The sequence below is a fragment of the Sphingomonas azotifigens NBRC 15497 genome (assembly GCF_002091475.1).
Lineage (GTDB): Bacteria > Pseudomonadota > Alphaproteobacteria > Sphingomonadales > Sphingomonadaceae > Sphingomonas > Sphingomonas azotifigens.
Window position 1 is genome coordinate 1 of record NZ_BCTR01000058.1, and the last position, 48535, is coordinate 48535.

Below are 48535 nucleotides of genomic sequence, written 5' to 3' on the forward strand. Positions count from 1 at the left end.
CTGAGAGGCGAATGGATCCCGGCTTTCGCCGGGATGACGGGGAGAGGCTGGAGGAGTCGGTATCAACGCAGCCTAGTATTAGAGCGTCTTCGCCCAAGGCGAAAACGCTCTAGACCAACAGCGCCGTCTCGCGCACCATCCCGATATCCTCGGTACCTTCGCCGAGCAGCCGGTCGATGCTGTTCGCGACCAGTGTATCCGTCGCCGACTGGCTGGCGAGACCGCCGCGTACCAGGCAATGCGCATGCAGAACGCGGCGAAAGGCATCGTAGAGCGCCATGTCGGGCGCGCGGGGGGCTTCCCAGAACCGGTCGAGATGGCCCTGATGGGTCACGCCCGGAACATCGTAGATCGCGTCGCCCAGCACGATCACCGGCTTGCCGGCCGAGAGCGCGAGCGTGCCCGACGTGCTGTTGACGCACACCATGCCCCGCGATTCGCGTGCCAGCCGGGCGAGATCCCCGCCGTCGAGATGATGGACCCGGTCCTCGATGCCGAGCGCCTTGGCGCGCTTGCGCAGGAAGGTCCGCCAATTATGGAAGCCGCAGTCGAGCGGATGTTCCTTCACCAGCAGATGCGCGTCGGCGGGGGCGCAGTGCGCGAAGCTGTCGAGCACATAGTCCGCCGCCGTCATCATCGTGCCGAACGGCGAATGCTCGCGGATCTGGTAGTCGCCGGTCAGCTGCAGCGGGAAGAGGAAATAGGGCTTGTCGGCGACGGTGGCCAGCGTCGCCTGGGCCTGGCGGGCGCGGCGCCGGCTGAGCGCGAACTTGCGGATCCAGCCCAGCCCCTCGACGATGATGATGCCCTTGCGGTGCGACCGATAGAAGGGGAAGCGGAAGCGGCCGGTAACGACGCGGTGATAATACCAATAGGAGTCGCGCGCGCGGCGCCCGAAGCTGGCGGTGATCGTGGGCAGATCGGGAAGCGGCGGAAGGTCGCGCGCGCGGGCGCGCAGCACGGCCGGATCGCGATCGAGCGTCGAATGGCCGTTCACGCCGTCCGGCTCCAGTGTCATCCAATCGGGCCGGATATAGCCTTCTTCATATACATGGATCGCGATGCCGCGCAGCTTGGCCAAGCGATGCGCCGCCAAGTGCATGGGGCGACAATCGCCATAGAGAACCAGATCGGTGATATCGTGTTCGCGCACGAACCGATCGAAGAAGATCGGCCACGCTGCCATCCGCCCGCGATAATCGACCGCGCCCACCGGCCAGTCATACCGGTCCCCGCCGTTCAGGTTGATTCGATGAACCGCGCAGCCGCGCGATTCGAGTTCGCGGCTCAATTGCCAGAAGAACGGGCCCGGCGGTCCCTGCAGAAAAAGAAAGGATCGCCGTAACGGCCGCACATGCTTCATTGCCCGGTTCCCCTGCGCGTGACCGCGCGTCTAACCTTCCCTTGCAACGTACGCAATCGTTCCAGCATCGTCGGCGTCGCCGCAACGTCAGCGATCATGCGCTCGACCAATATTTCCACCGGGCAGGGGAGTCGGGTGACGGGATCGAGGTAGCGCGGGTACAAAATCAATACTGCCGCCACCAGTTCGGCGAGACTGCGGCGTGCGGTGCGCCGTGCGGGAACCGGGCCGAGATCTTGGGTCAGCCCCCAGCCGGCGTAGAACGGGACGCCATGGGTGACGACGTGCTTGCCGCGCAGCAGCGCCTCGAATCCCGCGAGCGAGGTGAGGACATGCAGCCCGTCGACCATGTCCAGCAGCGCGGAAATCGGCGCGTCGCGCTCGATCTGGTCGGCATGGAGGCGGGCGACCGCATCGTCGATCGCGCCCTTGCGATGGCCGGCCTCGACATCGGGGTGGGGCTTGTAGATCAGATAGGCATCGGGTTCGGCGGCACGTGCGGCGACGAGCAGGTCGAGATTGGTCTTGCCCGGGGCGCCGCACTGGACCGAGCGATCGTCCTCGACCTGGCCGGTGACCAGCACGTGGCGCCGGTTGCCCGCCGGACGGGGAAGGCGCGTGCCGCTCCGGCCATATTTGCTGAGCCCTGCGGTGACGATGCGATCGACCAGCGCCTCCGCGCGGGCGAGCAGGGCGGGCGCGAAGTCGCCGCGCTCGATCAGCGTCTCGAGGTCGCTCGGACGGGTCGGATCGAAATGCACGCCGCTTCGGTCCACCGCGATCGACAGGGGCGGCACGCAATTGGCGCCGAGCCCGACCGATCGGACGAATCCGTCCTCGATCTCGCCGACCGGCGCACCCTCGGCTTCGACCTGTCGAAGCATCGCGGGGGGCACCCGGGTGCGCCATAGCAGCGTGGTGCCGTGCCGTGCGCTGCCTGCCCGATAGCTGGGCCCGTTGCCGCCGCTCCAGAGCAGGGCCTCTACGGTTTCGCGTTTCCAGCCGGCGACGCCAAGCACGCGTGCAACGTCGCGGTTGCCGTCGATGAGGCTGCGCCATTCGCCGAGCAGGGTCAGGATCGACGCGATCGGTGCGGGTGCACCGGTAAATGGATCGCGGTAGTCCTGTCCGGCCAGCAACTCGGCCGCGACGACCTTCTCCAGCATCCCCGGATCGCTGCCATCGCCCAGCGCGGCGAAGCGGCCCGCTCCGAACACCTGCAGTGGCCGCCCGGCCAGCGCTGCCACCAGCGCGATTTCATCCTCGGCATCGGCGAACACCGTGTGCGCGCACTCCACAAGCCACCACGGATCGACGGCACCGATCGCATGTACGCCGGCCGCCGTCGGACCCATGGTCAGCCCGCGCGCTGCCGCACCGGCAGGCGCGGCAGCGAGCATCGACCGCAACTGGGCAGCCGAGCGTGGCGCGAAAAGCAGGTTTCGCGCGGGCGGCAGCTCGGGCTGGGCCTCCCAGAACGCGCCGCCGACCCGGAGCGTTCGCAGTCGTGCGATTACCACCGCCGGGTCTGCGCGCTTCCGGTCGGCAGCGGGCGTCGCGAGCGGCACAATTCGCGCCCGCGGAAAGGGAGGCACACGCAGAAACGCCGGCGCCGGCCGCGCCATCAAGCGATTCCGCGGGCGGCGAGCGTTGCTTCGATGGGCGCGAGGTCGGTCGGGTTGTTGAGCTCGATCGGGTCCCAGCCGGGGGCGGCCAGCGCGATCACGTCGATCGGGATGCCGTGGTGCAGGAAGCGAAGCTGCTCCAGCCCCTCGGCCTGTTCGGCGGGCGAGGGCGCCAATGCCGGATAACGGCGCAGCGCCTCCGGCCGATAGGCGTAGAGGCCGAGATGCAGCAGCACCGGGTTGGTGCCGTCCTGCGGCGGCTCGGGCAGGAACGGCAGCACGCGCTTGGAGAAATAGAGGGCCCGGCCGGCTGCGTCGGTGATCACCGTCGTGCCGCCGCTGCGTCCGGCCGCCTGATCTGCAAGCAGATGGGTGTAGACCGTCGCCGAACAGTGCATCGCCACCGTGGCGACGGCGCAGTCGGGATGGTCTTCCATCCACGCGGCCAGCGCCGTCACGAAGTCGGGCGGGGTCAGCAGCGCGTCGCCCTGGAAGTTGATCACATAATCGGGCGTGATCGCGAGCGCCTCGATCGCCGCGGCGACGCGCTCGGTACCGTTTGCGCAATGTTCGGGCGTCATTACCGGGGCTTCGCCCAGCGTCCGCACCGCCTCGGCGATCCGCGCGTCGTCGGTCGCGACGTGCAGCGGCAGGTCGCGCCGCGCGGCATGGGCGGCGGCGATCGTGCGGGCGATCAGCGGCTGCGCCGCACCGCTCGCGCCGCGAATCGGCGCCAGCGGTTTGCCGGGGTAGCGCGAGGAAGCATAGCGCGCCGGAATCACGATCACGCCGCCGGGCTTACGGTCCGTTTCCATGGCGGTTGCGCTCAGGCCCCGAGCCGGAGGTCGTGGATGTGCAGCAGCCCCCAGGGGCGGCGCGAGTCGGCCCTCTCCATCACGAACAGCACGGTGATCTTGTTATCCTGCATCCGCGCGATCGCTTCGTCGACGGTCGCGTCCTTGGTAATCGTCACCGGATCGCGCGTCATCAACTCGCCTGCCACGGCCAGCAGCATGCGATCGAAGGAGCGCCGGAGGTCGCCATCGGTGATCACGCCGATCAGATTGCCCGCCGCGTCCACAACCCCGGCGACGCCCTTGCCGCAGGAGGTCATCTCCAGCACCACGTCGCGCGCGCAGGTTTCCGTCCGCACCAGCGGCAGCGGTTCGATGCGGCGGACCAGTGCCTCCAGCGTCTGCAGGCCCCAGCCGATCCTGCCGCCGGGGTGCCAATGGGCAAGCTCGTTGCGCGAGGTGCCGTGCTTGCGCATCGCGGCGACCGCCAGCGCGTCGCCCAGCGCCAGCATCATCGTGGTCGAGGTGGTGGGGGCGACCCCTTCGGGGCAGGCCTCGCCGCAATCGGGGAGCACGAGCGTGATCGAGGCGTTGCGTGCCAGCATCGACTTGGGCCCCGCCGTCATCGCCACGACCGGGATGGCGAGGCGCTGGGCATGGGTCAGCACCGCCATGACCTCCGGCGTCTCGCCCGAGTTGGACAGGACCAGCAGCACGTCGCCGCTGCGCATCATGCCCAGGTCGCCGTGCGACGCCTCCCCCGGATGCAGAAAATAGGCGGCGCTGCCGGTGGCCGAGAGCGTTGCCGCGATCTTGCGCGCGATGTGGCCGGACTTGCCCATGCCCGCCAGGATGATCCGGCCCCGCGCGCCGACCAGTAGATCGACGGCAGCCGAAAAGTCGCTATCCAGTCGATTGGCAAGCATCGTCAATGCAGCCGCCTCGGCGCGGATGACCTCGGCGCCGTGATCGATGGTGGTCTGTACGCTACTTACTTCCATGCCCGTCCCCTGGTGATTTCCTCGCGCCCACTTCAGATACAGCAAGCATCCGACGCGGCGGTTTCAATCACGCGTTTGGCGCATTTCGCACTCGGCAAGCGTTGACGCAAGTCCAACCCGCCAACTCAATCATCTAGCGCCAACTTGTTGCCACTAGGTTGCCAAGGCTGCCCAGCCCAGTTCTGGAAGCGGTCGCGCAGGCGCCACATCATATCTATCCGCCGTTCCGCGATGCCGGGGATGCTGAGCAGGTCGGCGCCGGTCCAGGGAACGAACGGGTTGCGGCGGCTGAACGACCATAGCTCCAGTCGGCGGCTCGGGCGGGTGGCGGCGACGCGGGCGTGGAACCCGCAGGTATCGGCGACGACCAGCGTGTTGGCCGGCACCGGGAAGCGCTGCGCCGCGGGTAGGCCAAGGCCGGGCAGTTCGTCCGGCTCGACGCGGAGCGAGCCGCGCGCGGAGAGGAAGTCGCTGCTCGCGTGCGCGTCCAGGCTGCGGGCATGTTCCCACGCGAGCCGCGCGGGGGTGAGCCGGTGTGAGCCCGGGACGTACGAAAAGGGCCCGTCCGCATCCTCGACATCGTTGAGGAAGAACCAGGTCTTCAGCGTCGGGTGGAAGGTGTCGGCGTGCAGCCGCGTCTGCGGATCCGGATCGGGGACGTCGCTGTCGGTGAGGATCGTCTGGATATAGTGCAGCGGCTCGCTGCGGAAGCTGCCGACATAGCGGCACAGCGCGCGAAAGCGCGGGTCGCGCAGCAGAGACTGTGCTTCGGGTATCTTGCGCAGGAACGCGGGGCTGATCGCAATGCGTCGGGTGATGGTGTTGCCCTGGCGCATCTCGCGCGTGGCGAAGCGCTGCGCCAGCACCGCATCCCGCAGCCCGGCGAAGATCGCGGGTGGCAGGAAATCAGGCACGATGACGAAGCCGTCGCGATCAAACGCCGCGCGGTCCGCTGGCGACAGGCCGGCGGCAAGGCGCGCGCGCCGCAGCCAGGCGAGACGATGCGCAAGCTGAACCCGAGCACGGTGCAGGCCCAGTGCATTCAGACGTGGCGAGCCGATGAGGGGATTATCGCGAAACGACTTGGCACCGGTAGCAAGTTGGGCAACCCACCAGGGGGCGGCCAGCATCGAAGACATGCAGGGTCTCACTTGAACGCGATGGTAGGTGATCCATCCGGTTGCTGCGGCGCACTCTCAGTAGTTCCGATCCGCTAAAAAACCGATACGGTCAAGCTGCAGACCTTCGCTTCAGCGCAATTTGGCCGACGCCTGTCGCTTTGGTGCATCAGGCTGCAAGTGCTTGTGCGCGCTCCGTTTCTGCGATCCAGCCGCCGCCCAGCACCCGGTCCCCGGCATAGAGCACCGCCGCCTGGCCGGGTGCGACGCCATATTCGGGAGTCTCGAACACCACCCGGTCGCCCTCCATCCGCGCCGGCACCGGCTTGGCGAGGCTGCGCACTTTCGCGGTCATCGGACCGCGATAGTCGCCGGCGAGCCAGTTGATCCCCTCGATCCGCGCCGCGCCGACCGCGAGCGCGCGACGTGGGCCGACAACGACCCGCTTCGATTCGGGCTCAAGGCGAAGGACGTAATAGGGCTCCGCCGCGCCGCCAATTTCCAGCCCGCGGCGCTGGCCGACGGTGAAGTGAATCAGGCCGCGATGCTCGCCGAGCTTGGTCCCCGCCTCGTCGACGATGTCGCCACTGGTTTCGGCCTCGGGGCGCAGCTTCTTCACCAGCGTCGCATAATCGCCGTCGGGCACGAAGCAGATGTCCTGGCTGTCGGGCTTGCCGGCGACACCCAGGCCCAGCTCGGCAGCCAGCGCCCGCACCTCCGGCTTGGGCAGGCCGCCCAGCGGGAAGCGGAGGAAATCGAGCTGGCCAGCGGTGGTGGCGAACAGGAAATAGCTCTGGTCACGCGCCGGATCGGCGGCGCGATGCAGTTCGGCGCCCTCCGGCCCCACAAGGCGGCGGACATAATGACCGGTGGCGAGGCAATCGGCGCCGAGATCGCGGGCGAGCGCGAACAGATCGGTGAATTTCGGCCCCATGTTGCACTTTACGCAGGGGATCGGCGTGCGACCGGCGAGATACTCGTCGGCGAAATCGTCGATCACCTGGCTTTGAAAGCTGCTGGCGTGATCGAACACGTAATGCGCGATGCCCAGCTTGTCGCATACCGCGCGCGCGTCGCGGATGTCGCGGCCGGCGCAGCAACTGCCGGCGCGGCCCACCGCTTCGCCATGATCATAGAGCTGGAGGGTGATGCCGATCGTCTCGGCGCCGCTGCGCGCGGCGAGCGCGGCGACGACGGAGGAATCGACGCCGCCCGACATGGCGACGACGATGCGCCGCCCGGAGAGCGGCTCGGCAAGCTGGAAATCACCGGGGGTCATGCCCGCCCAGATAGGGCATGCCCGCTCCGGATGCCACCCGAGTCCTGCGGAAACCTGCAGGGAACCGAAGTTAAACGAGCGTTTTCACGGCCTTTACGGGCCCTTCAGCACTCCCGCGCTATACTGCGAGATCGAAGGACGACTGGAAACGCATTGGTGGACTTGAGTTTTGCCCGTTCGAACCGCGAGTTAGCGGCTGCCATGCTCCCCACGGGGCTGGCGGTGCTGATGGCGGTGGTGACGAGCCGGCAAGCCGCCAGCCCCACCGCGCGGATCCAGACCCGCCTTTCGATGCCGATCCCCGTGGCGGCGCTGCTCGCGCCGGCCGATGGCTGTTTCCATCGTGCCGTCGCAGCCGCGCTCCACCGCTGGGGAGAGGAGTGAAGGCCGCGTTTACCGTGCCATTTTAGCCGATGTTCAAGGCAGGCGGGTACAGGTCGTTTCACGGTTGCGTAACAGGGGCGCCCGGCCCCGAAGAGGTTGGTAGATGATTGAGAACCAGAAGATCCGTCCTGCGAAGGTGATCGGTCCGCTCGGCGAGCCGCTGACCCTGGACTCGCTGCCGCCGCCCAACACCACCCGCTGGGTGGTACGGCGCAAGGCCGAAGTGGTCGCCGCCGTCAATGGCGGGCTTCTGACCGTGGACGAGGTGTGCGATCGCTACGGCCTCACCGTCGAGGAATTCGCCGGCTGGCAGCGCGCGATCGATCGCTCGGGCATGCCGGGCCTCCGCGTCACCCGTATCCAGCATTACCGTTCGCTGTACGAGCGACAGCAGAAGTTCTGATCTCGCCTGGGAGACCCGATCGAAAGTTCCCTTGACAACGCAAAATATCGCGTCGGAACCAAACTGACCATTTGTGAATTTTCCTTTGCGTCGCCCGGGTCGCCGGGCAAGTAAAGGAGGGACGAATGGTAGGCTTTATCGTTTGGCTCGTCATCGGCGGCGTCGTCGGCTGGCTTGCGAGCATCATCATGCGGACCGATGCCCAGCAGGGTATCTTCCTGAACATCGTCGTCGGCATCGTCGGCGCCTTCGTCGGCGGACTGCTGTTCGGCGGCAACATCAACAGCGGCGTGATCACCCCGATGACCTTCCTGGTCTCGCTGGTGGGTGCGGTCATCCTGCTGGCGATCGTCAACCTGGTGCGTCGCGGCGCGGTGCGCTAAGCGCCCCTCGTCGACCAACCAACAAAAAGGGCCGTCCCGCGGGGGCGGCCCTTTTTTTGTTGTCCGGTTTACTTCAGCAGGAAGCGCACCGAGACGCTGGCGGTGATCTTCTGCTCGCCCGGCACGATCGCGGTATCCGCCCCCGCCATCACCGCCTTGCTGCGCATCAGCATCGGCATGGGCATCTGCGGCACCGGTGCGCTGCCCGCTTCCGAGATCAGCAGGATGCGCTCGACCTTCAGGCCCGCCGTCTGGGCATAGAGCGTCGCCCGCGCCTTGGCCTTGGCGATCGCATCGCGCCGCGCCTCGTCGAGCGCACCCTCCTCGTCCGCGATCGTCAGGTTCGGGCCGGCAATGTTGTTCGCCCCCTGCGCCACCAGTGCGTCGAGGATCGTGCCGCTCTTGGCGATCTCGCGGAAGCGCACCGTCAGCTGGTTCGATGCCTGGTAGCCGGTGATCACCGGCGGCTTGTTTTCCTGATAGCGATATTGCGGCGCGAGGTTGACCGCGCTGGTCTGCAGGTCGCGCTCGGCCACGCCCGCCTTGCGCAGCGCGCCCAGCACCGCCGCCATCCGCGCGGCATTCTGCTGCATCGCCTCGCCGGCAGTGGGCGCGGTGGTGACGACGCCGGCCTGGATCAGCGCCAGATCGGGTACGCGGGTGCTCGTCCCTTCGGCGACGAGGTCGAGCACGGTGCCGTCGGCCGGGATCGGCTGGGCGGTCGCGCCCGTCTGCGCAGACGCCGGGACGGCGACGGCGATCGCGAGCAGCGCGGCGAGCGGCAGGGTGCGGATCATGGGACGTTCCTCCTGTGGTTTGTCGTCTCTACGGACCGGCTTGTCGCCGCCTGCGGACGAACGCAGGCTGAACGACCTGGCCCAAGCAAACGATTGGCGTTATTTGCAGAGCACTGCATGGACCATGCTTTTTCTTGGCCGTGACTTGCGTCGCCCCGAACAACCGGGCATTTCGACGTGCTGCATCATCCCGGTCTTGTCGCCGGTGATATATTCCTATAATACAGTTCGGCAAGGGGCGCATCGCCGCTCTCGACGAGGTGGGCGCATGAATTACGAGGCAGGGATGTTGGATCGGCAGGAGCGACTCGGTTTCGAGGGGGAACCGGCGCGTCGCGGGCGGCGCTGGCTTTGGATCGGCCTGGCCGCATTCGTGCTGGTCGTGGTCGCCGGCTTCCTGATGATGCGGCCTGCCGCGAAGCCCGTGCCGGCCGCCAAGGGCGGCAAGGCGCAGAGCCAGCTGCTGACCGTCACCGTCTCCGCGCCCGGCCAGCAGGTCATCTCGACCATCGTCACCGGTACCGGCAGCCTCGCCGCCAAGCGCGAGATGCCGGTGGGTGTCGCCGGCGAGGGCGGCCTCGTCACCCGCGTGCTGGTCGATGCCGGCAGCTGGGTCCGGAAGGGCCAGGTGCTCGCGGTGGTCGATCGCTCGGTGCAGGCGCAGACCGCCGAGTCGCTCGCCGCGCAGATCCGCGTCGCCGAGGCCGATGCCAAGCTCGCCCAGGCGAACCTGGAGCGTGCGCAGCAACTGGTCGGCAACGGATTCATCTCGCGCGCGGACATCGATCAGCGCACCGCCACCCGCGATCAGGCGCTGGCCCGCGTCCGCGTCGCCAAGGCGCAGCTCGCCGAAACCCAGGCGCGCAACCGCCGGCTCGACATCCGCGCGCCCGAAGCCGGGCTGGTGCTCGCCCGCCAGATCGAGCCGGGCCAGATCGTCAGCTCGGGCTCGGGCACGCTGTTCCGCATGGCGATGGACGGGCAGTTCGAACTGCGCACCCAGCTGTCCGAAGCGGACGTGCAGAAGCTCCATGTCGGTGCCCCGGCGGAAGTGACGCCGGTCGGTACGCAAACCAGCTTCAAGGGCCAGGTGTGGCAGGTCTCGCCGGTGATCGATCCGACCAGCCGGCTCGGCATCGCCCGCATCGCGCTGCCCTACAACCCGGCGCTGCGCCCCGGCGGCTTCGCCAGCGCGCGGATCGTCGCCGGCGCGGTGACGTCGGTGATCCTGCCGCAATCGGCGGTGCAGAGCGACCAGCAGGGCGCCTATGTCTACATCCTCAACGACAAGGACGAGGCGGTGCGCCGCGACGTGAAGACCGGCGACGTGTCCGATCAGGGCGTCCGGATCGTCGGCGGGCTCACCGGCAACGAGCGTGTGGTGATGACCGCGGGTGCGTTCCTCAACCCGGGCCAGAAGGTCATACCCCAGCTCCAGAAGAAGTAAGGGATCGGCGCGATGAGCTTTCGCAACATCTCGGCCTGGGCCATCCGCAACCCGGTCCCGCCGATCGTGCTGTTCCTGTTCCTCACCATCGCCGGGCTGGTCAGCTTCAGCCGGATGGACGTGAACAACAGCCCGGACATCGACTTTCCGATCGTCTGGATCTCGATCAGCCAGCCCGGCGCCGCGCCGAGCGAGCTCGAAACGCAGATCACCCAGAAGGTCGAATCCGCCGTCCGCAGCCTGCAGGGGATCGACGAGATCAACTCGACGGTGTCCGAAGGCAACAGCCAGACGGTGGTGCAGCTGGCGATCGGCACCCCGATCGATCGCGCCGTGGAAGACGTGCGCAGCGCGATCCAGCAGATCCGCGGCAACCTGCCCGACGGCATCCTCGAGCCGCAGGTCGGCCGTGTCGACAGCGCGAGCAGCAACGACATCGCCAGCTTCACCGCGACGGCGAGCGACATGACCGTCGAGCAGCTTTCCTGGTACATCGACAACAGCGTGTCGAAGGAATTGCTGTCGATCAGCGGCATGGCGGCGGTGCAGCGCAACGGCGGCGTCAGCCGGGAAGTCAGCGTCGTGCTCGATCCCGTGAAGCTGGCGAGCTTCGGGCTCACCGCGAGCCAGGTGAACCAGCAGCTGCGCCAGGTGAATCTCAATGCGGCGGGCGGCCGCGCGCAGATCTCCGGTTTCGAACAGTCGCTGCGCGTCGTCGGCAACGCCAAGGACGCCTATTCGCTCGGCCAGACCCAGATCGCCACCGGCAATGGCCGCACCGTGCGCCTGGCAGATATCGCGACGGTGAAGGACGGATTCGCAGAACGCCGCAACTTCGCGCGCTATGACGGGCATCCGGTGATCTCGTTCGATATCCAGCGTGCCAAGGGTGCCTCGGACGTTACCATCTTCGAGGAGTCGCAGAAGAAGCTTGCGGCGCTCGAAAAGGCCAACCCGAAGGTCCATTTCGAGCTGCTCGACAATTACAGCAAATACGCCAAGCAGCAGTTCGACACCGCGATGGAGGCGATGATCGAAGGCGCGGTGCTCGCCGTCGTCGTCGTGTTCCTCTTCCTGCGCGACTGGCGGGCGACGGTGATCTCGGCACTGGCGATTCCCCTGTCGGCGATCCCCAGTTTCTGGTTCATGGACATGATGGGCTTCACGCTCAACCAGATGACGCTGCTCGCGCTCAGCCTGGTGGCCGGCGTCCTGGTCGACGACGCGATCGTGGAGATCGAGAACATCGTTCGCCATATGCGGATGGGCAAATCCGCCTATCAGGCGTCGATCGACGCGGCGGACGAGATCGGCGTTGCCGTGCTGGCGACGACGATGTCGATCGTCGCGGTGTTCCTGCCGGTCAGCGTGATGCCGGGCATTTCCGGCCAGTTCTTCAAGAATTTCGGCCTGACGGTGGTTGCCGCCGTGCTGATGTCGCTGGCGGTCGCCCGCATGCTGACACCGATGGTCGCGGCCTATTTCCTGAAGGCGCACGGCCATGTCGAACATGGCGGCGGGCCGGTGATGCGCCTCTATGTCCGGCTGCTCGAATGGACGCTGATGCATCGGTGGGCGGCGATCCTCGGCTATGTGCTGTCGCTGGCAGGGACGATCCTGCTGCTCGTCACCATGCCGCAGACCTTCCAGCCCGCGCAGGACCAGGACAGTGTGACCGCGACGATCGAGATGGTGCCGGGCACCACGCTCGATCAGACCGATCGCGTCGTCCAGCAGGTCGCTGCGATCCTGCGCGCCGAGCCGGGCGTGCAGCACACCTATGCCCGCACCCAGGTCGGCAGTGGCCGCGTCACCGCCGATCTGGCGGAGAAGAAGAGCGCCGAACGCAAGGAAACCAGCACCGAGTTCGAGAAGCGCGTGGCGCCCAAGCTGCTCGCCATTCCCGATGCGCGGGTGAATTTCCGCTCGCAGTTCGGCTGGGGCTCGACCGGTCGCGACCTGACGGTGACGCTGGGCGGCGAGGATCCGGAACTGCTCAACAAGACCGCGCTCACGCTGATGAAGCAGATGGAGGGCCTGAAGTCGGTCGTCGCGCCGCGCATCTCGGGCGATCTGCAGCGCCCCGAGATCGTGATCTCGCCGCGGCTCGATCTCGCCGCCGATCTGGGCGTGACCACCGCCGCGCTGTCCAACGCCATCCGCGTCGCGACGCTGGGGGATATCGAGCAGAACAGCGCGAAATTCTCGCTATCCGACCGCCAGATCCCGATCCGCGTCGCGCTCGACCAGGATTCGCGGACCCGGCTCGACACGCTCCAGAACATGCGCGTGCAGACCCAGACCGGCGGCTCGGTGCCGCTCTCGGCGGTGGCGGACATCCGCTTCGCCGCCGGGCCGACCAAGGTCGAGCGACTCAACCTGCAGCGCCGCCTGGTGGTGGGTGCCGATCTCGCCATGGATCCGAAGACGGGCAAGCCCTATGTCTCGGGTGACGTGATGAAGGAGATCCACAAGCTCCCGATCATGCAGCACCTGCCGGTGGGCGTGGCCGAAATGACGGTGGGCCAGGCCAAGTGGCAGGGCGAGATGATCCAGAACTTCATCGTCGCGCTGGCCTCGGGCATCTTCCTGGTCTTCGCGGTGATGGTGCTGCTGTATCGCCGCTTCGTCTCGCCGATCGTCAACATGGGCTCGCTGCTCAACGCGCCGCTCGGCGGGCTGATCATGCTGGCGGTCCTGGGCATGCCGGTGAGCCTGCCGGTCTATATCGGCATGCTGATGCTGTTTGGCATCGTCGCCAAGAACTCGATCCTGCTCGTCGACTTCGCGCTGGAGGAGATGGAGAAGGGCGTGCCGAAGATGGAGGCGATCATCGATGCGGGCCGCAAGCGCGCCCAGCCGATCGTGATGACCACGATCGCGATGGTGGCGGGCATGGTGCCGACCGCGCTCTCGCTCAACGGCGACTCGTCGTTCCGCGCGCCGATGGGCGTGGTGGTGATCGGCGGCCTGATCGTCTCGACCTTGCTCACGCTGGTGATCGTGCCGGCGCTGTTCAGTCTCGCGGTGGGGCTGGAGGGCTGGCTCGGTCCGCGGCTCTCGCGGCGGCTGCTCACCTATCGTCCGGGCGACGATGGCAGCCGCGTGCTCGGGCCGGCAGCAGGGCCGCATGGGGCCATCGACCACAAGCCCGGCGACGACGAGGTCCAGCCGGCGGAGTGAGGGCCCCTACAAATCCCCCTCCCGCTTGCGGGAGGGGTTAGGGGAGGGTGAGAGAGGGTAGCGGGCGACTCTGTGCGAAGGAGGGCTTGGGCAGCAGCGCTCCTTCTTAAGCGTTCGCGCTCGCTTCCAGCACGCACCCTCCCCCTGCCCCTCCCGCAAGCGGGAGGGGAGTTGAAGGACTAACCCTCTGGCAACGCTGCGCCGGCGTCCCCACATCCCTGCCATGACCGCATATTCCCTGCTCGATCTGGTGCCCGTCGTCCAAGGCGGCACCGTGGGCCAGGCGCTCGCCAACGCCGCCGACCTCGCCGCGCATGCCGAGAAGCTCGGTTTCCAGCGCTACTGGATGGCCGAGCATCACGGCATGGAGGGCATCGCCAGCGCGGCGACCGCGGTGGTGATCGCGCATGTCGGCCATGCGACCAGCACGATCCGCATCGGCGCGGGCGGGATCATGCTCCCCAACCATTCGCCGCTGCAGGTGGCCGAGGCGTTCGGCACGCTCGACGCACTGTTCCCCGGCCGCATCGACCTCGGCTTGGGCCGCGCGCCGGGCTCGGACCAGCGGGTGTCCGCCGCGATCCGCCGCAACCTGTCGAGCGACGGCAATGACTTCCCGCAGGACGTGATGGAGCTGCAAAGCTATCTCGCCGATGACGGCCGCACCGGCATCCGCGCGACCCCGGGCGCGGGCGCGGACGTCAAGCTGTGGATCCTCGGCTCCAGCACCTTCGGCGCGCAACTCGCCGCCGCGCTGGGCCTGCCCTATGCCTTCGCCTCGCATTTCGCCCCGGGGCTGCTCGACGAGGCGATCGCGGTCTATCGCCGCAACTTCCGCCCGTCCGCGGCGCTCGCCAAGCCGCACGTCATGCTCGGCTTCAACGTCTTCGCCGCCGACAGCGACGAGGAGGGCGAATATCTCGCCAGCTCGCAGCAACAGGCGTTCGTCGCGATCCGCACCACCGGGCGCGGTATCCAGTTGCCGCCGCCGGTGCGCGGCTATCGCGAAAGCCTGGGCACGCAGGGCAATGCGGTGCTCGACCATGTGCTGTCCGCCTCGGCGATCGGCGGCCCCGCCAAGGTGCGCCGCGAAATCGAGGCCTTCCTCGATCGCACCCAGGCCGACGAGCTGATGCTCACCAGCGCGATGTTCGATCATCAGGCCCGCAAGCGCAGCCTCGAGATCGCCGCGGAGGCGATGCGGGCGGTCGAGCCGGCCTGAGGCTCAGCCCGCGGCGGGCAGGCGGAGGCGGACGAGCAGGCCGCCCAGATCGTCGCTCTCTTCCAGGCTGACGGTGCCGCCATAGATTTCGGCCACGTCGCGGACGATCGCCATGCCGAGCCCGGTGCCGGGCTTGCCGGTATCGAGCCGCACGCCGCGATCGAAGATGCGGATGCGATCGGCCTCGGGGATGCCCATGCCGTCATCCTCGACCAGGATCTCGACAAAGCCCGACTCGAGCCGCGCCGTGACGAACACGCTGCCGCCGCCGTACTTGGCGGCATTCTCGACGAGGTTGCCGAGGATCTCGTCGAGATCCTGTCGCTCGATATGCGCGACCGCGTCCTTCACTCCGTCCACGTCGATGCGGACATTGGGATAGAGCCGCGCCACCGCGCGCTCGACCGCCTCGATCGACGGCCATACCTCGGCGCGGCTGTGCGCGCTGCCGCGGCGGCCGACCGCGCGGGCGCGGGCAAGGTGGTGGTCGATCTGCCGCCGCATCGTCCGCGCCTCGCGGATCACGGTGTCGGGCAGGTCGGCCTGCCCTGCGGCCGCCGCGTTCATGATCACGCTGAGCGGGGTCTTGAGCGCGTGCGCGAGGTTGCCGGCATGGCGCCGCGCCTCCTCGGCCTGGCGGTCATTATGCTCGACCAGCGCGTTGAGTTCGTCCACCATCGGTCCCACCTCGGCCGGCATCGGCCCGCCGACACGCTGGGTCCGCCCCGCGCGCAGGCTAGCGATTTCGCGCCGCACCTTGCGCAGCGGGCGCAGGCCATACCAGGTCTGCAGCGCGGCCATCGCCACCAGTCCCAGCCCGAGCAGCGCGAAGCTGCGCACCAGCGTGCGGCGCACCGTGGCGATCTGCGCGTCGAGCACGTCGCGGCTCTCCGCCACCTGGAAGCGCCAGCGTACCGGTGACCCGGGCAGGGTCAGGTCGCGCTCGGCGATGCGCAATTTCTGGTCGGCAAACTGGTTGCTGTCGTAGAAGTGCATCTCGCGGTCGTTGTGCACCTCATCGGCCTTGAGCCGCCGATCCCAGAGCGAGCGTGAGGGGAAGGGCTCGAACCCCTTGCCGCTGATCTGCCAATAGGCACCCGAATTGGGTTCGAGGAACCGCTGGTCGGCGAGTTCGCGGTTCATCACCACCTCGCCGTTCGATCCGACCTCGGCAGAGACGATCATCGACGAGACGAGATAATCGAGCTGGTCGTCGAAGTTGCGGGTGATCGCGCCGGTCAGCACCCGGTCGAGCGCCAGCCCTCCGCCGACGAGCAGCAGCAGGATCCACGCCGTCGCCACCAGCAGCATGCGCCGGCTGACCGATCCGGTGACCCGCACCGGCCGGTGCCCGCGCGGGCCCGTCTCGGCAGGCGCGGACGCCGCTTCGGGTTCCTCGCCGGAGATCAGCGTCGCGTCCACGCAGCGCGCCTCAGGTGAAGCTGGCTTCGTCCAGGCTGTAGCCCAGGCCGCGGATGGTGGTGATCACATCGGCGCCCAGCTTCTTGCGGATGCGCGTGACGAACACTTCGATCGTGTTCGAATCGCGATCGAAATCCTGGTCGTAGATATGCTCGATCAGTTCGGTGCGGCTGACCACCTTGCCCTTGTGGTGGAGCAGGTAGCTGAGCAGCTTGTATTCCTGCGCGGTCAGCTTCACCGGCTCGCCCGCCTTGGTGACCTTGCCCGAGCGGGTATCGAGGCGGATGTCGCCGGCGGTCAGCTCGGCCGAGGCGTTGCCCGAGGCGCGGCGGATCAGCGCGCGCAGGCGGGCGATCAGTTCCTCGGTCTGGAACGGCTTGGCGACATAATCGTCGGCGCCGGCATCGAGGCCTGCCACCTTGTCCGACCAGCTGTCGCGCGCGGTGAGCACCAGCACCGGCATGGTGCGGCCTTCCTTGCGCCAGCGGTCGAGCACGGTCAGCCCGTCGATCTCGGGCAGGCCGAGGTCGAGGATGATCGCGTCATATTGCTCGGTCGAGCCGAGGAAATGGCCTTCCTCGCCGTCGGTCGCGAGGTCGACGGCATAGCCCGCGCCCTCGAGCGCGGTGCGCAGCTGGATCCCGAGATTGGGTTCGTCCTCGACGATCAGAAGTCGCATTCGCTGTCCCGTCCTTTTCTAGTGTCAGCTGCCCATGCGGCGCAGGATCTGGCCGGTATGGCCGTCCACCTCGATCCAGATGACCGATCCATTGCGCAGGAACTTGAGTGTGTAAACGTCGTGCTCGGGGTCATAGTCGAATCCGAGATATTGCGCGCCCGGCATCTTCGGAATCACCCGCCGCTCGATCTCGCGCGCGGGCAGATTCTGGCCGCGAAGCCGCCGCTCGCGTGCCGCACGCTGGCCGTCATCCTGCGCCGCGCCGATCGGGCGCGCGATGACCGGGCTCGTGAGCGCGAGGCTCGCAAGACACGCGATCAGAACGGGTTTGACCAACATCGGCATCGGAATGGCATAGGGTCCGGGCATTGAATAGCCCCTGAACATGAACGTCAGCCGCGGTTCGGCAATTGTGGCATTGGTGCATCGGCCTGTCCCGCACCTGTACGCTTGCGGGGGCGCCCGCCGCCTCCTAGGTGCTGCACCATGGCTGCTCCGGTGCTTTCCTATGAAGGGCTGGGTCTCGTTCAGGGATCCGGCTGGCTTTTCCGCAATCTCGACCTGCATGTCGGCGAGCGCGATCGGCTCGCGCTGATCGGCCGCAACGGCGCGGGCAAGACGACGCTGCTCAAGCTGATCGCCGGCGTGATCGACAGCGACGAGGGGCGGCGCACGATCGTGCCCGGCACCCGCGTGATCCTGCTGGAGCAGGAGCCGCGCATGGCCGGCTGCACCACGCTGATGGACTATGTCCTCTCCGGCGACGACGCCCCTGCCCAGCACGAGGCCGAGGCGATCGCCGACCAGCTCGGCATCGACCTGTCCCGGGAGGCGGCGACGGCCTCGGGCGGCGAGCGCCGCCGCGCCGCGATCGCTCGCGCGCTGGCACAGGATCCCGACGTGCTGCTGCTCGACGAGCCGACCAACCATCTCGATCTCGGCGCGATCGAATGGCTGGAAGACTGGCTGACGCGCTACAAGGGCGCCTTCGTCGTCATCAGCCACGATCGTACCTTCCTCACCCGTCTGACCCGCCAGACGCTGTGGCTCGATCGCGGTTCCATCCGCCGCGCCGAGATCGGCTTCGGCGGGTTCGAGGCATGGACCGAGCAGGTCTATGCCGAGGAGGAGCGCAACGCCCAGCGGCTCGACGCCAAGCTCAAGATCGAGGAACATTGGCTCCAGCGCGGCGTCACGGGCCGCCGCCGCCGCAACCAGGGCCGCCTGTCGAAGCTGAAGGAAATGCGCGCCGAGCGCGCCGCGATGACCGGCCCGCAGGGCACCGCCGCGCTTGCCACTGCCTCGGACGGCAACCAGACCAAGGTGGTGATCGACGCCAAGCACGTCACCAAGCGCTTCGGCGAGCGGACGATCATCAAGGACCTGACCTTTCGCGTCACCAAGGGCGACCGGATCGGCATCGTCGGATCGAACGGCGCGGGCAAGTCGACGCTGCTCAAGATGCTCACCGGCGAGTTGCAGCCCGACGAGGGCAGCGTGAAGCTGTCGCAGACGCTCGACGCGATCATCATCGACCAGCAGCGCAGCCTGATGGCGCCGGACAAGCGGGTGCGCGACGTGCTGGCGGACGGCGGCGACTGGATCGACGTGCAGGGCGCGCGCAAGCACGTCCATGGCTATCTCAAGGAATTCCTGTTCGACCCCAGCATCGCCGAGGCGCGGATCGGCACGCTCTCGGGCGGCGAACGCTCGCGCCTGCTGCTCGCGCGCGAATTCGCCCGGCCGTCCAACCTGCTGGTGCTCGACGAGCCGACCAACGATCTCGACCTCGAGACGCTCGACCTGCTCCAGGAAGTGATCGCCGATTATGCCGGCACGGTGCTGATCGTCAGCCACGACCGCGACTTCCTCGATCGCACGGTGACGGTGACGCTGGGCCTCGACGGCAGCGGCACGGTGGACGTGGTGGTCGGCGGCTATGCCGATTGGGAAGCCAAGCGGCGGCCACGGATCGAGGCGAAGAAGGCGAGCAAGCCCGCCGCCGCTGCACCCGCTCCCGAGGCGCCCAAGCCGCGCACCAAGCTCAGCTACAAGGACCAGCGCGATTACGAGCTGCTGCCCAAGCGGATCGAGGAGATCGACCAGACGATCGCCCGCGACGAGGCGGCATTGGCCGATCCGGCGCTCTACACCAAGGATCCGGCCAAGTTCGCAAAGCTGAGCGAGGGCATCGCCAAGCTGCGCGAAGAGAAGGACGCGGCCGAGATGCGCTGGCTGGAACTCGCCGAGATGGTCGAGGGCTTGGGCTAAAGCGGTCCAAAAAAAAGCCCCGCCGGAGGGTTCCGACGGGGCCGATATGGCGGGAGCTGGAATCGGTCAGCGGTTCGCGTAGCGGACTCGCACCGAACGGCGGGATGCGCGGAGCAGGCCGCCCATCAGGCCGAAGCCGGCGATCATCATCGCCCAGCTTGCCGGTTCCGGCACGGCGCTGATGGCGATCGACGAGAAGGTCGTGCTGCCGACACCCTGGGTCGTCAGCGTCAGTATCGCAGGCGTATTCTGGTAGCCGGCAAAGCGGAGCGTGCCCCATGCAAAAATGGCCAAGTTCGGCTGGGGAATCGTGCTCTGCTGAACGGAGTTGATCGACACGAGATCGAACGAGGCTCCGTTGTTGAGCTGTATGAAATTGGAGATAGGGCCCACTGAGAAGTTCGGCAGATCCTTGATCGTGCCGCACAAAATACATGAAAGACCCGAAAAAGTGCCGCTGCCCAGGGCCGACGTTATCTGCGCAGGCACACCTAGGCCGGTATTGCCAGGGCTAAGCAGCGAGAAGAAATCCAGCCCTGTCGCCTTCGCCATGCTGGGGTCGCCTACCGGCCTTACGGGCCCGTCAACGCTGAAGCCTCCGATGATATAGGCCGCTTGTGCAGATGGTGTTGCGATCAGCAAAGCTGTCGCAGTGACAAGCGTGGCACGTATACGCATGTTCGTTACCCCCATGTTCGTAAGAGATTACGCAGCGCGACTCGATTATGCTTAGGCTTGAGTTGAGAGTAACTTGGCTGCCCACAGGTACAATGATCTTACATACTGCATATATATGCAGGTACTCATGTTGCACTGCTTCTCTAAATGGGGCTTTCGGGGGCGTGATCTTGTTCCGCAGCTCGATGCCGGATTTGGCAACGATCAGCGGCAAGGGACGGTAGTTGCTTATCTGTTATACAAAACAGCCACGGATTGTGCGGGTGCTGTCTACTGCAGGCGGTTTGTGCATTCGCAGCATTGTGCCGCTGCAGACGCGCACGCCGTCCCGCCCGTCTGTCTCATTGTGAGACGGATCGGCAAAATTCATTCCAGATTGGGGGAATCGGGGTCCGTTTCGGTTAGAGGCGCTTGCCCTGGCGTCCCGCGAGTTCAACGACATAGTGCCATGCAACCCGCCCAGATCGGCTGCCGCGGCGCGTCGCCCATTGGATTGCCTCGGCAGGGTCGAACGTCAGCCCGTGCGCCTCGGCATAGCCGCGCACGATCGCGACATAGGTGTCCTGGTCGACGACATGGAAGCCGAGCGAGAGCCCGAAGCGATCGGCCAGCGCGAGATCGTCGTCGATCGAATCGCGCGGGTTGATCGCGCTTGCCTGCGCCTCGATGTCGCGCGGCAGCAGATGGCGGCGGTTCGAGGTGACCAGCAGGCGGCAATGGGCGGGCCGCGCCTCCGCGCCGCCTTCGAGCAGCGAGCGCAGCGCCCGCGCATCGGCGGCGGCGTCGAAGCCGAGATCGTCGAGGAAGATCGCGAACGGCCGATCGGTGCGCGCGAGCAGCGCGAACAGGTTGGGCAGCGTGTCCAGATGCGTGGTCGCCGCCTCGACCAGCGCCAGCCGCCCGCCCTGTGCCTGCACCTCGGCCACCGCGCCCTTGACCAGCGCCGACTTGCCGGTGCCGCGCGCGCCCCACAGCAGCACGTCCTGCGCGGCATGGCCGGCGGCGAGCCGTTCGAGATTGGCGAGCAGCGCCGCCCGCTGCTTCTCCACCCCCTGCAGCAGCGCGAGCGGGGTGGGGGCGAAGCTGCGCGCCGGCACGAGGTCGCGCCCGCGCCATACATAGGCGGGGTGCGCTTCCAGATCGGCAGGCGGCGCGGGCGGCGGCGCCAGTCGTTCGAGTGCCTCGGCAATGCGGGTCAGCGGATCGGTCATGGCTGGGCTATAGCGCAGCTTCGATCCAGCGCGAGAGGAAGGATCATGGGATGGCCTTGCCGAAGGCGCGTTGGCCCCTATTTGTTCTCATGTCGGGCAACCCCGACCGCTCTTTGATCCTGCAAGCTCGAGGCTCCCCGCCCAGATGCGCGCGGAGAGCCTAAACTTCCTAAACTTCGGGCAGCGGTCAGGCGCCCGAACGTTCCTTGCTGCGCCAGAAGTCCTGGACGATGTCCCAGCCTTCCTCGGCGGTTTCGCAGAAGCGGAACAGGTTGAGGTCGCGCGGCGAGATCACGCCCTCGTCGCACAGCGCCTCGAAGTTGACGACGCGGTTCCAGAATTCCTTGCCGTAGAACAGCACGGGGATCGGATCGACCTTGCCGGTCTGGATCAGCGTCAGCAGCTCGAAGCTCTCGTCGAAGGTGCCGAAGCCGCCCGGAAACACCGCGACGGCCCGGGCATGCAGCAGGAAGTGCATCTTGCGCAGCGCGAAATAGTGGAACTGCATGCTCAGGCCCGGCGTCACATACGGGTTCGGCGCCTGTTCGTGCGGCAGCACGATGTTGAGTCCGATCGTCTCCGCGCCGACATCGCGCGCGCCGCGGTTCGCCGCTTCCATGATCGACGGGCCGCCGCCCGAGGTGACGACGAAGTGCCGCTTGCCCGCGGTGTCTACCGGGAAGTTGCTCGCCAGCCGGCCCAGTTCGCGCGCGACGTCGTAATATTTGGACTTGGCGACCAGGCTTTCGGCGATGCGCTTCTGCTGCTCGGTCTCGGCAAGCGCCAGCACCGCCTCGGCCTTGGCAGGCTCGGGGATGCGCGCGGAGCCGTAGATCACGAAGGTCGAGGCGATGTTCGCCTCGTCGAGTAGCAGCTGCGGCTTGAGCAGCTCCAGCTGGAAGCGCACCGGCCGCAGGTCCTCGCGCAGCAGGAAGTCCATGTCCTGGAAGGCGAGCCGGTAGGCGGGGTGCTCGGTCTGGGGCGTGCCGGTGGCGGTGTTGGCAGCTTCGGCTTCCTGCTGGGCAGGGCGGAAGACGCGCGACGGGACTCTCGTATCGCTCATTACCGGCGGATTAGGCGCATCCGCTCCGCTTGGAAAGCGTCAAGCGCAGAACGGTCCGCGCCCCATGTCGAGGTGGAAATGGTCGTGGTGGACGTAATTATAGTTCGGGCTCAATACGGTAGCGAAACGCCTGCAGGCGGAGGCGTGGATCGTTTCCAGGAAGCGCTGCACGGCCGGATCCTGATTCTGCCAGTCCTTGAGGATGGTGATCCGCCGCCCGTCCCTCAGCACGAAGCCCGAGACGTCGACGGCGTTGGCGCGGCCATGTTCGGAAAGCTTGGTCGACGCCTGCGGACTGCCGACGATGGCGCGGCAGACATAGGTTCCGAAGGTGTCGACGCGGACCAGGTCGCTGCCCAGAATCTGCCGGGCGGCGGGCGCGACGGCATATTGCACCCAGCCGGTAAAGGCGCGGGCGAGCGGGCAGCGCATCCCCTTGATGCCGCCGACCGGTACGCCGATGTCGATCAGCTGCACCGCTCCCTCGACGATGCAGCCGCCGCCATAATCGCGATCGGGCATCGCGCTGAACCGCACGCCCGCGCGCGACAGATCGGTGAAGCATTGCTGGGTCTCGCGTGGTGTCGGCCGATTGAGCGTGATCGGCGGGCTGCCGCGGGGGCGGGTGGGGGCAGGTGCAGGCCGCTTGTCGCCGCCGCCGCCGAAGATGCAGGCCGACAGCAGCAGGGGCAGCAGCAACACCGTCAGCGAAAACGCGCGCGCGACACTCATGCCCGCAGGATAGGCCAGTTCCGGGGCGGCGCGAACCACGGCTCGTCGCGTCAGCGACTCGGTTCGTCAGCCTTGTCGTCGCGAAACCGCTCGGCCAGCGCCATCGGCACCCGCAGCAACCGGCCCGAGGCGCGGTCGAGCAGCGCCCAGCTGGTCACCGCTTCCACCCGCACCTTGCCGTCTTCGCCGAGGAAGCGGACATGCCGGTTGAATCGCGCCCCGCGCGGCGGCTCGGGCACCCAGGTCTCGCCGGTCACCGTCTCGCCGGCACGGACATTGCCGCGATAGTCGATCTCGTGCCGGGTGATCACCCAGACATAGGCCGCCTGCTCCTCGGCGGTGGCGAGCGCCTCCCAATGCGCCACGGCGATGTCCTGGATCCACGCCACCCATATGGCATTGTTGACGTGGCCCAGCACGTCGATGTCGTCCGGTGCGGCGGTGATGGTGCGGGAAAAGCGGGGCATGACCACATCCTAAAGCGCAGTAACCAGAAAGCGTAGCGCGCCGTTCACCCGCTGGGGAGCAGGTTGCACACCATGTTGCCGCGCCGCCCCGCCGCCCTGTTCCGCAGCCGCTGGGCAGCCTTGCTCTGGGCGGCGGGGGTGCTGTGGACGGCGGTGTGCGTCGCCGGCGTCGATACCGGCAGCAAATCGACCGCGGCGTCGGACAACGCCACTGACGCGCTGGGCCAGCCGATCGACAACGCCGCGCTCGATCTCCTCCGGAACGCGATCGGCGGCTGACTATTGGGCGGGCTTGCCCGGATCGTCCTGGAACTTGATCGCGCGGATATGCCAGCTGCGCTGCTCGGGCGTTGCGCCGTCGATGTCGCCGGTGCGGTGCAGGGTCGCCTCGCCGAGTTGGTGGAACGGCTTGCCCGTCGCCTTGATCCGTCCATAGACCTGCACCGGCACGGTGACGTAGCGCTGGCCGGCGCCCGCCTCGATCTGGCCCGGCGCGCCGATATTGGCGTGATATTCGGAATAGGGGGCGAAGCGCGCGGCAAAGGCCTTGGCATCGCCGCCCGACGCCTTGCCGCCGTCGCTCCACAACGCCCAGGCTTGGTCATAGCGACCGCTCTCGATCAGCGCATAATAGGTCTGCACGACATTGGCGGCGCCCTGCGCGCTGTCGGGCGTGAACTTGGCTTCGCTCACCGGCGTGCGATCGTCGGGCAGGCCGCCCGGCTGGCCGGGGGCGGGCGGGTTGAGCGGTTCGAGCTGCGCGTTGGCGGGCGCCTGTTCGGTGGCCGCCGGCGCCGTCTGCGTGACCTCGGCCGTATCGTTATCGGCAGTGGTGCCATTATCCACCGCAGGCGGCAGGCCGGAGGAACAGGCGGCGAGCGAGCAGGCGGTCAGCAGGGCAGGTATCAGGCGCATTCGGGTCTCTTCCACAACAGGCCTGTGCGAACGAAACACCGGACGCGCCGGTTCCTCAATCGGAAAGCGGCTGGTTGCCGACAAAGCCGAGTTTGACGATGTTGGCGCGCTTGATCGTCGCGAGCACCGCGTCGAACCGGTCGTAGCGCGCTTCGGGATCGGTCTGGAGCTGGAGCACAGCGGCATCGCTGCGCAGGGCGGCGAGCTTGCCCGGCAGCGCGGTATCGGCGAGGCGCGCGCCATCCCAGAACAGCGCACCGTCCCTGTCGATGGCCAGGCGGTGCGGGGTATCATCAGGGAGCGCGGCGCCGCCTTGCGGCAGGTCGACGGGGACCTTGTGGGTCACCATCGGCATGCTGAGGATCATCACGATCAGCAGCACCAGCATCACGTCGATGAACGGCGTCACGTTGATCGCGCCGATGGGGGCGGCGTCGGCGACAGGCACGAACTTGCGCATGACCTCTCCTCCTGTTTGCTACGGTATATCGTAACACGAGCGGAGGTGCAGGCAAGTGTCATTGATACTGCCAGTTGCGGCGCTTGCCCTCGCGGAGCCAGGCGATCGACTCCTCGACGCGGCGCGCACGGGTTTCGGGGCGCTTGGCCTCGCCGATCCACTCGCAATAGTCGCGGCGGCCGCTGGGAGGAAAGCCGTCAAAGGTGGTGCGCGCCGTGCTGTCGGCGGCGAGGGCGGCTGCGAGTTCGGCCGGCACCGGCAATTCGGGGCGGGCCTTGCGCGGCGGCCGCTTCGGAGGGGCGCCGGTGGCGAGCCGTTCGGCGGCGGCGCGCACCATCGCCTCGAAGGTCGCGGCGTCTGGCAGGTCGGCGAAGCTGGTGACGCGGCGGAACTGCTCGACCTGCGGGTCCTGCCCGTCCTTGTTCCACGAGCCCGCGGCATGTTCCCAGAAGCCGAAGCTGCAATGGCGTTTGAACGCGACCATCATCGCGAACGGTCGCCCGCCGAGCGTGAAGGCCGGCCGGGCCCATTTGATCGACTCCTCCACCTCCGGCACCGCGGCGTGCACCCGCGCGCGCATCCAGGTGAGGAGCGGGCGCGCGAATTCCGCGCTCGCGTCGATATGGGCGTCGACTCTCGGGTCTGTCGGCATGGCGCGCGAAGCTTCCGCCCCGCGCGCGATGCCGTCAAGTATCAGGGGCGCAGCGCCACGTCGTCGGGATCGTCGAGCTCTTCGTCGAGATCGTCCTCGTCGAGATCCTCATCGTCGAAATCGTCCTGGATGTCGTCCTCGTCGAGGTCGTCCTCATCCTCGTCGGCGTCCTCGTCTTCCTCGCCGATATCGTCGTCGGACATGGTGAGTTCGTCGAGATCGTCGTCGTCATCCTCGCTGCCGCCGAGATCGGGGTTGATGTCGGTCAGCAGCGCGCCGTCGTCCGGCCCGTCGCCCGTCACTTCGAGAATTTCGGCGCGCTGGCTCTCGTCATAGCCTTCCGCGTCATACACGTCGTCGCTGGGACCCTGGGTGCCGCTCATCGCCAAACCTCATCACTGGCCCGGCGGGGATCGCCGGGGTTCGAACAGCGCAACGGCGCGGGCCCCGGCTGCGTTCCGACTCAGCTGGGGCGGAACATCCGTCCGCGTTCCGTCACCGCTACTACCACGAGCGAAAGACCACCCATCAGCAGAAAACCACTATACAGCGGGATGGTGCTGCCATCGAACGCCTGGCCGATCGCGGCGCCGATCAGCGCACCGGCGAGCGTCGTCGAGAAGCCCTGGAGGCTCGACGCGGTGCCGGCGATCTCGCCCATCTTCTCCATCGCCATGGCCGAGAAGTTCGAGGTGGCGAGGCCGAAGCACGCCATCATCAGCGCCTGCAGGATGCCGAAGCTCCACAGCGTCTCCAGCCCCAGCACGGTGATGGCGAGGTGCACGCCCGCCACCAGCGTGAGCAGGGTGAGCGCGGTGTGCGAGATCACCCGCGTGCCGAGCCGCATCACGATCCGCGAGTTGAGGAACGACCCCACCGCCATGGTGCTCGCCACCGCGGCGAACACCACGGTGAGCAGCTCGGGCCGGTGGAAGACATCGGTCATCACCTGCTGCACCGATCCGATGAAGCCGAACAGCGCGCCGGAGAGCAGGCCGGTGGCGATGGTGTAGCCGACCGCGGCACGATCGCGCAGCATCAGCCCGTAGTCGGCGACGACGCGCGCCGGGTGCAGCGACTGGCGCGCGTCTGCCCCCAGCGTCTCGGGCATGCGCAGCGCGAACCACAGCAGCACCAGCCCGGCGATCCCGCCGATGCCCCAGAAGATCGTCCGCCACGATCCGCCCGCGTTGAGGATGATCTGCCCCACCGCCGGCGCGAAGATCGGCGCCGCCATGAACACGATGAACACCAGGCTCATCACCCGCGCCATCGCCCGGCCGGCATAGCAATCGCGCACCAGCGCGACGGTGACCACCCGCGCGCCTGCGGCGGCGGACCCCATCGCCAGCCGGGCGAGCAGCAGCAGCACGAAGCTGCTCGAGATCGCGGCGATCGCGCAGGTCAGCACATAGCTGCCGAGCGCGATCATCAGCACCGGCCGGCGGCCGAATCGATCCGAAAGCGGGCCATAGGCGAGCTGGGCCACCGCGAAGCCGACGAGAAAGGCGGTGATCACGAACTGGCGGTGATTGGCCGAATCGACGCCCAGGCTGGCGCCGATCGCCGGCAGCGCGGGCAGCATCGAATCGATGCCGAGCGCGGTCAGCGCCATCAGCGCGGCGGCGAGCGGCACGAACTCGCTGAAGCGCAACGGGGCATTTCCGGCCGATGCGGTGCTGAGATGCGGCGTCTGCATGGTGCGGCCATGGCCCAAGCCTTCCCTTGCGTCACCCTTTTTCCGGTTGACGTAGGTAGGCGTGCACCAACATTGCGGGCAGGAACCGCCGCAGGAGTACCCCGATGAACCGCCTATCCGCGTCCCTGTTGCTGCCGATGGCGCTCGCCGCATGCCATGGCAGCGCGAACATCAGCCTGGACGGCAACGACAGCGACGACAACAGCGTGATCGCCACCGATGCGAACGGCCGCATCCAGATCAAGGCGCCGGGGGTCCAGGGTTCGATCACGCTCCCCAAGATGCCGCTCGATGCCAAGGATTTCGACATCGACGGGGTGACGCTCTACCCGGGCTCGACGCTCAAGAACCTGAAGGTGAACGACAAGGGCGACGACAAGGACGGCGAGGTCATCGTCGAGTTCGAAAGCCCCGCCGCGCCGACGGTGGTGCGCGACTGGTTTCGCGACAACATGACCAAGCAGGGCTTCAAGGTGACGACGAAGGACGATAACCTGATCGGCACCACCGATGACGGCCAGCCCTTTGCGCTGCAGCTGAGCGCCCAGGGCGATGCCAAGACCAAAGGGCTGATGCAGGTCGGCCACTGAGCCCGGCGGGGGACGGTCCACGGGCCATTGGGAATGTTCCCAGGCTTGTTGTTGCGGCGGTGGCGCGACTAATCACCGCCCTTTGCGTTCGGAGACTGTGATGTTGGATACCCTCGCCGAAATTCCGGTGCTTTCGCTCGAGGCGCAGGCCGGCGATCCCGAAGGCTTCGCCCAGGCGTTCGGCCAGTCGTTCCAGCGCTTCGGCTTTGCCGTGGTGCGCGATCACGGCGTGCCGCAGGACCTGATCGAGCGCGCCTGGAGCCTCACCACGGCGTTCTTCGACCTGCCCGAGGACGAGAAGCGCGCCCATTTCATCCCCGGCGGCGGCGGTGCACGCGGCTACACGCCGTTCAAGACCGAGATCGCCAAGGGTGCGACGCATGTCGACCTGAAGGAATTCTGGCATATCGGCCGCGAGCTCGCCGCCGGCCACCGCTTCGCCGACCTGATGGCGCCCAACGTCTGGCCGGCCCGGCCCGAGGGCTTTCGCGAGACCTTTGTCGAGCTGTTCGCCGCCTTCGACACCGCAGGCGACAAGCTGCTTTCGGCCGTCGCGCGCTATCTCGGCCTGGCACCCGACTGGTTCGACCCCGCGGTGAAGGACGGCAATTCGGTGCTGCGCCTGCTCCACTATCCGCCGGTCGATGCCGATGCACCCGAAGTCCGCGCCGGCGCGCATGAGGACATCAACCTCATCACCCTGCTGCTCGGCGCCGAGGAAGCGGGGCTCGAACTGCTCGATCGCGACGGCAAGTGGATGGCGATCAAGCCGCCCGAAGGCGCGATGGTGATCAATGTCGGCGACATGCTGCAGCGGCTGACCAACCATGTGCTGCCCTCGACCACCCACCGCGTCGTCAATCCGCCGGCCGAGCGCCGCGGCCATCCGCGCTACTCGATGCCGTTCTTCCTGCATCCGGCACCCGATTTCCTGATCGAGACGCTGCCGGGCTGCATCAGCGCAGAAAACCCGAACCGCTATCCGACGCCGATCACCGCGCATGATTATCTTCACGAGCGGCTGGTCGAGATCGGCCTGATCAAGAAATAAACGGTACGTGGCGGCGCGCCGTGACGACTAAATCTGTCTTCCCTTCTGCAAAGGGAAGGCGCTAGGGACGAAGAGACGGCGGCGGGGCGGAAGCGTCCGGCCGCCGCTTTTCTGACCGGATCTGAAGGAACGACACATGGCGGAAGCGTTGCGCGTGGCACTGGCGGGGCTCGGGACGGTGGGCGGCGGCGTCATTCGCCTGCTCGACGCCAATGCCGAGCTGATCAGCCGCCGCGCCGGCCGCCCGATCGAAGTGGTCGCGGTTTCCGCCCGTGACCGCAGCAAGGATCGCGGCATCGACCTGTCGCGCTTCGACTGGGTCGACGATCCCGTCGAGCTCGCCCGCCATGCCAGGGCGGACGTGGTGGTCGAGCTGGTCGGCGGGGCGGACGGCCCGGCGCTGGCGCTCGCCCGTGCGGCGCTGGGTGCGAACAAGAGCTTCGTCACCGCCAACAAGGCGATGATCGCGCATCACGGGCTCGAATTGGCGCAGGCGGCGGAAGACGCGGCGGTCGCGCTCAAGTTCGAGGCAGCGGTCGCCGGCGGCGTGCCGGTGATCAAGGGCCTGCGTGAAGGCGCCGCTGCCAACGCGATCAGCCGCGTCTACGGCATCCTCAACGGCACCTGCAATTTCATCCTGTCGAAGATGGAGGCCGAGGGCCGCGACTTCGCCGAGATCCTCGCCGAGGCGCAGGCGCTCGGCTATGCCGAGGCCGATCCGACCTTCGACATCGACGGCATCGATGCCGCGCACAAGCTCTCGATCCTCGCCAGCCTCGCCTTCGGCACCCAGCCGGCGTTCGGCGACCTGAAGGCGAGCGGCATCCGCCACATCCTGGCGGCCGACATCGCCGAGGCGGCGACGCTCGGCTACCGCGTCCGGCTGCTCGGCATCGCCGATGCGGGAGCGCATGGCCTGTTCCAGCGCGTGCATGCGCACCTCGTGCCGCTGAACCATCCGCTGGCGCATGTCACGGGTTCGACCAACGCGGTGGTGGCGGAAGGCAACTTCGTCGGCCGGCTGCTGTTCCAGGGTGCGGGTGCCGGCGACGGCCCGACCGCCAGCGCCGTGGTCGCCGACCTGATCGACATCGCCCGCGGCGAGTTCGGCCCCCCCTATGCGATGCCGGCGACCGCGCTGGTATCCCAGCCCCCGGCGGACAGCGGCGAGCGGCGCGGCCGCTCCTATGTGCGCTTCACCGTGGCGGACCGGGTCGGGGTGCTGGCGGAGATCGCGGCGGCGATGCGCGATGCGGGCGTCTCGATCGAGAGCCTGATCCAGCGCGGCGTGAGCCCGGACGGCAGCGCGCTGGTCGCGATCGTCACCCATGAGGCGCCCGAGCGGAGCATCGCCCAGGCACTCGAAAAGCTGCGGGGTTCGCAGAGCCTCACCGGCGAACCGATGTGGATGCACATTCTCGACGCGTGAGCGCCGATCAGTAGTTCAGCTTCAGCAACCGATGGCCGCTGCCGGGGCATACCGGCATGCCGGTGCGGTTGCAGCTGGGCCCTTCGGCGGCCTGCAGCATCTCGAGCTTGCGATCGATCAGCGGCTCGTGTGCGCTGGCCAGGCGGAAGCGATTATGCGCCGCGCGCGTGCCGCAGTCGCGCTCGACGTCGCAGGTCTGGATCAGCGGTGAAAGTTCGGGGCGCGGCCGCGCCGACCGGCGGAGCGTGGCCCGCACCACGTGCGGCGGTGCCACCTCGGCCGCGCGCACCGCGCCAGCCATGCTTGCGCTCTGGAGCGCGAGTGCAATCAACAGCATATGCCCTCCTGTTGTATCCCGCCGAAGCAACGCGCCGATGCCCGGCGGGTTGCGCAGACCTGCAGCCCTTTCGTCGCGTTCATGGGGCAAGCTCCCGCCGCTGGACCCGCGCCGAGCCGTCCAGCCCGACGGTTGCACTGATGCCCACCGACCCGCATCGGACCATGAAGGCGCCCTTGCCGCAAGGCGTGATGCCTTGCTGCATCGGATCCCCGATCAGCCGGTTGAGCCGGGCCGCATCCGAATCACGGCTCAGATCGGGGGTGATGAACGGCACCCGGTAGCGATCCGCCTCGCGGCGCGAGCAGACGATGATCTCGCCCTCGCCGGTCGGGGCACGACACGGGATCTCCGCCTGGGTGCGCGCACGATAGTCGGCGACGACCGACGATACCGTATTTTGTTGAGCTAACAGCAGGAACGGTAGCAACATCGTGTCGATCCCCCACGATTCCACGCAAGGATAGCGCGATTCTCTGGACAAATCACTAAAGTCCTTCGAAGTCGCGATGACAACGTTAGCACTGCTCGACAGGAGGTGAGGGCCCCCCTATCGCCACTGACAAATCGAAAAGGGAATCCCGAACCGATGCCAAACGCAAGCCGTGTCCTCGACCGTGTCCTCGTGCTCGAAATGGTGCGCGTCACCGAAGCCGCGGCAATCTCCGCCTCCAGCCTGGTCGGCCGGGGCGACGAGAAGGCCGCCGACGCCGCTGCCGTCGAGGCGATGCGCGAGGCGCTGAACCAGCTGTACATGGACGGCACCGTGGTGATCGGCGAAGGCGAGCGCGACGAGGCGCCGATGCTCTATATCGGCGAGAAGGTCGGCTCGGCCATCGGCAAGGGCCCGAAGATCGACATCGCGCTCGATCCGCTGGAAGGCACGACGATCACCGCCAAGGCCGGCCCCAATGCGCTGGCGGTGCTGGCGGTGGCGGAAGAGGGCTGTCTGCTCAATGCGCCCGACGTCTATATGGACAAGATCGCGGTCGGCCCAGGCTATCCGCAGGGCGTGATCGACCTGAGCAAGTCCCCGACCGAGAATATCGAGGCGATCGCCGCCGCCAAGGGCGTTAAGCCCAGCGAGATCATCGCCTGTGTGCTCGATCGCCCGCGCCACGAGAAGCTGATCGCCGAGCTGCGCGGCATCGGCTGCGGCATCATGCTGATTCCGGACGGCGACGTGGCGGGCGTGATCGCGACGAGCGATCCGGCGACGACGATCGATGTCTATATGGGCCAAGGGGGCGCGCCCGAGGGCGTGCTCGCCTGTGCGGCGCTGCGCTGCGTCGGCGGCCAGTTCCAGGGCCGCCTCGTGTTCCGCAACGAGGACGAGCGTGCGCGCGCGGCCAAATGGGGCATCGAGGATCTCGACAAGATCTATTCGCTCGACGAACTCGCCAAGGGCGACTGCATCTTCGCCGCAACCGGCGTGACGGACGGCTCGCTGCTCGCCGGCGTGAAGCGGGTGAAGGGCAAGATGACGACCGAGAGCGTGGTGATGCGCGCCAGCTCGGGCACCGTGCGCTGGGTGAAGGGCGAGCACCGCGTCGACTGACCGATAGCAAGGGCGCCGCCGGCTTGATCCCGGCGGCGTCTTGCCGCACCAAGTCACCCTGATCTTTCCAGGGGGACGAACGAACATGCGGCACTGGCTGGTTACCGTAGCGCTCGCGGCGCTTGCCGCACCACTCGCGGCCGCCGCACCGCCCCAGGCCGCGCCCGCCGCAACCGAAGCGCCCTTCACCTTCGAAGAGGCGATGATCCCGATGCGCGACGGGGCGAAGCTCCACACCGTCATCGTCCGCCCGCGTGACGCCAAGGGTCCGCTGCCGATCCTGTTCCAGCGGACGCCCTATGGCGCGCCGGGCGCAGCACCGTCGCGCGTCCCCGCCAGCTGGGCGCCGCTGGTCCGCGACGGCTATATCTTCGTGTTCCAGGACATGCGCGGCCGCTTCAAGTCCGAAGGCGGCCCGTTCACGCTTTCCACCGAGGTGAAGGCCGGCAAGGGCACGACCGACGAGGCGACCGACGCCTATGATTCGATCGACTGGCTGGTGAAAAATGTGAAGCCGAACAACGGCAAGGTCGGCATGTGGGGCGTGTCCTATCCCGGCTTCACCGCCGCGGTGGCGCTCGCCAAGCCGCATCCGGCGCTCAAGGCGACCAGCCCGCAGGCGGCGTGGATCGACTATTGGAAGAACGACGACCTGCATCGCTGGGGCGCGATGCGGCTCACCTATGCCAGCGACTGGGTGAACAGCCTCCAGGCCGACAAGACCAACGACGGAATCGACCTCTACGACCGCTACGACACCTATGACTGGTTCCTCCATGCCGGCTCGCCCGACGATATCGAGAAGAAGTATTTCAAGGGCCGGGTGCCGCGCTTCCGCGAGATGATCGAGCATCCCGATTATGACGAGCACTGGAAGAAGCAGGTCTGGTCCAACGCGCTCGGCAAGACGACCGTGCCGACGCTCAACGTCGCCGGCTATTGGGACCAGGAAGATCCCTGGGGCAGCTGGAAGATCTGGGAGAAGCAGCGCGCCAACGATCCGGACAAGCTGGCGCTGATGGTCGCCGGTCCCTGGGCGCACGGCACCTGGCAGTCGCCTGCCAACAGCCTGGGGCGTATCCCCTTCGGCATCGACAGCGGCACGCAGTTTGTCGAGCAGATCGAGGCGCCGTTCTTTGCCTATTGGCTGCACGGCACCGGCGCAAAGCCGGACTTCGCGCTGAAGAGCTTCCAGTCGGGCTCGTGGCAGTGGAAGACGTACCAGACCTACCCGCTCGCCAATGCGCAGGCGACCAGCCTGTACCTGCACGGCGACGGTTCGCTGAGCTTCACCGCGCCGGCGGCAGGCGAGGGGTGCCGCGACTATGTCAGCGATCCCGCCCGCCCCGTGCCGTTCCGCCCGCGGCCGATGTCCGCCACCTATGCCACGCCCGACTGGCGCTGGTGGGAGGCGGAAGACCAACGCTTCGTCGACGACCGGCCCGATGTGCTCAGCTACGTGTCCGCGCCGCTGGAGAGCGACCTGACCGTCACCGGCGAGGTCACCGCCAAGCTGATGGCTTCGACCAGCGGCACCGACAGCGACTTCGTCGTCAAGCTGATCGACGTCTTCCCGGAGAACTACGAGAAGGCGCCGACCGCGCTGGGCGCCTATGCCAAGGGCCTTAACGGCTATGAGCTGCCGATCGCGATGGAGATCCGCCGCGGCCGCTACCTCAAGAGCTTCGAGCAGGCGACGCCGCTGGTGCCCGACCAGGTGAGCGCCTGGGACTTCCCGCTGCGCGACCACGACCATGTGTTCAAGAAGGGCCACCGCATCATGGTGCAGGTCCAGTCGAGCTGGTTTCCGGTGATCGACCGCAACCCGCAGACCTTCGTGCCGAACATCTACAAGGCCAAGCCCGAGGATTATCGCAAGGCGACGCAGCGGGTGTGCAGCGGGTCTGCGGTGACGCTGCCGGTGGTGCGATAGCTTCGGGCCGCGCCGGACCGGCCAGGCTGGCGTTCAGCGTGACCGGCCAGCGCGGCGGATCAGAAGGATGCCCAGGCCTCTGCCTTGGCCGGCTGCGCGGAACGCGAGGGTGCGGGGGCAGGGCTGCGGCGGGTCGTGGGCGGAGCGGCCCGGCGTGGTGCGGGGGCTCCCGCCACGGTGAACTTCGCCGCGTTTTGCGCGAGGAGCGACACCTCCGAACTGAGGTTGCGGGCCGCGGCCGAGGTTTCCTCGACCATCGCGGCATTCTGCTGCGTGCCATGGTCCATCGACGCGATCGCGCCGGTGATTTCGGTGATCGCCGTGGACTGCGCCTGGTTGTCGGCAGCCATGCGCTCGACCAATTCGTGGACGGTCTTCACGTTGCCCGAGATGTCGACCAGCGCGCCGTCGACGCGTCGCACGACGTCGACCGCGGAGAGGATACCGCTCTGGGTGACGGTCAGCTGTTCCTTGGCGCGCTTGGCTTCTTCCTCTGCGCGCATCGCCAGCGCCGACACCAGATCGGCGACCACCGCGAAGCCGCGACCCGCCTCGCCCGCGCGACCGGCCTCGACCGCGGCGTTCATCGCCAGCACCCGCGTCTGGAAGGCGATCTTGTCGAGCCCTTCGATCACGCTGTCGATCCCCTTGGCGTCCTCGCTGACCCGCGTCATCGCGCTGACGGCTTCCTCAGCCATGGTTCGGCCGGTCGACACGGTGGTGATCGCCTTGCTCGCGCTCTGGGCGGTGTCTACGGCCGCCGACGCGCTCACCCGCAGCCGCTGGTCCATCTCGGCGGCGGCGGCGGAGGTCTGCTCGAGGTTGGCGGCGTTGCTCTGGGTCCGTTGGGCGAGCTCCTCGGATGCGGAGGCGATCTGGACGGCACCGGTGCGGATCGAGTCGGTGCTCTGCGAAACCGCGCCGATCAGCGCCCCCAGCGCGTCCAGCGTGCCGTTATAGCTCGCGCGCAGCGTCTCATAGTCCGCCGGAAACCGCGCTTCGATCGGGCGGGTCAGGTCGCCCTCGGCAAGCGCTGCGAGATGTTCGCCCACCACCCGAACGACCTCTGCCTGCGTTGCCGCCATCTGCTGCTGCACAAGCGCGGCATCGCGAAAAGTGAACATCGCCTTGGTCATGCGACCCACGCAGTCGCTATAGTCGGTGAAGCGGATCTCGCTCTCGAGATCGCCGGCCGCCAGCGCCTCCATCCGCACCACGGTGGTGACATAGGGATCGCAGATCGCCCTGCGGTAGCGCAGGCCCAGCAGCATCGCGCCGCCGGATCCGGCAAAGGCGACGCCGATGCCCCAAAGGGCAGGTAGCAGCGCGGCGACCACTGCGGTTAGAAGCACTAGAGTGGCCAAAGATCCAAACGCAATCAGCGTTTTTTGGCGAATGGGTGCGCTGGCTTCGAACCAATGCATCGGGCGGCTCCTCAAAGATTGTTTCTTATGCGACTCGAAGCATCAAGATAAGTCTGTGAGGCGGGGAGGTCAGCTCAGTAACATCCGTAACGTACGCGTAATTTTCGGATTATCTTAATCGTTCTATCGGACAGTTAAATGGTTAATAAAGTTTAGCGTGCATCTATTGCAGTTCTACCTAGACTTCAGTGCGCGCGTAATGTCAGATGCGGCGCCGTCACCGCACCGAAGTTCAGTTCTTCAGCCGATAGCCGGTCCGGAAGATCCATACGATCAGCCCCAGGCATAGCAGCAGGAAGATGCCGGTAAAGCCCAGGCTCCACGCGATGTCGACATCGCCGTGCCCGAAGAAGCTCCAGCGAAACCCGCTCACCAAGTACACGACCGGGTTGAACAGGCTCACCGTGTGCCAGGGCTCGGGCAACATATCGATCGAGTAGAAGGCGCCCCCGAGGAAAGTCAGCGGCGTCACCAGCAGCGAGGGCACGATGTTGAGCTGTTCGAAGCTCTTCGCCCAGATGCCGATGATGAAGCCGAACATGCTGAAGGTGACCGCGGTCAGCACGAGGAAGGCGAGCATCGCGGCGGGATGGTCCACCCGCAGCGGCACGAACAGCGCCGAGGTCGCCAGGATGATCAGCCCGATCACCACCGATTTGGTCGCGGCGGCGCCGACGAACCCCACCACCAGCTCGATCGCCGAGATCGGTGCCGAAAGCAGCTCGAACACCGTGCCGGTGAACTTGGGGAAGTAGATGCCGATCGAGGCGTTGGCGATGCTCTGCATCAGCAGCGACAGCATGATCAGGCCCGGCACCAGGAAGCTGCCATAGTTCACGCCGTGGATCGCATCGATCCGGCTGCCGATCGCGCCGCCGAACACGACGAAATAGAGCGAGGTGGTGATCACCGGGGTCGCGATCGACTGCCACAGGGTGCGGATCGTGCGGGCCATCTCGAACTTGTAGATCGCCCAGATGCCGGGAAAGTTGATGCCGTTCATGCCTGTGCCCCCACCAGGTCGACGAAGATGTCCTCCAGGCTCGACTTGGAGGTGTCGAGATCCTTGAAGGCGATGTTGAGGTCGTGCAGCTTGCGCAGCAGCGACGGGATGCCGGTGCGCTCGGCCTGCGCGTCGAAGGTGTAGCGCAGCCGGTGGCCCTCGTCGGTGAGGCTCAGCTGCCATTCGCCGAGCTCGGCGGGGATCGCGGCGAGCGGCTCGACCAGGCTGAGGTCCAGCTCCCGCTTGCCGAGCTTCTTCATCAGTGCGGTCTTTTCCTCGACGAGCAGCAGCCTCCCCTTGTTGATCACGCCTACCCGGTCGGCCATTTCCTCGGCTTCCTCGATATAGTGGGTGGTCAGGATGATGGTGGTGCCGCGGTCGCGCAGGCGCCCGATCAGCTTCCACATGTCGCGGCGCAGCTCGACGTCGACGCCCGCGGTCGGCTCGTCGAGGAACAGGATGTCGGGTTCGTGGCTCAGCGCCTTGGCGATCATCACCCGGCGCTTCATGCCGCCCGAGAGCTCCATGATCTTGGCGTTGCGCTTGTCCCACAGCGACAGGTCCTTGAGGAGCTGGTCGCAATAGGCGTTGTCCGGCGCCTTGCCGAACAGGCCGCGCGAATAGCGGGCGGCGGAGCCGACGCGCGAGAACATGTCCACGGCGATCTCCTGCGGCACCAGGCCGATCTTGGAGCGCGCCGCGCGCGGCTGGCGGATCGCATCGTGCCCGTCGACCAGGATGGTGCCGGTGCTGGGCGTGACGATGCCGCAGATGATCGAGATGAGCGTCGTCTTGCCCGCGCCGTTCGGCCCGAGCAGGGCGAAGATCTCGCCCCGGTGGATGTCGAGATCGACATGGTCGAGCGCGGTATGGCCCGACGCATAGGTCTTGGAGACCTGGCGTAGCGACAGGATGGGTTGCATGGAGGAGCCCCGGCCGGAAGGAGCCCGTTAGCTAGGGTGGCGTTCATCGCTCGGCAAGGTGTGCGAAGACGTTTGAATCGAAGCCGTTTCTTCCCCCTGGCGGGGGAGGAAACGCTTCCGGCTTTAAGGTGCCCTTACTTCTTCTTCCGCGCGACCGCGACCGCATCGGCCAGCGCCTGATAGTCGCGCGCGCCGTAGAGGATCTGCTTGCCGACCACCCAGGCGGGCGTGCCGTTCATCGCCAGCTTGGCGCCAAGCCGGTGGTTGGCGTCGATCTCCTTGGCGATCGCATCGGTGTTGGCGAGTTTCTGCGTCGCGGCCGGATCGAGCCCGGCCTTGGCCAGCGCATCGCTGATCGACGCGTTGCTGGGGCCATCACTTGCGAAAAGCGCGTCATGGAAAGGGCGGAACTTGCCCTGTTGCGCGGCGGCGAGCGCGAAGCGCGCGGCGACGACGCTCGCCTCACCCAGCACCGGATATTCGCGATAGACCACGCGCACGTTCGGGTCCTTGGCGAGCAGCTCGGTAAGCGCGGGCAGGCTGGCGCGGCAGTAACCGCAGGCATAGTCCATGAACACGGAGACGGTGACGTCGCCGTTCGGATTGCCCGCCCAGGCGCTGGCGAAGGGCGTGGTCAGCGCCGGCAGCGCCGCGGGTACCGATGCCTGGGCATTGTCCTGCGCCTTCGCCGCCTCGGCATTCTCCTGCTGCTGGAGCTTCTCCATCATGTCGCGCAGGATCGACGGATTCTCGAGGAGATAGGCATGGACGATCCGCTCCACTTGCGCCTTGTTGCCGCCGATGCCGGGCAGCAGCGCCTGCAGCCCGAGCACGACGAGGCCGCCCAGCACTGCGGCCAGCAGCAGGGCGCTGCCAAGGAAAAGCTTCGAACGCTCCATTACTGCCCGCCGCGTCCCTTGTTGCGCTTGTCGTCCTTCATTGCCTGGTCGGAGACCATCGCGATATCCTGCGCCCGGACCCACTCGGGCGAGCCTTGCGGCAGCCCGGCCATTGCCCGGCGCGCGCTGACCATCGCGGTGCGGGCATCGCCGATCAGGTTGGCGCGCTCGGCGGTGGCGAGTGCCGTCCGCGGCTCGTCGCCTTCGCGGTCATAGACGGTGCCCAGGTTGATCCAGGCGAAGGGGTTGTCGCGGTCGCGCGCGAGCGAATCGCGCAGCACCTGCTCGGCTTCCTTCAGGTTGGCCTTGTCCTCGGTCGCGACCAGCGCATGGCCGAAGGTGCTCGCGATCAGTGGCGAATAGCCGGAGAGCTGGGTCGCCTTGCGCAGCGGCGCGAGCGACGCCTGGGGCTGGCCGGATTCGAGCAGGATCTGCCCCTGCAGTTCGAGAAAATAGGGGTCGTTGGGCGCCAGCTTCACCAATGCCTCGGTTTCGGCGGCGGCCTGTTCGGGATAGCCGGACTGGTGATAGGCATAGGCGCGGGCGTAATGCGCCGGCACCGATTGGTCGCTCTGCGGATAGATTCGCAGCGTCTTCTTCGGATCGTTGGTATAGCCGCGCAGCTTGGCCTGGACGCGCTTGAAGCGGCGTTCGAGATCGGAATCGAGCGGCTTGGTCCAGTTGGGCGAGCCTTCGAGATCGGCCTTCAGCGTCTGGACGCGGTCCTGCGACATCGGGTGAGTCTGAGCGAACGGATCGACCTCGGGATCGGTGCTGTAATAGCCGTAGCGGTGCATCTCCTGGGTCAGCTTGTCGAAGAAGCTGAGCATGCCCTTGCCCGAGATGCCCGCCGTGTTGAGGAAGCGCACCCCGGCCGCGTCGGCCGAGGATTCCTGCACGCGGCTATAGGCGAGATACTTGCCGATCGCGGCGCGCTGGCCGGCCATCAGGATGCCCGCGCCCGCATCGGCCGAGCCCGCCGCCATCGCCGCGGCGCCGAGCAACAGGCTGAGGATCGAGATGTTGCCATAGCCGCCATCGCGCTGGAACACGGCGTGCCCGCCGACGATATGACCGATTTCATGGGCGACGACGCCCTGGACTTGGTTGGCAGTATCCGCCGCGTCAATCAGGCCCGAATTGACATAGACGATCTGGCCGCCCGCGACGAAGGCGTTGATCGACGGATCGCCGACCAGCACCACCTTGGCATTGGCCGGATTGAGCCCGGCGGCCGTGAACAGCGGTTTGGCCATGTCGGCCAGCAGCGCCTCGGTCTCGGCGTCGCGGAGCACCGATTGCGCCATCGCCGGGCGCGACGCGAACGATGCGAGGCAGAGCATCGCAAGCAGCGTGGCCAGTCGGTGGATGCGCGCCATGATCGATACTCCCGGGGACTCGTCTGAAGGGCCGCCCTGGCAACAAGGCCCTGAACCTACACTGAAAGCCCCGGCGCAGCGGGTGGCCGCGCCGGGGGCCTTCCTCAGGCGCCGAAGGTACGCTGCCACCAGCCGCGGCGGGGCTGGCCTTCCTCGGCCGGAGCTTCCTCGGCGGCAGGTGCCGCCTCGGCAGCCGGCGTCACGTCCTGCTCGACCGGCGCTTCGACCGCGGGGGTCTCCGGCGCTGCTTCGGCAGCGACATCGGCCTTCTTGCGGCGCGTCCGCTTCGGCTTGGCCGGGGCTTCCTCGGCCGCAGCCTCGACGGGGGCAGGGGCTGCCTCCGCTTCGACATCGGCCTTCTTGCGACGGGTGCGCTTCGGCTTGGCCGGCGCCTCCTCGGCGGGCGCCTCGACGGCGGCAGGCGCCGCCTCGGCCGGTGCGGCCTCGGCATCGGCCTTCTTGCGACGCGTGCGCTTCGGCTTGGCCGGGGCTTCGGCCTCGGCTTCTGCCTCTACTGCTGCGGGTGCAGGCGCTGCTTCGGCGACGGGCTCCGGTGCGGCGGCAGGCGCTTCTGCTTCTGCCGCGACCGTGTCGACCGTCGTCTCGTCCGAACCCTGCTCGGCACCGTCTTCACCGGCGCCGCGACGGCCACCGCGACGACCGCGACGACGGCGCTTGCGGTTGCGCTCGCCTTCCTCGCGCTGCGCCGCAGTTTCCTCGGTTTCGGCCGCAGACCCGACCTCGGCCGGCTCGGCTTCCTCACCATCGACGTCGGCGTCGCCCTCGGCACCCTCGGTCTCGGCCTGCTCGTCCTGGCTGCCCTCGCCTTCCTCGCGGCCGCGACGCCCGCGCCCACGGCGGCGGCGGCGGCGCTTGCCACGGCCCTCACCCTCGCCGCGCTCCTGGCGTTCGCCACGCTCGCGCGGTTCGGCTTCGGCTTCCGCCTCGGCTTCGAGCTCCTCTTCCTCTTCCTCGATCTCCTCGACGAAGTCCTCTTCCGGCTCCTCGAGCAGCGGCTCGATCTTGGGCGCATAGGCCGGCGGCGGGCCCGAGGCCTCCACCGTCATGCGCGCGCCTTCCAGCTCGCCGTCCGCCTCGACCTCGATCAGCACGCCGTAGCGATCCTCGATCTCGGCGAGTTCGGCGCGCTTCTTGTTGAGCACGTAGAAGGCCGCTTCCTGGCTGGCGCGCAGCAGGATTTCGGAACCGCGGCCGCGGGCGGCCTCGTCCTCGATCATGCGCAGCGCCGACAGACCCGCCGAGGAGGCGGTGCGGACCAGGCCGGTGCCTTCGCAATGCGGGCAGGTGCGGGTGGAGGCTTCGAGCACGCCGGTGCGCAGGCGCTGGCGGCTCATCTCCATCAGTCCGAAGGCCGAGATACGGCCGACCTGGATGCGGGCGCGATCGTTCTTCAGCGCCTCCTTCATCGCCTTCTCGACCTTACGGACGTTGGACGAATGATCCATGTCGATGAAGTCGATCACGACCAGGCCCGCCATGTCGCGCAGGCGGAGCTGGCGGGCGATTTCCTGAGCGGCCTCGAGGTTGGTCGCGGTCGCGGTCTGCTCGATATTGTGCTCGCGCGTCGACCGGCCGGAGTTGATGTCGATCGAGACCAGCGCCTCGGTCGGGTTGATCACCAGATAGCCGCCGGACTTCAACTGCACCACCGGGTGGTACATCGCCGACAGCTGCTCCTCGACGCCGGCGCGCTGGAACAGCGGCACCGCATCGGCATATTGCTTCACCTTGCGGGCATGGCTCGGCATCAGGAGCTTCATGAAGTCCTTGGCCTGGCGATAGCCTTCCTCGCCCTCGACGATCACTTCGTCGATGTCGCGATTGTAGATGTCGCGGATCGCGCGCTTCATCAGGTCGCTGTCGCCATAGACGAGGGCAGGGGCGGACGAGGTCAGCGTGCGCTCGCGGATTTCGTCCCACAGGCGCGCGAGATAGTCGAAGTCGCGCTTGATCTCGGTCTTGGTGCGCTGGAGCCCGGCGGTACGGACGATGCAGCCCATCGATGCGGGCAGCTTGAGGTCCGCCATGATGCCCTTGAGGCGCTTGCGATCGGCGGCCGAGTTGATCTTGCGCGAGATGCCGCCGCCATGCGCGGTGTTCGGCATCAGCACGCAGTAGCGGCCGGCAAGGCTGAGATAGGTGGTCAGCGCCGCGCCCTTGTTGCCGCGCTCTTCCTTGACGACCTGGACCAGCAGCACCTGGCGCCGGCGGATCACGTCCTGGATCTTATAGCGGCGGCGCAGATTCATGCGGCGCTGGCGCAGCGCCTCGGCCTCGTCGCCATTGCCGCCACGACCGCGACGGCGGCGGCCGCCCTGCGGCGCGTCCTCGCCTTCCGATGCTTCCTCGTCGTCGTGCGGGCGCTCGACCACCTCGACGCCATCTTCATGGTCGTCGTGATCGTGATCGTGATGATCGTCGTCGTCATCGCCGTCGGCCTCGCGCAGCGCGGCTTCCTGCGCGGCGTGCTCGGCCTCTTCGCGCAGCAGGGCTTCGCGGTCTTCCTTCGGGATCTGGTAATAGTCGGGATGGATTTCCGAAAAGGCGAGGAAGCCGTGCCGGTTGCCGCCGTAATCGACGAAAGCCGCCTGCAGCGACGGCTCGACGCGGGTCACCTTCGCCAGATAGATATTGCCCTTGAGCTGCTTGCGCTCAGCGGACTCGAAGTCAAATTCCTCGATTCGATTCCCTTTGACGACGGCCACGCGGGTCTCTTCCCGGTGGCGTGCGTCGATCAGCATACGCATGGTCATTTATGATTCTCCGGGCGCGCCGGCACAGTTCCTCGAAGGAATGGGGCGCGAGCGCGCGATACAAGAAGCGCACCGGTCGGCCGGCATGGCCGAATCGGGTGGCGCTGGTTTCAAAAACTGCTGTTGCTGCACGGGCACGAGCGGACCAGCGGTCCCCTTGCTCCACCCTCGCCACGCTGCCGGCCGCGAGGGCCTGGCGATGCGGACGGTGGGGAAATTGCCTCATGCGAACGTCAACCTGAACTGTCGCGACAAAAGAAGCGTCGCGTGCCTGATCCGGCGCAGTGCCGGAAGCATATCCTGCCTAGCACCGCTATGTCGTTGCGGCAACTGGGCTGGCTTTGGAAGATGTCGTTCCCCCGGCCGCCATAAAGCATTTCGGAGGATTTCGATCCGCCCCCGTAGCAAATGGCACTTAGCAGCGGGTTAACCAAGGGCATGCCGTGATTTCCGGGCTGGACCGTTCGCCGGCGGTCGCGGCATAGCGGCGCCCGTGTCGTGGATCCTGTTCCTGCTTGCCGGCTGGCTGACCGGTTTGCCCGGCTGGGTGGACGCGGCGCAGCAGCTGCGCATCGAGGACGGGGCGTTGGCGGTGACGATAGGCCCGCCGGGCGGGGACACCATCCTGCGTTTCGCCTGGCGCGCCACCGACTATAGCGTCAGCCTTGCGATGCCGGTGCCGATGCCAGCGCCAGCGACGGGCGCGCTGTTGCCAAAGGTGCTGGGCCCTGCCGGCTTGCCGCTGGTCGTGCTCGACCCCGGCCATGGCGGCCGCGATCCCGGCGCGACCGGCGTCGACGGCATTGCCGAAAAGACGCTGACCCTCGCCGCCGCACGCGCGATCCGCGACGCGCTGCTCGCCTCGGGCCGGGTGCGGGTGGCGATGACGCGCGAGGACGATTCGTTCGTGCCGCTGCAGCAGCGCATGGATGGCGCGCGGCGGCTGGGCGCGGCGCTGTTCCTGTCGCTCCACTGCGACAGCGCCGCCGATCCGCTGGCATCGGGTGGTACACTCTACACGCTGTCGGAAGTCGCCTCGGACAAGGAAGCGGCGCGGATGGCGGCGCGCGAGAATCGGGCGGACCTGCTCGCTGGCGTCGATCTGGGCAGCGAGCGCGCGGACGTCGCCTCGCTGCTGATCGATCTTGCCCAGCGCCGCACCATGGGCGTGTCCGCCCGCTATGCCGATCTGCTTGCCCGCGAGGTGGCACCGGCGATGCGGCTGCACGCCCGGCCGCGGCGGATGGCGGCGCTGATGGTGCTCAAGGCGCCCGACATGCCCTCGGTGCTGTTCGAACTCGGCTATGTCTCCAATGCCGAGGATGCGCAGGCGCTCGGCTCGGCGGAGGGGCGCGCACGGCTCGCCGCGGCGGTGCGCCGGGCGACCGAAATCTACCTCGCGACGCGCTGAGCCGGGACAAGGCGCGGGCGCGGCTCCCTTTCTTCCGCCCGAAAAGGTGCTACACCGCGCGCCGCATGGCCGACGGCGACACTCCCCAAACCATCCGTATCGAACGCACGCCCGGCCGCTGGGCGCGGCTGCGGCGGCGCTGGTGGTTCCGCACCCTCGCGATCCTGGCGCTGCTCGCCGGGTTGCTGGTGTTCCTCGTCTGGCTGCTCGTCGCGCGCGATCTGCCCTCGGTCAACAAGCTGCGCAGCTATGAGCCGCAGCTGCCCAGCTATGTCCGCTCGGCCGACGGCGCGCCGATCCATGCCTATGCCCAGATGCGGCGCGTGCAGCTCAGCTACAACGAGTTCCCGCCGCTGCTGGTCCGCGCCTTCATGGCCGCCGAAGATCGCACCTTCTTCTCGCACCACGGGCTCGACTTCCCCGGCCTGGTGCGCGCTGCGGGGGAGGGGATCCTGCGGGGCAAGACGCCGCGCGGCACCTCCACCATCACCCAGCAGGTCGCCAAGAATCTCGGCGTCGGCAACCAGGCGAGCTACACCCGCAAGCTGAAGGAGGCGATCCTCGCCTGGCGGATCGAGGACAGCCTCACCAAGCCGCAGATCATGGAATTGTACCTCAATTTCATCGAGCTGGGGCGCAATTCGGGCGGCGTGGCGGCGGCGAGCGATGCCTATTTCGGCAAGCCGCTCGACAAGCTGACGCTTGCCCAGATGGCCTATCTGGCGATCCTGCCCAAGGGGCCCGCCAATTACGACCCCGACCGCAACACGCAGCGCGCGCTCGATCGCCGCAACTGGGTGCTCGGCGAGATGCTGCGCAACGGCTTCATCAACCAGGCGCAGCATGACGGGGCGGTGGCCGCGCCGCTCGGCACCGTGCCGCGCCAGACGCCGCGGTTCGAACGGGTCGGCGGCTATTTCGTCGAGGAAGTGCGTCGCCAGCTGGAGAAGCAGTTCGGTGCCAAGCGCGAGGACGGGCCGAACAGCGTGTTCGATGGCGGCCTGTGGGTGCGCAGCTCGCTCGATCCGCGGCTCCAGGCCTATGCCCAGCGCGCCCTGCGCGACGGACTGCTGCGCTTCGATCGCGGCCGCGGCTGGTCCGGGCCGATCGCCAAGGTGTCATTCGAAGGCGATGGCTGGTACTCGGCCTTCGCCTCGCAGAACATCGGCGTCGACTACGACAATTGGCGCGCGGCGGTGGTGATCGCGCGCGATTCCCGCGCGACACAGCTCGGCTTCGACGATGGCGATACCGGCACACTGCCCGCCAGCGCCGCGCAGATGCCGATCCGCGGTCAGGGCGGTCACGCGTTCGACGCGATCAAGGTCGGCGACGTGCTCGCGGTGGCGCCCGAGGGCGGCGCCTGGAGCCTGCGCAGCGTTCCCAAGGTATCGGGCGGCATGGTGGTCGAGGATCCCTCGACCGGCCGGGTGCTGGCGATGCAGGGCGGCTTCGATTCGCGGCTCCAGGCGTTCAACCGCGCCACCCAGGCGACGCGCCAGCCGGGATCGACGATCAAGCCGATCGTCTATGCCGCCGCGCTCGAGAACGGAATGACCCCGGCCTCGATTGTCGTCGACGGCCCGTTCTGCGTGTGGCAGGGCGCCGGGCTCGGCCAGAAGTGCTTCCGCAATTTCGGCAATGCCCGCGGCGCCGGCCCGCACACGCTGCGCTGGGGCATCGAGCAGTCGCGCAACCTGATGACGGTGCAGATCGCCAACGCCACCGGCATGGACAAGGTGGTCGACGTGATCCAGCGGCTCGGCGTCTCGAAGAACCGGCTGCCGCCCTATCTCTCCTATGCGCTGGGTGCGGGCGAGACGACCGTGCTGCGGATGGTCAACGCCTATTCGATCCTGGTGAACCAGGGCCGCGCGCTCAACCCGACGCTGATCGACTTCGTCCAGGACCGCCGCGGCCGGGTGATCTTCCCTGCCGGCTGGCGCGCCTGCTCTGGCTGCAACGCGCGGGACTGGGACGGCAAGCCGATGCCGCGCCCGATCGTCCGCGCGCGCCAGATCATCGATCCGATGGTCGCCTATCAGATGGTCCATATCACCGAGGGTGTGGTCCAGCGCGGCACCGCGACCGTGCTGCGCGACCTCAATCGGCCGATGATGGGCAAGACCGGCACCACCACCGGCCCGACCGATGTGTGGTTCGTCGGCGGCACCCCGCAGATGATCGGCGGGCTCTATCTCGGCTACGATACGCCGTCGAACCTTGGCGGCTATGCCCAGGGCGGGTCGATCGCCGCGCCGATCTTCAAGGAGTTCGCGGTGCCGGCCTATGAAGGCCTGGAGCCGCTGCCCTTCGTCGCCCCGCCTGGCATCCGCATGGTCCGCATCGATCGGGGCAGCGGCCGGCCGGTGCAGGGCGGCTGGCCGACCGACGATCCGCTGGCGCCGGTGATCTGGGAGGCGTTCCGCCCCGATACCGATCCCCGCCGCACCCGCCGCACCGCCGCCGAGGAAGCGCCGGCCGCCGCGCCGAGCACCACCGTGCAGCGCAAGGTGGACAAGCCGGGCGACAGCGACTTCTTGCAACAACAGGGCGGAATCTACTAGCGGATCGCACGCACCCTATATGGCTTGAGATCGCCGCATCGTCCGGGATGCGGCCGGCGGATACTTCGGAAGGTTTGGAACATGCGCGCTGAAGCGCAGGCATATGTCGACAAGATCAACGCGGCCCTCGCGCTGCTGCGCCGCTCGCTCGACTGGGACCGCGCGCTGCGCCGCCTCGACGAGCTGAACGCGCGCGTCGAGGATCCGACGCTGTGGAACGACGCCAAGAAGGCGCAGGACGTGATGCGCGAGCGGCGCCGCCTCGACGAATCGATCACCGCGACGCGCGCGATCGAGAGCGAACTCAACGACACCGTCGAGCTGATCGAGATGGCCGAGGCCGAGGGCGACGAGGAAATGGCGGTCGACGGGACCGCCAGCCTGCGCGCCCTCGCCGAGCGGTCCGATGCCGACAAGGTCAAGGCGCTGCTCTCGGGGGAGGCCGATGCCAACGACACCTATGTCGAGATCAACGCCGGCGCCGGCGGTACCGAATCGAACGACTGGGCCGAAATGCTCCAGCGCATGTACACGCGCTGGGCCGAGCGCCACGGCTACAAGGTCGAGCTGGTCGACTATCACGCCGGCGAGCAGGCGGGCATCAAGTCGGCGACGCTCTTGTTCAAGGGCGAGAACGCGTACGGCTATGCCAAGACCGAGAGCGGCGTCCACCGCCTGGTCCGCATCAGCCCGTTCGATTCGAACGCGCGTCGCCAGACCAGCTTCGCCAGCGTCTGGGTCTATCCGGTGATCGACGACAATATCGACATCGAGATCAACGAGAGCGAGCTGCGCATCGACACCTATCGCGCCTCGGGCGCGGGCGGCCAGCACATCAACACCACCGATTCGGCGGTGCGCATCACCCACTTGCCGACCGGCATCGTCGTGCAGTGCCAGAACCAGCGTTCGCAGCACAAGAACCGCGCCGAGGCCTATAACCAGCTCCGCGCCCGCCTCTACGAGCGCGAGCTCGCCGAGCGCGAGGCGGCGGCCAATGCGGTCAACGCCACCAAGACCGATATCGGCTGGGGCCACCAGATCCGCTCTTACGTCCTCCAGCCGTACCAGTTGGTGAAGGACCTGCGCACCGGCGTGACCTCCACCGCGCCGAGCGACGTGCTTGACGGCGATCTCGACAGCTTCATGGCTGCCGCGCTAGCACAGCGCGTGACGGGCGAAGCCGTCGTGGTGGAGGATGTCGATTGACCCTGGCGCGGCCCCTGCTGCTCGGCGTGACGCTGCTGCTGGCGGCGTGCGACGGCAGTCCGCGGGGGCCGGGGAACGTCAGCCACGACGCGTCCAACTCGGGCTTCCCGGCGGCCGACCGGCCGGTGGCGACGATCGTCTCCTCGCGCTGGTCGAGCGAGGAAGAGCGCGACCGGCTGAACGAGGCCGGCAAGGTGATGGACCTGGCCGGCATCAAGCCCGGCATGACCGTCGCCGATATCGGCGCGGGCGAGGGCTATTACACCATCCGCCTCGGGCAGCGCGTCGGCGCGAAGGGGCGGGTGGTCGCCGAGGACATCGTCCCCGACTATATCAGCGCGCTGGCGACCCGCGTCGTGCGCGAGAAGCTCGATAATGTCAGCGTGCGGCTGGGGCTGCCCGCCGATCCGCGGCTGCCCGAGAACAGCTTCGATCGCGTGCTGATGGTGCACATGTATCACGAGATCGAATCGCCCTACGAGTTCCTCTGGCGGCTGCGCCCGTCGCTGGCCCCGGGCGGGCAGGTGATCGTGGTCGACGCCGATCGCGCCACGGAGAATCACGGCACGCCGCCCGCGCTGCTCAAATGCGAGTTCGCGGCGGTGGGCTATGCCCAGGTCTCGATGCTGCCGATGCCCTCGGCCGGCGGCTATATGGCGGTGTTCGAGGCGCGCGGCGCCCGGCCCGAGCCCGAGACGATCCGCGCCTGCAAGTCCGGCGCGCATGCCAAGGCAGTGACGCCCAAGCCCAACGGGGCGCACGAGTAGTGCGCTCCTAAGCCCCTCCCCTTCAGGGGAGGG

45 protein-coding genes are annotated in these 48535 nt (G+C 67.6%); 17 read left to right on the plus strand and 28 right to left on the minus strand.

The window, feature by feature from the left end; all coding sequences use genetic code 11:
• Positions 1-109: 109 nt before the first annotated feature.
• The 6 genes from SAZ01S_RS17920 to mnmA form a co-directional block, all read right to left on the minus strand.
• Positions 110-1363 carry a capsule polysaccharide biogenesis protein gene (locus tag SAZ01S_RS17920; protein ID WP_084583648.1) on the minus strand — a complete coding sequence of 418 codons (1254 nt, stop codon included), beginning with the start codon at positions 1361-1363 and terminating at the stop codon, positions 110-112.
• On the minus strand, positions 1360-2931 hold the full coding sequence (locus tag SAZ01S_RS17925; RefSeq protein WP_245824990.1) for a capsular polysaccharide export protein, LipB/KpsS family: 1572 nt from the start codon (positions 2929-2931) through the stop codon (positions 1360-1362). The genes SAZ01S_RS17920 and SAZ01S_RS17925 overlap by 4 nt, the downstream gene beginning before the upstream one ends.
• Positions 2932-2987: 56 nt before the next feature.
• Positions 2988-3803: a 3-deoxy-manno-octulosonate cytidylyltransferase gene (locus SAZ01S_RS17930; RefSeq protein WP_084583650.1), complete on the minus strand. Its 816-nt coding sequence runs from the start codon at positions 3801-3803 to the stop codon at positions 2988-2990.
• An 11-nt stretch (positions 3804-3814) separates the two neighbouring features.
• Positions 3815-4783, minus strand: a complete 969-nt coding sequence (locus SAZ01S_RS17935; RefSeq protein ID WP_084583651.1) for a KpsF/GutQ family sugar-phosphate isomerase — start codon at positions 4781-4783, stop codon at positions 3815-3817.
• Between the two features lie 125 nt (positions 4784-4908).
• Positions 4909-5922, minus strand: a complete 1014-nt coding sequence (locus SAZ01S_RS17940) for a phytanoyl-CoA dioxygenase family protein (RefSeq protein ID WP_084583652.1) — start codon at positions 5920-5922, stop codon at positions 4909-4911.
• Positions 5923-6070: 148 nt separating this feature from the next.
• Positions 6071-7180 carry a tRNA 2-thiouridine(34) synthase MnmA gene (gene mnmA, locus SAZ01S_RS17945; protein ID WP_084583653.1) on the minus strand — a complete coding sequence of 370 codons (1110 nt, stop codon included), beginning with the start codon at positions 7178-7180 and terminating at the stop codon, positions 6071-6073.
• A 201-nt stretch (positions 7181-7381) separates the two neighbouring features.
• Here mnmA and SAZ01S_RS17950 point away from each other — a divergent pair, with 201 nt between their 5' ends.
• From SAZ01S_RS17950 to SAZ01S_RS17960, 3 genes are all read left to right on the plus strand, one after another.
• Entirely contained in the window at positions 7382-7564 is a 183-nt protein-coding gene (locus tag SAZ01S_RS17950) for a hypothetical protein (RefSeq protein WP_245824992.1), read from the plus strand.
• 103 nt (positions 7565-7667) lie between these two features.
• Entirely contained in the window at positions 7668-7967 is a 300-nt protein-coding gene (gene sciP, locus SAZ01S_RS17955; protein WP_066721323.1) for a CtrA inhibitor SciP, read from the plus strand.
• Positions 7968-8092: 125 nt separating this feature from the next.
• Positions 8093-8350, plus strand: a complete 258-nt coding sequence (locus SAZ01S_RS17960; RefSeq protein WP_064310489.1) for a GlsB/YeaQ/YmgE family stress response membrane protein — start codon at positions 8093-8095, stop codon at positions 8348-8350.
• Positions 8351-8418: 68 nt separating this feature from the next.
• Here the strand turns inward: SAZ01S_RS17960 and SAZ01S_RS17965 are convergent, their stop codons facing one another.
• Positions 8419-9147, minus strand: a complete 729-nt coding sequence (locus SAZ01S_RS17965) for an SIMPL domain-containing protein (protein WP_084583655.1) — start codon at positions 9145-9147, stop codon at positions 8419-8421.
• 268 nt (positions 9148-9415) lie between these two features.
• Here SAZ01S_RS17965 and SAZ01S_RS17970 point away from each other — a divergent pair, with 268 nt between their 5' ends.
• The 3 genes from SAZ01S_RS17970 (at position 9416) to SAZ01S_RS17980 (ending at position 14999) form a co-directional block, all read left to right on the plus strand.
• Complete coding sequence (locus SAZ01S_RS17970) at positions 9416-10594, plus strand: efflux RND transporter periplasmic adaptor subunit (RefSeq protein ID WP_084583656.1); 1179 nt, start codon at positions 9416-9418, stop codon at positions 10592-10594.
• A 12-nt stretch (positions 10595-10606) separates the two neighbouring features.
• Complete coding sequence (locus tag SAZ01S_RS17975) at positions 10607-13777, plus strand: efflux RND transporter permease subunit (protein ID WP_084583657.1); 3171 nt, start codon at positions 10607-10609, stop codon at positions 13775-13777.
• A gap of 223 nt (positions 13778-14000) precedes the next feature.
• The gene (locus tag SAZ01S_RS17980) at positions 14001-14999 is read left to right on the plus strand and encodes an LLM class flavin-dependent oxidoreductase (RefSeq protein WP_084583658.1); all 999 of its coding nucleotides are present in this window, start codon (positions 14001-14003) and stop codon (positions 14997-14999) included.
• A gap of 3 nt (positions 15000-15002) precedes the next feature.
• On the opposite strand, the gene SAZ01S_RS17985 is transcribed toward SAZ01S_RS17980, so the two are convergent.
• The 3 genes from SAZ01S_RS17985 to SAZ01S_RS17995 form a co-directional block, all read right to left on the minus strand.
• The gene (locus tag SAZ01S_RS17985; RefSeq protein ID WP_139810134.1) at positions 15003-16310 is read right to left on the minus strand and encodes a sensor histidine kinase; all 1308 of its coding nucleotides are present in this window, start codon (positions 16308-16310) and stop codon (positions 15003-15005) included.
• A gap of 121 nt (positions 16311-16431) precedes the next feature.
• Positions 16432-17100: a response regulator transcription factor gene (locus tag SAZ01S_RS17990; RefSeq protein ID WP_064310484.1), complete on the minus strand. Its 669-nt coding sequence runs from the start codon at positions 17098-17100 to the stop codon at positions 16432-16434.
• 24 nt (positions 17101-17124) lie between these two features.
• Positions 17125-17445 (minus strand): hypothetical protein, encoded by a 321-nt coding sequence (locus SAZ01S_RS17995; protein ID WP_084583660.1) that lies wholly within the window; start codon positions 17443-17445, stop codon positions 17125-17127.
• Between the two features lie 141 nt (positions 17446-17586).
• Here SAZ01S_RS17995 and SAZ01S_RS18000 point away from each other — a divergent pair, with 141 nt between their 5' ends.
• A complete protein-coding gene (locus tag SAZ01S_RS18000; protein ID WP_084583661.1) occupies positions 17587-19371 on the plus strand; it encodes an ABC-F family ATP-binding cassette domain-containing protein in 1785 nt (594 codons plus the stop codon).
• 66 nt (positions 19372-19437) lie between these two features.
• Here the strand turns inward: SAZ01S_RS18000 and SAZ01S_RS18005 are convergent, their stop codons facing one another.
• From SAZ01S_RS18005 to SAZ01S_RS18025, 5 genes are all read right to left on the minus strand, one after another.
• Entirely contained in the window at positions 19438-19923 is a 486-nt protein-coding gene (locus tag SAZ01S_RS18005; protein ID WP_084583662.1) for a PEPxxWA-CTERM sorting domain-containing protein, read from the minus strand.
• A 527-nt stretch (positions 19924-20450) separates the two neighbouring features.
• Positions 20451-21260: an ATP-binding protein gene (locus SAZ01S_RS18010; RefSeq protein WP_084583663.1), complete on the minus strand. Its 810-nt coding sequence runs from the start codon at positions 21258-21260 to the stop codon at positions 20451-20453.
• A 187-nt stretch (positions 21261-21447) separates the two neighbouring features.
• The gene (locus SAZ01S_RS18015) at positions 21448-22323 is read right to left on the minus strand and encodes an LOG family protein (protein WP_084583664.1); all 876 of its coding nucleotides are present in this window, start codon (positions 22321-22323) and stop codon (positions 21448-21450) included.
• 39 nt (positions 22324-22362) lie between these two features.
• Positions 22363-23055, minus strand: a complete 693-nt coding sequence (locus SAZ01S_RS18020) for an extensin family protein (protein ID WP_084583665.1) — start codon at positions 23053-23055, stop codon at positions 22363-22365.
• 50 nt (positions 23056-23105) lie between these two features.
• On the minus strand, positions 23106-23522 hold the full coding sequence (locus tag SAZ01S_RS18025) for an acyl-CoA thioesterase (RefSeq protein WP_084583666.1): 417 nt from the start codon (positions 23520-23522) through the stop codon (positions 23106-23108).
• A 72-nt stretch (positions 23523-23594) separates the two neighbouring features.
• On the opposite strand from SAZ01S_RS18025, the gene SAZ01S_RS18030 reads away from it, so the two are divergent.
• Complete coding sequence (locus SAZ01S_RS18030) at positions 23595-23801, plus strand: hypothetical protein (RefSeq protein ID WP_084583667.1); 207 nt, start codon at positions 23595-23597, stop codon at positions 23799-23801.
• Here the strand turns inward: SAZ01S_RS18030 and SAZ01S_RS18035 are convergent, their stop codons facing one another.
• The 5 genes from SAZ01S_RS18035 to SAZ01S_RS18055 form a co-directional block, all read right to left on the minus strand.
• Complete coding sequence (locus SAZ01S_RS18035) at positions 23802-24437, minus strand: hypothetical protein (protein ID WP_084583668.1); 636 nt, start codon at positions 24435-24437, stop codon at positions 23802-23804. It abuts the gene before it with no gap.
• 55 nt (positions 24438-24492) lie between these two features.
• Complete coding sequence (locus tag SAZ01S_RS18040) at positions 24493-24897, minus strand: ExbD/TolR family protein (RefSeq protein ID WP_084583669.1); 405 nt, start codon at positions 24895-24897, stop codon at positions 24493-24495.
• 58 nt (positions 24898-24955) lie between these two features.
• Positions 24956-25549, minus strand: a complete 594-nt coding sequence (locus SAZ01S_RS18045; RefSeq protein WP_084583670.1) for a YdeI/OmpD-associated family protein — start codon at positions 25547-25549, stop codon at positions 24956-24958.
• A gap of 41 nt (positions 25550-25590) precedes the next feature.
• The gene (locus tag SAZ01S_RS18050; RefSeq protein WP_084583671.1) at positions 25591-25932 is read right to left on the minus strand and encodes a DNA primase; all 342 of its coding nucleotides are present in this window, start codon (positions 25930-25932) and stop codon (positions 25591-25593) included.
• Between the two features lie 80 nt (positions 25933-26012).
• The gene (locus tag SAZ01S_RS18055; RefSeq protein WP_084583672.1) at positions 26013-27248 is read right to left on the minus strand and encodes a multidrug effflux MFS transporter; all 1236 of its coding nucleotides are present in this window, start codon (positions 27246-27248) and stop codon (positions 26013-26015) included.
• Between the two features lie 104 nt (positions 27249-27352).
• Between SAZ01S_RS18055 and SAZ01S_RS18060 the strand changes: the two genes are divergently transcribed.
• The 3 genes from SAZ01S_RS18060 to SAZ01S_RS18070 all read left to right on the plus strand — a co-directional run bounded on the left by SAZ01S_RS18060 (position 27353) and on the right by SAZ01S_RS18070 (position 30318).
• Positions 27353-27838, plus strand: coding sequence for a hypothetical protein (locus SAZ01S_RS18060; protein WP_084583673.1), 486 nt, complete (start codon positions 27353-27355; stop codon positions 27836-27838).
• A gap of 100 nt (positions 27839-27938) precedes the next feature.
• A complete protein-coding gene (locus SAZ01S_RS18065) occupies positions 27939-28889 on the plus strand; it encodes an isopenicillin N synthase family dioxygenase (RefSeq protein WP_084583674.1) in 951 nt (316 codons plus the stop codon).
• A gap of 136 nt (positions 28890-29025) precedes the next feature.
• The gene (locus SAZ01S_RS18070) at positions 29026-30318 is read left to right on the plus strand and encodes a homoserine dehydrogenase (RefSeq protein WP_084583675.1); all 1293 of its coding nucleotides are present in this window, start codon (positions 29026-29028) and stop codon (positions 30316-30318) included.
• A 7-nt stretch (positions 30319-30325) separates the two neighbouring features.
• Here SAZ01S_RS18070 and SAZ01S_RS18075 read toward each other — a convergent pair whose 3' ends face one another.
• Both SAZ01S_RS18075 and SAZ01S_RS18080 read right to left on the minus strand, forming a co-directional pair.
• Positions 30326-30655, minus strand: a complete 330-nt coding sequence (locus SAZ01S_RS18075) for a hypothetical protein (RefSeq protein WP_084583676.1) — start codon at positions 30653-30655, stop codon at positions 30326-30328.
• 79 nt (positions 30656-30734) lie between these two features.
• Positions 30735-31088 (minus strand): hypothetical protein, encoded by a 354-nt coding sequence (locus tag SAZ01S_RS18080; RefSeq protein WP_084583687.1) that lies wholly within the window; start codon positions 31086-31088, stop codon positions 30735-30737.
• Between the two features lie 156 nt (positions 31089-31244).
• On the opposite strand from SAZ01S_RS18080, the gene glpX reads away from it, so the two are divergent.
• Both glpX and SAZ01S_RS18090 read left to right on the plus strand, forming a co-directional pair.
• Complete coding sequence (glpX, locus tag SAZ01S_RS18085) at positions 31245-32213, plus strand: class II fructose-bisphosphatase (RefSeq protein WP_084583677.1); 969 nt, start codon at positions 31245-31247, stop codon at positions 32211-32213.
• Between the two features lie 85 nt (positions 32214-32298).
• Positions 32299-34146, plus strand: a complete 1848-nt coding sequence (locus SAZ01S_RS18090; protein ID WP_084583678.1) for a CocE/NonD family hydrolase — start codon at positions 32299-32301, stop codon at positions 34144-34146.
• A gap of 59 nt (positions 34147-34205) precedes the next feature.
• Here SAZ01S_RS18090 and SAZ01S_RS18095 read toward each other — a convergent pair whose 3' ends face one another.
• The 6 genes from SAZ01S_RS18095 to SAZ01S_RS18120 form a co-directional block, all read right to left on the minus strand.
• Entirely contained in the window at positions 34206-35498 is a 1293-nt protein-coding gene (locus SAZ01S_RS18095; RefSeq protein ID WP_245824994.1) for a methyl-accepting chemotaxis protein, read from the minus strand.
• A gap of 304 nt (positions 35499-35802) precedes the next feature.
• Positions 35803-36573, minus strand: a complete 771-nt coding sequence (locus SAZ01S_RS18100; protein WP_084583680.1) for an ABC transporter permease — start codon at positions 36571-36573, stop codon at positions 35803-35805.
• Positions 36570-37496, minus strand: a complete 927-nt coding sequence (locus tag SAZ01S_RS18105; RefSeq protein ID WP_084583681.1) for an ABC transporter ATP-binding protein — start codon at positions 37494-37496, stop codon at positions 36570-36572. Before SAZ01S_RS18105 ends, SAZ01S_RS18100 begins: the two co-directional genes overlap by 4 nt.
• Before the next feature lie 134 nt (positions 37497-37630).
• The gene (locus SAZ01S_RS18110) at positions 37631-38395 is read right to left on the minus strand and encodes a DsbA family protein (protein ID WP_084583682.1); all 765 of its coding nucleotides are present in this window, start codon (positions 38393-38395) and stop codon (positions 37631-37633) included.
• Positions 38395-39774: a M48 family metalloprotease gene (locus tag SAZ01S_RS18115; RefSeq protein WP_084583683.1), complete on the minus strand. Its 1380-nt coding sequence runs from the start codon at positions 39772-39774 to the stop codon at positions 38395-38397. Before SAZ01S_RS18115 ends, SAZ01S_RS18110 begins: the two co-directional genes overlap by 1 nt.
• A gap of 104 nt (positions 39775-39878) precedes the next feature.
• A complete protein-coding gene (locus SAZ01S_RS18120) occupies positions 39879-42548 on the minus strand; it encodes an Rne/Rng family ribonuclease (protein WP_218018119.1) in 2670 nt (889 codons plus the stop codon).
• A 493-nt stretch (positions 42549-43041) separates the two neighbouring features.
• Here SAZ01S_RS18120 and SAZ01S_RS18125 point away from each other — a divergent pair, with 493 nt between their 5' ends.
• From SAZ01S_RS18125 to SAZ01S_RS18140, 4 genes are all read left to right on the plus strand, one after another.
• Positions 43042-43959 (plus strand): N-acetylmuramoyl-L-alanine amidase family protein, encoded by a 918-nt coding sequence (locus tag SAZ01S_RS18125; RefSeq protein WP_245824996.1) that lies wholly within the window; start codon positions 43042-43044, stop codon positions 43957-43959.
• Positions 43960-44024: 65 nt separating this feature from the next.
• The gene (locus tag SAZ01S_RS18130; protein WP_084583684.1) at positions 44025-46526 is read left to right on the plus strand and encodes a penicillin-binding protein 1A; all 2502 of its coding nucleotides are present in this window, start codon (positions 44025-44027) and stop codon (positions 46524-46526) included.
• A gap of 81 nt (positions 46527-46607) precedes the next feature.
• Positions 46608-47735 (plus strand): peptide chain release factor 2, encoded by a 1128-nt coding sequence (prfB, locus tag SAZ01S_RS18135; RefSeq protein WP_084583685.1) that lies wholly within the window; start codon positions 46608-46610, stop codon positions 47733-47735.
• Positions 47732-48502: a class I SAM-dependent methyltransferase gene (locus tag SAZ01S_RS18140; protein ID WP_084583686.1), complete on the plus strand. Its 771-nt coding sequence runs from the start codon at positions 47732-47734 to the stop codon at positions 48500-48502. Before prfB ends, SAZ01S_RS18140 begins: the two co-directional genes overlap by 4 nt.
• The last annotated feature ends 33 nt before the right edge of the window (positions 48503-48535 follow it).

What these genes read in the sequence shown, in the direction of transcription:
- SAZ01S_RS18100 (WP_084583680.1), bottom strand. Translation starts at nt 36,573, where the DNA reads ATGAACGGCATCAACTTTCCCGGCATCTGGGCGATCTACAAGTTCGAG.
- SAZ01S_RS18115 (WP_084583683.1), bottom strand. Translation starts at nt 39,774, where the DNA reads ATGGCGCGCATCCACCGACTGGCCACGCTGCTTGCGATGCTCTGCCTC.
- SAZ01S_RS18090 (WP_084583678.1), top strand. Translation starts at nt 32,299, where the DNA reads ATGCGGCACTGGCTGGTTACCGTAGCGCTCGCGGCGCTTGCCGCACCA.
- SAZ01S_RS18065 (WP_084583674.1), top strand. Translation starts at nt 27,939, where the DNA reads ATGTTGGATACCCTCGCCGAAATTCCGGTGCTTTCGCTCGAGGCGCAG.
- SAZ01S_RS17975 (WP_084583657.1), top strand. Translation starts at nt 10,607, where the DNA reads ATGAGCTTTCGCAACATCTCGGCCTGGGCCATCCGCAACCCGGTCCCG.
- SAZ01S_RS18075 (WP_084583676.1), bottom strand. Translation starts at nt 30,655, where the DNA reads ATGCTGTTGATTGCACTCGCGCTCCAGAGCGCAAGCATGGCTGGCGCG.
- glpX (WP_084583677.1), top strand. Translation starts at nt 31,245, where the DNA reads ATGCCAAACGCAAGCCGTGTCCTCGACCGTGTCCTCGTGCTCGAAATG.
- SAZ01S_RS18030 (WP_084583667.1), top strand. Translation starts at nt 23,595, where the DNA reads ATGTTGCCGCGCCGCCCCGCCGCCCTGTTCCGCAGCCGCTGGGCAGCC.
- SAZ01S_RS17990 (WP_064310484.1), bottom strand. Translation starts at nt 17,100, where the DNA reads ATGCGACTTCTGATCGTCGAGGACGAACCCAATCTCGGGATCCAGCTG.
- SAZ01S_RS18060 (WP_084583673.1), top strand. Translation starts at nt 27,353, where the DNA reads ATGAACCGCCTATCCGCGTCCCTGTTGCTGCCGATGGCGCTCGCCGCA.
- SAZ01S_RS18120 (WP_218018119.1), bottom strand. Translation starts at nt 42,548, where the DNA reads ATGACCATGCGTATGCTGATCGACGCACGCCACCGGGAAGAGACCCGC.
- SAZ01S_RS18070 (WP_084583675.1), top strand. Translation starts at nt 29,026, where the DNA reads ATGGCGGAAGCGTTGCGCGTGGCACTGGCGGGGCTCGGGACGGTGGGC.
- SAZ01S_RS17950 (WP_245824992.1), top strand. Translation starts at nt 7,382, where the DNA reads ATGCTCCCCACGGGGCTGGCGGTGCTGATGGCGGTGGTGACGAGCCGG.
- sciP (WP_066721323.1), top strand. Translation starts at nt 7,668, where the DNA reads ATGATTGAGAACCAGAAGATCCGTCCTGCGAAGGTGATCGGTCCGCTC.
- SAZ01S_RS18000 (WP_084583661.1), top strand. Translation starts at nt 17,587, where the DNA reads ATGGCTGCTCCGGTGCTTTCCTATGAAGGGCTGGGTCTCGTTCAGGGA.
- SAZ01S_RS18080 (WP_084583687.1), bottom strand. Translation starts at nt 31,088, where the DNA reads ATGTTGCTACCGTTCCTGCTGTTAGCTCAACAAAATACGGTATCGTCG.
- SAZ01S_RS17935 (WP_084583651.1), bottom strand. Translation starts at nt 4,783, where the DNA reads ATGGAAGTAAGTAGCGTACAGACCACCATCGATCACGGCGCCGAGGTC.
- SAZ01S_RS18005 (WP_084583662.1), bottom strand. Translation starts at nt 19,923, where the DNA reads ATGGCGAAGGCGACAGGGCTGGATTTCTTCTCGCTGCTTAGCCCTGGC.
- SAZ01S_RS17940 (WP_084583652.1), bottom strand. Translation starts at nt 5,922, where the DNA reads ATGTCTTCGATGCTGGCCGCCCCCTGGTGGGTTGCCCAACTTGCTACC.
- SAZ01S_RS18020 (WP_084583665.1), bottom strand. Translation starts at nt 23,055, where the DNA reads ATGAGTGTCGCGCGCGCGTTTTCGCTGACGGTGTTGCTGCTGCCCCTG.
- SAZ01S_RS18110 (WP_084583682.1), bottom strand. Translation starts at nt 38,395, where the DNA reads ATGGAGCGTTCGAAGCTTTTCCTTGGCAGCGCCCTGCTGCTGGCCGCA.
- SAZ01S_RS17995 (WP_084583660.1), bottom strand. Translation starts at nt 17,445, where the DNA reads ATGCCGATGTTGGTCAAACCCGTTCTGATCGCGTGTCTTGCGAGCCTC.
- SAZ01S_RS18015 (WP_084583664.1), bottom strand. Translation starts at nt 22,323, where the DNA reads ATGAGCGATACGAGAGTCCCGTCGCGCGTCTTCCGCCCTGCCCAGCAG.
- SAZ01S_RS17920 (WP_084583648.1), bottom strand. Translation starts at nt 1,363, where the DNA reads ATGAAGCATGTGCGGCCGTTACGGCGATCCTTTCTTTTTCTGCAGGGA.
- SAZ01S_RS17930 (WP_084583650.1), bottom strand. Translation starts at nt 3,803, where the DNA reads ATGGAAACGGACCGTAAGCCCGGCGGCGTGATCGTGATTCCGGCGCGC.
- mnmA (WP_084583653.1), bottom strand. Translation starts at nt 7,180, where the DNA reads ATGACCCCCGGTGATTTCCAGCTTGCCGAGCCGCTCTCCGGGCGGCGC.
- SAZ01S_RS17965 (WP_084583655.1), bottom strand. Translation starts at nt 9,147, where the DNA reads ATGATCCGCACCCTGCCGCTCGCCGCGCTGCTCGCGATCGCCGTCGCC.
- prfB (WP_084583685.1), top strand. Translation starts at nt 46,608, where the DNA reads ATGCGCGCTGAAGCGCAGGCATATGTCGACAAGATCAACGCGGCCCTC.
- SAZ01S_RS18010 (WP_084583663.1), bottom strand. Translation starts at nt 21,260, where the DNA reads ATGACCGATCCGCTGACCCGCATTGCCGAGGCACTCGAACGACTGGCG.
- SAZ01S_RS18055 (WP_084583672.1), bottom strand. Translation starts at nt 27,248, where the DNA reads ATGCAGACGCCGCATCTCAGCACCGCATCGGCCGGAAATGCCCCGTTG.
- SAZ01S_RS17960 (WP_064310489.1), top strand. Translation starts at nt 8,093, where the DNA reads ATGGTAGGCTTTATCGTTTGGCTCGTCATCGGCGGCGTCGTCGGCTGG.
- SAZ01S_RS18040 (WP_084583669.1), bottom strand. Translation starts at nt 24,897, where the DNA reads ATGCGCAAGTTCGTGCCTGTCGCCGACGCCGCCCCCATCGGCGCGATC.
- SAZ01S_RS17980 (WP_084583658.1), top strand. Translation starts at nt 14,001, where the DNA reads ATGACCGCATATTCCCTGCTCGATCTGGTGCCCGTCGTCCAAGGCGGC.
- SAZ01S_RS17970 (WP_084583656.1), top strand. Translation starts at nt 9,416, where the DNA reads ATGAATTACGAGGCAGGGATGTTGGATCGGCAGGAGCGACTCGGTTTC.
- SAZ01S_RS18050 (WP_084583671.1), bottom strand. Translation starts at nt 25,932, where the DNA reads ATGAGCGGCACCCAGGGTCCCAGCGACGACGTGTATGACGCGGAAGGC.
- SAZ01S_RS18130 (WP_084583684.1), top strand. Translation starts at nt 44,025, where the DNA reads ATGGCCGACGGCGACACTCCCCAAACCATCCGTATCGAACGCACGCCC.
- SAZ01S_RS17985 (WP_139810134.1), bottom strand. Translation starts at nt 16,310, where the DNA reads ATGCTGCTGGTGGCGACGGCGTGGATCCTGCTGCTGCTCGTCGGCGGA.
- SAZ01S_RS18025 (WP_084583666.1), bottom strand. Translation starts at nt 23,522, where the DNA reads ATGCCCCGCTTTTCCCGCACCATCACCGCCGCACCGGACGACATCGAC.
- SAZ01S_RS18045 (WP_084583670.1), bottom strand. Translation starts at nt 25,549, where the DNA reads ATGCCGACAGACCCGAGAGTCGACGCCCATATCGACGCGAGCGCGGAA.
- SAZ01S_RS18035 (WP_084583668.1), bottom strand. Translation starts at nt 24,437, where the DNA reads ATGCGCCTGATACCTGCCCTGCTGACCGCCTGCTCGCTCGCCGCCTGT.
- SAZ01S_RS18105 (WP_084583681.1), bottom strand. Translation starts at nt 37,496, where the DNA reads ATGCAACCCATCCTGTCGCTACGCCAGGTCTCCAAGACCTATGCGTCG.